We start from the raw sequence: 49540 nt of genomic DNA, 5'->3' as shown, positions 1-49540 counted from the left end.
GCCGGGGCGGGTGCGCCGGTCAGCGAGGCCCTTCAGGGGGCTTGCCGGGGGCGCCCCGGTCGGGGGCGGGCCCCCGGGTGTCACGCCTCGGTGAGAGCGCGGGGGATCCCCGCCGTCACCCGGGCACACAGCGGGGATCCCCCGCGGGTGATGATCAACAGACCAGCCGAGGGGCCACCCCCCGGGTGCAGGACGCGGGCTGGACGAAGACGGAGCCACCACCCGCCACCCACGACCCCCCGATCAACCGGGAGACGATGCGGCCGACTCGGCGGTGCGGAACACCTCGTGCGACAGGGCGGCGAAGATCCAGGAGCGGATGGACTGGCCGCTTCGTTCGGCCGCCTCGATCACCTCTCTGTGGAGAATACTGTCAAGTTCGACTGTGAGCTTCCAAGTTCGACTGTGAGCTTCTTCGACATACCGTCACCCGTACACCGTCATAATGTGTCGTCGAGCTGTGCCGTAGATGTGGTGGGGCTCGATCGAGTGGCTGATGCCGAAACGGCCGAGCAGTTGGCGGCTGCCCAGCCACCCGAGCGCTCTCTCACTCCACGTACCGGGGCGGCAAAATGGGGAGCGTGGTGGTGCGTCCCCTTTCGCCCGATCGGCTGGTTGAGGAGCTCGTCGACAGGGTGGTGGAACAGCGGCCACACGAGCGTTTGGCGGTGGCCGTCGACGGCCCCGAGGCCGCCGCACCGGACGAATGGGCCGCGTCCCTCGTGGACCCGGTCAAGGTGCGGGGCAGGCCGGTCCTGCACGTGCCGGCCCGCTGGTTCCTCCGACCGGCCTCGCTGCGCTTCGAGCACGGCAGGCAGGACCCGGACGCCTTCTACACCGACTGGCTGGACGTCGGCGGCCTCCGGCGCGAGCTGCTCGAGCCCCTGGAGCCCGATGGATCCGCTCGGGTGCTGCCCTCGCTGTGGGACCCGGAGACCGACCGGGCGACCCGCGCCGACTACCTGACCCTGGCGCCGAACACCGTGGTCCTGCTGTCCGGTTCGTTGCTCCTCGGCCGCTCCCTGCCCCTCCGTCTCACCATTCACTTCTCGCTGTCCTCGGGGGCCTTGCGTCGGCGAACCCCGCCGGAGCGGTGCTGGACGCTGCCGGCCTACGCCCGGTACGAGCGCGAGGTGGCCCCCGGCGACACCGCCGACCTCGTCGTGCGCGCCGACGACCCGGACCACCCGGCGCTCGTTCTCCCCTGAGGCCGCGAACCCGGCTCCTTTCCCGTGCGGGCGCCGTAACACGCGCGGCGTAGTCTCCGCGCCGTGGCTGGAGTACGCGTGCTCGTGCTGGAGCTGTCGGAGCTCGACCCGCTGGGGCCGCTCGGGGAGTGGCTTCTGGCGGCCGATGCGGAGCTCGCTGTGCTGCGGCCCGCCAGGGAGTCGTTCCCGGACTCCCCGGACGGCTACCACGCCCTGGTCTGTCTGGGCGGGGAGATGAGCTCCCTGGACGTCGCCACCCACCCCTGGCTGGCCGACGTCCGGGCTTTGCTGGCCCGTGCCGTCGCCGCCCGGGTGCCGGTGCTGGCGATCTGCCTGGGCGCCCAGCTGCTCGCCCAGGCCACCGGCGGCCAGGTCCGCCGGGGGGTCAACGGGCCGGAAATCGGGCCGTCCCTGGTCGCCAAGCGGGACGCCACCGCGTACGACCCGCTGTGGGCGGACGTGCCGTTCACACCCGACGTCATCCAGTTCCACGAGGACGAGATCCACCGGCTCCCGCCCGGCGCGGAACTGCTCGCCGCGTCGCCCCGCTACCAGAACCAGGCATTCCGGGTGGGCACCTGTGCCTACGGCGTGCAGTTCCACATCGAAACCACCCCGGACACCGTCCTGAACTGGATGGAAAGTGCTCCCGCCCTGGCGGCCTCGGCCCGCCCGGAATTGCTGGAGCCGCAACGGTTGGCGCAGGTGCACGCGGACCTGGCCGAGACATGGCGCCCGGTGATCGAGCGGTTTGTCCAACTCGCCAGGAGCCACGCTGGGTTTTCCCCCGATGACCCGCCGCCACCACGGCCGTTGCCATTGGCCTAGTTCACCCCGGCCCTGACGAGTCCTTGATGACGCGCAGGTAGTGTCAACCCCGTTTGGCCTGAACCGGGAGGGTAGGCGTGGAGGCCTCACTACTCGTCGTCTTAGTGGTGACGACGGCTCTCATCTTCGATTTCACCAACGGCTTCCACGACACCGCCAACGCGATGGCGTCGTCCATCGCGACCGGGGCGCTCAAGCCGCGGACCGCGGTCACGCTCTCCGCGGTGCTGAACCTCGTCGGTGCGTTCCTGTCGGTGGAGGTCGCCAAGACGATCTCCGGCGGCCTGGTGGACGACGCGAGGATCACCCCGGCGGTGGTGTTCGGGGGGCTTGTCGGGGCGATCGTGTGGAACCTGGTCACCTGGTTCGTGGGGTTGCCCTCCAGCTCCTCACACGCGCTGTTCGGTGGCCTCATCGGCGCCACCTGGGTCACCGCGGGCACCGACGCCGTCCACTTCGCCAAGGTGGTCGACAAGATCCTGGTTCCGGCGGTGGCGGCACCACTGATCGCCGGCCTCGTCGCCGCGGTCGGGAGCTTCCTCACCTACCGGCTCATCCGGCGCGCTCGGGCCGACGTGGTCGGCCGCGGTTTCCGTGCCGGGCAGGTGGTCTCGGCCTCGCTGGTGTCGCTGGCGCACGGCACCAACGACGCGCAGAAGACCATGGGCATCATCACGCTGACCCTCATCGCCGCGGGCTCGCTGCCCTCGCACGCCGCCCCGCCCACCTGGGTTGTGGTCAGCGCCGCGCTCGCCATCGCCCTGGGCACCTACGTCGGCGGCTGGCGCATCATCCGCACCCTGGGCAAGGGGCTGACGAGCATCGAGGCGCCGCAGGGCTTCGCCTCGGACGCCAGCGCGGCCACGGTCATCCTCGCCTCGTCCCACCTGGGTTTCCCGCTGTCCACCACGCACGTCTGCTCGGGCAGCATCGTGGGCGGTGGCGTCGGCCGCCGCGCCCCGGACGTCAACTGGGGTGTTGCCGGCCGGATGGTGCTCGCCTGGCTGGTCACCCTCCCGGCGGCCGCCGTGGTCGGCGCGGTCGCCGGCAGGCTCAGCGCCAGCGGTGACGTCGGCACGGCGCTGGTCGCCGCGATGGGTGTCGCGGTGGGCGCGTGGATCTACCGCGCCTCCCGGCGGGACCCGATCCGGCCGGACGACATGGCGCGCCGGGACGACGGGGCACAGCCGGCCGAGCGGGTCGAGCCGCCGGTGGAGGGGCGCGACTCCACCCCGGTGGCGGTGTGAGCGCGGGGGCAACGTCGTGACCGTGCGGTGGGCCGCGCTGGCCCAGGTCGCCCTGGTCGGTTTCGGGGTCGCCGTCAGCCTGGTCGTGTTGTTCACCCTCGGGGTGCTGGGGTTGTCGGCGCGGGCCGCCGCGCGGGAGCGCGGTGCGGGTGGTGGCCTGGGCCAGGTGGTGGCCGGGCTCTGTTTCGCCGGCTGCGCCGCGGTGGTGCTCTACGGGGTGCACCTGATCGCCTTCGGCTGACGCGACGGCCGCCGACTACCGTTGGGGTCCGTGGCGCTCAGCGGGAGGGGGCCGGTGCTGTCACCGGCGCGGTTCGGCCTGACCGAGGACCGTGCCGAGCAGCGGCTGCGGACCCTCGGATGGTGGGGCGAGACCGGTCCGGTGAGCGGCAGCGAACGGCTGTTCACCGCGTTGTCCCGCAGCCCCGACCCGGATCTGGTGCTCCGCGGCGTGGAACGGCTCGCCGAGGCCCTCGGCCCGGGCTGGTCGGAGCTGGCGGCGGCGCTGGGGGAGGACACCGGTCTGCGGGGTCGGTTGCTGGGTGTCCTCGGCGCCTCCACGGCGTTGACCGACCATCTCGTCGCCCGGCCCGAGCAGTGGCGCCGGCTGGCCGGCAGCCTGCCCGCCCAGGACGTCGACCAGTTCACCGCCGCGTTGTTCGAGGCCGTCTCGGCTGATCCCACGGCCGGACCGCCCGGCTCCCCGGATGGTGCCCGCGCGGGCGTCGTCGGTCAGGACGCGATGCGCGCCCTGAAGACCGCCTACCGCGACCTGCTGCTCGACGTGTCCGCCGCCGACCTCGCACCGGTCGTCGAGCCGACCCTGCCCGAGCCGGGCTACGAGGCGGTCACCGGCGCGCTGGCCGACCTCGCCGTCGCCGTGCTGCGTGCCGCGCTCGCGGTGTCCGTCGCCCAGCACGCCCCCGACCCGGGCTCGTCCTGCCGGCTCGCGGTGATCGCGATGGGCAAGTGCGGTGGCCGGGAGCTGAACTACGTCAGCGACGTGGACGTGGTCTTCGTGGCCGAGCCCGAGGCCGAGCTGTCCCTGGCCACCCAGCTGGCCAGCGGCATGATGCGGGTCGCGGACGCCTGTTTCCAGGTGGACGCGGCGTTGCGGCCGGAAGGCAAGGCCGGGGCGCTGGTGCGCACCCTCGATGGTCACGTCTCCTACTACCGTCGTTGGGCGAGCACCTGGGAGTTCCAGGCACTACTGAAGGCACGCCCGGTCGCGGGCGACATCGAGCTGGGCGAGCGTTACCTCGCGGCGGTGCGCCCCTTCGTCTGGAAGGCCGCGGAACACGAGGGGTTCGTCGCCGACGTCCAGGCCATGCGGCGCCGGGTCGAGAACCACGTGCCCCCGGGTCTGACCGACCGGGAGCTGAAACTGGGGCGTGGCGGGCTGCGCGACGTGGAGTTCGCCGTCCAGCTCCTCCAGCTCGTCCACGGGCGTACCGACGAGAGCCTGCGCTCACCCAGCACCGTGGAAGCGCTCGCCGCGCTGGGCCGCGGCGGCTACGTGGGCCGGATGGACGCCGCCGACCTCGGCGACTCCTACCGTTTCCTGCGGCTGCTGGAACATCGGCTGCAGCTGCGGCGGCTCCGGCGCACCCACCTGTTCCCCGAGGAGAACGACACCGCGGCGCTGCGCTGGCTGGCCCGCGCCGCCGGGATCCGCCCGGACGGCCGGCACTCGGCCGACGAGCTGCTGCTCACCGAGTACCGCCGGCACAGCAACCGGGTGCGGCGGTTGCACGAGAAACTGTTCTACCGGCCGCTGCTGGAGGCGGTGGCACGGGTGCCCACCGAGGCGCTCCGGCTCACCCCGGCCGCGGCCCGCCAACGGCTGTCCGCCCTCGGCTACACCTCACCGGACGGCGCCCTGCGACACATCCAGGCCCTCACCGCCGGGGTCTCCCGGCGCGCGGCGATCCAGGGCGCGTTGCTGCCGGTCCTGCTCGACCTGCTGGCCAACACCCCCGATCCGGACGGCGGGCTCCTGGCCTACCGCCGGGTCTCCGAGGCGCTCGCCGAGACCCCCTGGTACCTGCGCCTGCTGCGGGACGAGGGTGCGGTCGTCGAGCGGCTGGCACTGCTGCTCGGCACCGCGCGGACGGTGCCCGACCTGCTGGTGCGCGCCCCCGAAGTGCTGCGCCTGCTCAGCGACACCGACGCGCTGGCGGGCCGCGATCCCGACGAGGTGGCGGGCTCGCTGCGCAGGACGGTCGCGCGGCACGCCGATCCGGCAGAGGCGGTCATCGCCGCCCGCTCCCTGCGCCGCCACGAGCTGCTCCGGGTCGCCTGCGCCGACCTGCTCGGTGTGCTGGAGCTGCCCGGGGTGTGCCGGGCGTTGACGACGGTGTGGATCGCCGTGCTCCAGGCCGCACTGGACGCCGCGGAACGAGCGGTGGCCGCACGCAACGGGCGGGCGGCGCGGATCGCCGTGATCGGCATGGGCCGACTGGGTGGGGGAGAACTGGGCTACGGCTCCGACGCCGACGTCATGTTCGTCTGCGAGCCGGTGGCGGGCGTCGACGAGTCGACTGCCGTCCGGTACGCCACGGCAGTGGCGGAACTGGTGCGGCGGCTGCTGAACGCGCCGAGCCAGGACCCCGCCCTGCAGGTCGACATCGACCTACGGCCGGAGGGCCGGTCCGGCCCGCTGGTACGCACCCTGCCCTCCTACCGCGCCTACTACGAGCAGTGGGGCGAGGTCTGGGAGGCACAGGCCCTGCTGCGGGCCCGCCCGGTGGCCGGCGACCCGGAGCTCGGCGAACGGTTCCTCACCGCCATCGACCCCGTGCGCTACCGAGCGGGTGGCCTGGACACGGCCATGGTGCGCGAGATCCGGCGGATCAAGGCCCGGGTCGACGCGGAGCGCCTGCCCCGCGGTGCCGACCCGGCCACGCACACCAAGCTGGGGCGCGGCGGGCTCGCCGACGTGGAGTGGACGGTCCAGCTCCTGCAGCTGCGGCACGCCCACGAGCAGCCGGCCCTGCGCACCACCTCGACCCTGGACGGGTTGGCCGCGGCCACCGAGGCGGACCTCCTCGACGCGGACGACGCGGCGGCGTTGGCGGCGGGCTGGCGGATGGCGACCCGGGCCCGCAACGCCATCACCCTGGTGCGCGGTAAGCCCACAGACCAGCTCCCCCGGTCGGGCCGGGAACTCGCCGCGGTCGCCCGCGCCATGGGCTACCCGCCCGGCACCGACCCCGGCGAGCTGGTCGACGACTACCGCCGCACCACCCGGCGCACGCGGGCCGTGGTGGAGCGGGTGTTCTACGACTCGTGACCGTTCCCCGCCCCGACGGGCGGGAAAAACGGGACGAGCCCCTGGTGTCCCGGCGGCGGGGACACCAGGGGCCCGTGTGGTCCGGGCATGCTTCAGTTCAGGCGTTCGAGTGATTCAGGAGCCTTGCCCCACCGGTGCCGCCTGTGGGGCGCCGGTCCGGGAGAATGGGCTCTTCTGCGCGGGCCCGGCGGCTCGGAGCGCCCGACGGATCTTGACCTCGCCGTTCCATGCGTCGTTCTCGGAGACGACGGTCAGCCGCTTGGAGCCGTAAGCGGCGGTGCTGCGCAGATTGTCGGCGTAGACCTTCAGCGCCTTCTCGCGTTCCTCACGCGACATGCTCGGCCCGCCGACGCTGGCGCCCCACTTCTCGGTCTTCCACTGCTCGATGTCGACGGCGTCGGTGATGAAGCGTTCGTTGAACGCCTTGGCCTCCTCCTCCAGGAACGCCTTGAAGACGGTCTTCTCCAGCTTGCTCCGGATGTCCCGGAGCTTGCTGTTGACCTGCTGGTCGCCGCGGTCCTTCCAGGTCTGCTTCTCCAGGTCGATCCACTGCCGTTCGCGGTCGGTGGTCGCCTGCTGGCGCTTAGCGTCGAGTTCCTCGTGCTTCTTGGCGAGCTCCTCGGCGGCGTTGTGCAGCACGATGGCCTTCTCCGCCTCGTATGCCTGCAGCGCGGCCTTGGCCGCGGCGTCCTGCCGGGCAGCGATGCCGCCGGTCTTGGCCAGATGCTTGTCCCATGCCTGCTTGCGGGTCTCCTCGAACCTGGTCAGGGACGGGATCTGCGACTCCTTCCACTGCTGGGTGAAGAAGTCGGCCACCCCGCCGGCGACCGCGGCCGGCCACAGCGGGGTGAACAGCAGGGCGTCGCTCCCCACACACTTGCCGGTCTTCTCCGGGTCGAACTCGGTTTGCTGCACGTCGGCGGCGGTGCTCACCCCGCAGCCCACGAACGGCACGATCGAGGTGACGGCCGCGGCCTTGTCCCAGCTGGTGGCATCGTCACTGCCGAAGGTGTCGGCCACGCCCTTGGCCCACAGCCCCACGCCGGCCACGACCAGGCCACCCTTGGCCACGCTGCCGGCACGGCTGAGGTTGCCGCGCAACTTCGCCTTGGCCTCCGGGGACAGCCGGGCATAGCCCTTGATCCGCGCCGCGATGTCGCGCGGGGACAACGCGGTGCCGTCCTTGGCCGCCAGCTTGAGCCCGTACCGTGCCGCCAGGTCCTCGAAGATCGCATTGACCCGGGCCTCCCGCGCCGTCTCACCGGGGTTGACACCCTCCGGCTTGGGCGGGGTCGGCTTGCCCACCTCGGGGCCGGGCTTCTCGGTCCCCGGCCCGGGGGGTGTGGGCTTGCCCGCCTCCGGCGGCGTCGGCGCGGGTGGCTTCGGGGCGAGCTTGGCGATGTAGTCGGTGGCGGCCCTGGCCCCCGCATCCTTGGCTTCCTGGACCGTGGCGCCCTTCGCGAGCTTGTTCAACACGATGGTGCCCGCGCGGGACGCGACCCGGTGCGCTTGCTCCGCGGTGAGCTTCTTCTCCAGCGACTGACGCAACGCCGACTCGGCCACCTCCACCGCGGCCTGCCGCCACTCCGGGGAAATCCCCCTCGGCGGCACACCGGGCTTCTCGCCCTCGGGCTTGCCGGCCTCACCCGGCTGTTCTTCGCCCGGCTTCTCGCAGGGGTCGATGGAGCGTTTGGCGCGGCCGGAGGTGCTGGGTGCGCAGCCGGGTCCGCCGGGGGTGCCGGGACTGGGCTTGTCCGCACCGGGGGTGTCGGGGCGGCTGACCGCGCCCGCGTCGAACGGCTTCGGGTTGGCGTTGGGTGCGGTGGCACGGTCGAAGTCCTTGTTGATGGTGACCGTGTCCTTGAGGTGCTTGAGCTTGCCGTTGACGACGTCGATCTGGAACGCCGAGTGCACCTGCTTCGGCTTGATCCCGCCGTGTGCGTCCCACTCGTAGTGGTAGCCGACCTTCTTGAGGGCCTCGCGTGCGGATGCCTGTTCGGTGGGGGAGCCGTCCTTGAGGATCTTCTCCAGGGTGAGCCGCACGCTGTAGAAGTTCTCGTCGGGCCGGATGACGTAGATCCACGGGCGCTTGCCCGGCGCCAGTTCGAACTGTCCGGCCTGCCACTGGATGGCGACCTCGTTGAGGTCGGAGGTGGTGGAGACGAGGTTGGTGGTTCCGGCCTTCGGGCCCTTCGCGCTCTTGGTGCTTTCGCCCCAGATGTGGTCCAGGACGCTGTTGTTGGTTCCCGTGCCCGGGATCTGGAAGCCCTGGTTGAAGATCTCTTCGGGGGAGCGGGTGTCGATCCGGTAGACGATTTTGGGGATCGTCACCTCTTTCGGGATCTGGCGTTTGGTGGGGTCGAGGATCTCGTGGAAGGGCGGGAAGATGCTGTCGTAGTCCCCCGCGGTGGCCGGCGGCTTGGTGGGTGGTGCGGCAAGGGCGGACTGTGCGGTGGGGAACAGGATCGCCATGGCCGTGGTCGCGGTGACGACCCGCTGGATGTGCCGGGCGTGCGAGTTGGCCCGCGGCTTACGGTGCTTGCCGTGCCGGTGTTTTCTGGAAGGTGCTGCGGCGGCCATTAGCCTGTTGTCACTCCTCAATCACATTCGGTACTGTTGTTTGCGGACAACGTCCCGAGCACCGGTGGACGCAGGAGACGGGTGCCGGAAGACGGCGCGATGCGGCCAGGAAACGGCGTGCATCGCACCCGCGCGGCAGCCGTCTTCCTGTCGGCCTCGGTGGGGCGGCCGCCATAACAGCACATCTGTGTGATTCAGTCACGGGTCTCCAACCGATCCCGGCTGATCTTCAGCAAGACGTAAGGACCTGGCGCACGAGGGCCGGCCGGCGATAGACCAGACCTATAACGACCGTTCGCGACACCGGATTTCGGTCAACCATTCTGCCGTGTTTGGGTCATTGCGGTGTATTTGTCGCCGACCCGCGAGGCGCAACACGTGATGGACAACACGCGGCACTGATAACGGTAGAAGATTAATCGGGTCGGAACTCGCTGGCGATGGATGAATGGGGGAATCTCGCGTCAGCGGTCCTCGGCTGATGACGTCGAACGTGGCTTACGGCGGCATCCCGTCCGAATGGCGTAACCTCCGCGCCCGGGCACCGCGCGAGAGCAAGCCGGGAACGCGCGGCTCCTCGAGAAGTGCGCCCCACGGCCCACGGGACCGTAGTGGTGGGATGTGCTGCTGAGACAACCCAGTGCCGCCTCGGAACGGCCGAACTCCGGGTGCGCTGCGGTGGAGTCGCCACAGTCGGCTACTTGCCTCGTCCCAGGTCGACGGTTCCCCTCGCACGACTGCTCCGCGGCAGGGCCCCGGATGGCGGGCGGGGCAGGGCAACCGGGACTCCGGCGATCAGGGCGTGGGAGCCGTCCCTCATCCGATCGCCGATGGCAGCGGGATGACGCCATGCAGGTGAGTGAGCTGCGGCTGGTGCCGGCCCGGTAGCGATCCGGGAAGTGCTGGCCGGCCACCGGCCGGCCAGCCAACGACTGCTACCCGGCCTGGGCCTGTGCGATCTCCTCCTCGTCCAACCGCATCTCGGGCGCGGAGTCGAACAGCTCCACGACCCACTCCTCGATGTATCCCTCGCCGTCCTCGTCCGGAACGACCTGGTTGTACAGCTTGACCCCGAGGTTGAGCCGGTCGGCGGCCTCCACCGCCTCCGCGGCCTCCTCCCCGTTGGGGAAGACATGTGTGACGATCAACTTCGGGGCATCGTCCTCAGCGCTGGTCACGTGCGAAACGCTAGTCCCGCCACCCGCCCGGTGTCCCCACCCCGGCGGTGAACTTCGGCAGAACGGGTGTCAGGCGTGCCGGACGTAGTGCAGGGCCGACACGGTGTCGCCGCTGGGCGCCGTGGTCGAGCCCTGGCCGTCGGCCCGGAAACCGGCCCGCTCCAGGACCCGGCGCGAGGCCTCGTTCGCCGCGTCGGTCCGGGCGGCCAGGGCGGTGAGGCCGAGCCGGTCGAAGCACCACCGCAGCACCAGCCGCAGGGCGCGACCGGCGACGCCGCGGCCACGGGCCGCCGGCGTGAGCCAGAAGCCGACCTCACCCCGTCGGGTCGCCCAGTTCAGCTCGAACAACACGATGGAACCGAGGAAGTCGTCGGTGTCGGCGTCGGCGATGGCGAGCACGGCCAGCTGGCCGGTGCGGAGGCCCTCGGCGATCGTGGTGCGGATGTCCTGGCGGACGAGCTCGGGCGTGTAGGAGCGGCGGGGCAGGTGAGCGAAGCGCACAACCGCGGGATCCGTGCTCGCCGCGGCGTAGGCCTCGGCGTCACCCTCCACCAGGTGTCGAATGCGGATCGTGCCGTCGTTGAGTCCCTGCGCGCCAAGTCCGAATCGATCGTCGTCCATACAAGCATCCACCCTGCCATAGTGATCTTTGTCCGGTGGACCTTTTTTTGCACCTTTGCGGTCACACGCGGCGAGCGGGCTCGGTGCGCCGCCCTTCGCGCTCCGGCCGAGGTGGATCGTTACGGCGCCAAACAGGATGGAGGGGCGGGAGGACCCCGCCCCTCCATCGGGAGTGCATCCGACGTCAGTGCTCCTGCGCTTGGCCGTCCTGCTCCTGCGCCTGGGCGCCGTCCTCCTGCCCGTGGCCGTCGACAGACGACCAGGGCCGGAAGAGGGCCAACTGCACGCTTTCGCCCACCGCCTTGCTTACCGGGCTGGGAAGCACGCCCATGACACCCTGGACCAGTTGGTCGAGCGGCCCCGGCGTGGGGCCCGGCCCCTGGGCGTGGGCGGTGGGGGTGGTGAGGAGGACGAGGGACACCAGAGCGAGGACGGCGGCGGGGACCCGAGCCGTGACGCGCATGCTCACCTGCTTCCTTGATCGTTTCTGGCCGCGGTGATTCTGCTGCCCCCTACTCGTTCCTGGTAGGGGTTTGGTTGCCTGTTCACTACCCTGTGTGATCTTGCCGAGTTTCGCTCCAGCTGGTGATGCATGCCGCCCGGTGGCCGCAGGGTGCGGCGGGTGCGGCGGGAGCGGCCCCAATTTGGGCCGCTGCCAGGAATCACTCTTGCCGGCCAAGGTGGTTCGCGGTCTGATGCGTCGGAACCGACGAGAGGGGACGGCTCCCGTGCGGTCGTTGCCACAACCGGAAGGCTTCCACTCGGCCGGCTTCGAACGTGGCGGCCCGAGCTCGACGAGGCTGAGCCGAGAGGAGATCCGACGCGGCGTGCTGGCACTGCGATTAGCTGGCGAGACCGCCGCCGACGCACCGACATGCGCTGCTGCGGCAGACGACTTCGGCCACATCGTGCATCGGGTCCCCGCGTGCGTCGTCAGACCCGCCTCGAGCGCGGACGTCGCCTCGGTCGTCTCGTTCGCGGCACGCAACCGAATCCCCGTGTCGGCTCGCGGCTCCGGTCATTCCACGAACGGTCAGTCGCAGGCGGACAGCGGGATCGTGCTCGACATGACTGCGTTGCGGCAGATCCACGAGCTCAGCCGCGCTCACGTGATCGTCGACGCCGGGATCTCGTGGCGTTCGCTGCTCACCGCGACGCTTCCCTCCGGGATGGCCCCGCCGGTGCTGACCGACTATCTCGGGCTCTCCGTCGGCGGCACCCTCTCGGTGGGCGGGATCGGTGGCACCAGCCATCGCCACGGGCCCCAGACCGCCAACGTGCTGGAACTGGAGGTCGTTACCGGGGACGGCGGGACCCACACCTGCTCGGCCAGCCGGAACCCGGGGCTGTTCCACGCTGTTCTCGCCGGGCTGGGGCAGTGCGGCGTGATCACGCGCGCCACACTCCGGTTGGTGCCCGCGGCCGAGCGGGTGCGGCGCTACAAGCTCTACTACGAGGACCTGCACGCTCTCACCGCTGAGCAACGCAGTCTTCTGGATGAAGGACGTTTCGACTTCCTGCAAGGGCAGGTCCAGCCGGACGACGCGGGTGGTTGGCGCCACATGCTGGAGGTTGCGACGTTCTTCTCGCCGCCGGCTGAACCACGGGACGATGACCTGCCGCGCGATCTCGGCTACGCGCGTGGATTCGCCGAGATCGAGGACCTCACGTACTTCGAGTTCCTCGACCGGCTCACCGTCGGCGAGGAGTACCTCCGCGCGACGGGGGAGTGGATGTGGCCGCATCCCTGGTGGAACGTCCTGCTCCCGAACTCCGAAGTAGACGCGTTCGTCGAGTCGGCCATGGCGGGAACGACCCGGGACGACATCGGAGAGAACGGCGTGGTGCTGGTGTACCCGTTCCCTCGGGACCGCTTCACCACCCCACTGCTGCGCGTTCCGGCTGAGCCGTTGGTGTTCCTCTTCACGCTGCTGCGTTTCGCCTCCCCAGCGGATCCCACCGCCGTCGAACGAATGACGCGGTCGAACCGGGAACTCCATGAGCGAGCACGTTCGGTCGGCGGCTGCCGGTACCCGGTGGGCACGGTCCCGTTCGGTCCGGACGACTGGCGTGCACACTTCGGAGCCACGTGGGATGACCTGGTCCGCGCCAAGAGCGAGTACGACCCGCAGCGCATCCTCGCTCCCGGGCAGGGGATCTTCTAGGGCGGCGACTCACATACTCCGGACAGCGCCCGGGTCGCTGCCCCACCTCGGGGAGACGTCTTTGCGATGTTGTGTTCGGGTGGGTGGACCGGAACGCGGGCACGAGGCGGACTGGGGAGCCTGGAATCGCCCTACACTCGTGCCGTTCGGGGAGCGCAACCTGGGAGAACATGTGACTGACCCTGACCACGCGGAGAAGGTCGCAAAGGCCCGGCAGCTCCTCGAGGAGTGGACCGACAACCCTGACCTGGTCAAGGCCATGGCCGAGGAGTTCGGGGAGCCGGTGGTCGGGTCCGGCGAGGTCGTGGCCATGCAGGACCTCGTCAGGCGGGTCGACGCCGGACTGGCCAAGGCGGTCGCGGGCGAGCTGACCGAATCGGACGCCCTGGCGGCGGTCGAGGCCGCGGCCGAGGCCGTGGCCCTCCTGCAGGCGTGCCGGGACGCGTTGATCGACACGGCCCGACGGCTCCCGGAGCCGGTGAACTGGCAGGCGTTGGGGGAGGCCACCGACCAGCCACCCGCCTCCCTCGAGAAGCACTACGACCAGGTCACCGCCAGCCCCGAGCTCGGGGCCTTCTTCGAGGCCGCCGAGGACCCGACCGCGCGGATGGGCCTGTGGTTCGGCTACCACGCCAGCCGGTCCGGCGGGCAGGACGGCGGAGCGTGCCCCACGCCGGAGTAACGAGCCCGCCGTTCGCTCCGGACGGCTCCTGCGCCCAGGCCGCGGACCAACAGGGAGAACTGCTGGAACACCGGGCGTCTTCAACCCGTCAGCGCTCTACTCGTCGATCGCGGTTGGCTGGCCGTGTTCCCGCTCTCCGCATGACCGCCTCGCACCCCCAGGCCGGGACGCACGCCAGGACGAACCACCGGAGGGGCCGGCCCTTCGGCCGGCCCCTCCGGTACCGATCTCAGCTGGCCAGTGAGACGGGTTCGGCGAGCGCACTGCCCGTGGCGGGCAGCCACCTGGCGCGGCCCGGAGCGGTCGGCACCCAGCAGCCCTTGGGGCCGACGGAGGTGTCCTGGGGCAACGGATCGGGAAGCGCGAGCACGCTCTCGACCACCTCGGCCGCCCGCCCGCTGATGCGGTGCAGGACGGTACTCGGGAACAGGATGTCGGGTTCGTCGGCGGGGATCCGCATTGCGTCGGCGTCGTCCTCGCCGTAGAGCTGGACCAGGTCGATCACCTCGTGGTGCACGCGGATACCGACCACCGCGAGAATCTCGCCGTCCGAGTCGCGGGCGTGGGTGAACCGGAAGCCCCGGTCCATCAGGGCTTGCAAGCCTTCGGTGATGTCACTCATGACGCCGCCGTGTCTTTCGTCGAACAGTGTTGGTGGGTCGTGGGTATCTGGGCTGGTGGGTGATGCCCGCTCACCGTCGTGTGGGTCAGGCGAGCATGTCGTCGAACTCGCCGTCCTTGACACCGGAGAGGAAGGCCGCTACCTCGTCGCGGGTGTAGAGGACCGCCGGTCCGTCCGGATGGCGGGAGTTGCGCAGCGCGATCTGCCCGCCGGGGAGCGTGGCCAGCTCCACACAGTTGCCGAGCGCACCGCTGTACCTGCTCTTCCGCCATGCCGCGCCCGCGAGCAGCTCGGCCGACTGGCTGTTGTGGGTCACACTTGCCATCAGACTCCCCTTTCCGGCCCGCTTGGTGCATCTGCACGTGCATGTGACTGTGCGAGATCAAGCTAGCACCCTCTGTTGCCCGTGTGAATGCACGTGCAAGCGAACGTGCTGACTCAAGTGCGTGTTGAGGTTGGGGAAACGTTGGTGTGCCCGCGCGCCACCGGTGTGGTCTACGGTCCACAGCGGATGATCGCGAAAGAGTCTCGGTTCAGGCGTGGGGCGGGTGGAACCGGGGGAGCGCGCCGCGACAGGGAACGTGGTCAGAGCTCCGCACGCAGCTTGGCCAGCAGCTGCCGGGAGTTGTTGGGCGTCTCCGCAGTCACCGCGACGCGGTCCATGGCGCGGCCGTACGCCTCGACCTCCTCGAGCTTCTCCAGATACAACGCCCCGGTCAGGTGCTCGACGTAGATGATCGTCGGCAGCTCCGGCTCGGCGAAGCGGAGCATGGTGAACGAGCCCTCCGCGGCGTAGCCGCTGTGCTGGTAAGGGATGATCTGCAGCCGGATGTGCGGCAGCGCGGTCATTTCCAGGAGCACCTCGAGCTGTGCCCGTAGTACCTCTCGGCCGCCGATGGGCCGGTGCAGCACCGACTCGTCGACTACCGCCCACAGCCGCGGCGCGTCCGGACGGGCCAGGACCTTCTGTCGCCGCATGCGCAGGCCGACCCGGCGCTCGACCTCGTCGTCGACCGCTTCCGGTCGACCGTGGCTGGCGACGGCCCGCGCGTATGCCTCGGTCTGCAGCAGGCCGGGCACGAACAGCAGCTCGTAGGTCTGGATCCGGCTGGCCGCCTCCTCGAGCCCGACGTAGTCGTCGAACCACTTCGGCAGCAGGTCGTTGTAGCGGTGCCACCAGCCGGGTTTGTTGGCCTGCCGGGCCAACTGCAGCAGCGGCTCGCGCTCCTCCGGGTCAATGACACCGTAGAGCGTGAGCAGGTCCGTGACGTCACGTTCCTTGAAGCTGACCCGGCCGAGCTCGATGCGGCTGATCTTCGACTCCGAGCCGCGAATGGCATAGCCGGCCTCGGATCGACTGAGCTCGGCGCGCTCGCGCAGCCGGCGGAGCTGGGTGCCCAGGATCATGCGTCGCGCGGTGGGGCCACTACCCGGAGCGACGCCTGGAACGCCCATCGTGGCCACGGCGAACCTTCCTCTGCACCACCGACCACCTGGTGTCGGATGGTAGTCGACGACCTACAGCCTGATCACGAAGTCTAGAGACCATTGCGGCGACCGGGGGAAGATCACTTACTGCACACGGACTGCTACACTCCGCTGTGATCCACTACACACCCGCGACGACACTCAGGGAGATCATGATGGCGGGTGCAACCGTCGACCATTCCGACCGCAAGGTGCCAGTGGGGGTCGATCCGACCAGGGCGAGTATCGCCCGCGTCTACGACGCCTTCCTCGGGGGGAAGGACAACTACGAGATCGACCGGCAGGTCTTCCAGAGCGTGCAGAAGGTGGCGCCGGAGGCGCAGGAGCTGGCGCTGGAGAACCGCGGGTTCCTGATCCGGGCCTGCCGGTTCCTGGCTGGCCAGGCGGGGATCAGCCAGTTTCTGGACTGCGGATCGGGGTTGCCGACCGCGGAGAACATCCATCAGGTCGTGCAACGGATCAACCCGGACGCCCGCGTGGTGTACATCGACAACGACCCGGTGGTGCTCGCGCACGGGCGGGCGTTGCTGGAGGAGAACGACCGGACGCACTTCGTCTCGGCAGACATCTTCCACCCTGAGGAGATCCTGGAGAACCAGGAGATCCGCCAGTACCTCGACTTCTCCGAGCCGCTGGCCTTCCTCCAGCTCGGCACGCTGCACCACTACGACGGCCCGCGGGAGCGGCCGGCGCGGATCATGCGCGAGTACGTCGACGCGTTGCCCTCGGGGTCCTACATCGCGATCAGCCACTTCCTCGACCCGGAGAACGAGCACAGCGAGCTGGCGCGCCGGATGGAGCACGTGTTCCTGCACAGCCCGATGGGTTCGGGGACGTTCCGCACCCGCGCCGAGCTGCTGGAACTGTTCTGCGGCCTGGAGTTGGTGGATCCCGGGCTCACGTTCTGCGCGGAGTGGTGGCCGGACGGGCCGCGGACCCGCCCGTTGAGCCCGGTCCAGCAGAGCATCGCCGGCGGGGTCGCCCGCAAGCCCTGAGCGGCGCAGCCTGGATTCGCACCTGCGTTCTGGCGCAGTGCGCGCGGATGGCCACCCGCGTCCTGCAGGATCGGGCCCTGGGCCCTGGTATGTCTGCGGGAGAGGGTGGCGGGCCGTGGAGTGGAAGCTCGAGCTGGTTCCGATTCCCGTCACGGACGTGGACCGGGCGAAGTACTTCTATGCCGAGCAGCTGGGTTTTGCCGTCGACCACGACACTGGGATGCCCCGCCGGTTGTGTCTTGACGATCGTGTCCTGACGGCGCGGAGGTGGAACGCCCCACGCCAGGCCGGCGAAAAGCCGAGGGCCGAGTGGTCGTGACCACTCGGCCCTCGGCAGCCGCCTGACCTGATCCTGCCGGATCAGACGTCGTAGTAGAGCGCGAACTCGGTGGGCGTCGTGCGGAGCTGGATCGGGGCGATCTCCTGCTCGCGCTTGAGCGCGATCCAGGTCTCGATCACGTCCGGGGTGAACACGCCACCCTCGAGCAGGTAGTCGTGGTCCCGCTCCAGGTTGTCGAGGACCTCGTTGAGCGTGCCGGGCACCTGCTTGACGCCCTTGGCCTCCTCCGGTGGCAGCTCGTAGAGGTCCTTGTCGATCGGGTCCGCCGGCTCGATCTTGTTCTTGATGCCGTCCAGGCCGGCCATGAGCATGGCGGAGAAGGCCAGGTACGGGTTGCCGGAGGAGTCCGGGCACCGGAACTCGATGCGCTTGGCCTTGGGGTTGTTCCCGGTGATTGGGATGCGCACGCAGGCCGACCGGTTGCGCTGCGAGTACACCAGGCTCACCGGCGCCTCGAAGCCCGGCACGAGCCGGCGGTAGGAGTTCACCGTCGGGTTGGTGAAGGCCAGCAGGCTCTGCGCGTGGTGCAGGATGCCGCCGATGTAGTGCCGCGCGGTGTCCGACAACCCGGCGTAGCCGGTCTCGTCGTGGAACAGCGGCGCGCCGTCCTTCCACAGCGACTGGTGGCAGTGCATACCGGAGCCGTTGTCACCGAACAGCGGCTTGGGCATGAACGTCGCGGTCTTGCCGGCCTGCCACGCGGTGTTCTTGACGATGTACTTGAACAGCTGCAGGTCGTCGGCCGCGTGCAGCAGCGTGTTGAACTTGTAGTTGATCTCGGCCTGCCCGGCGGTGCCCACCTCGTGGTGCGCGCGCTCCACCTCGAAGCCGGTGTTGATCAGGTTCAGCACGATCTTGTCGCGCAGGTCGGCGAAGTGGTCGGTCGGGGTGACCGGGAAGTAGCCGCCCTTGTACTTGACCTTGTAGCCCTTGTTGCCGCCCTCCTCGTCGGCGCCGGTGTTCCACCAGCCCGCGACCGAGTCGATCTCGTGGAAGGAGGCGTTCTCGGTAGCGTCGAACCGCACCGAGTCGAACATGTAGAACTCCGCCTCGGGCGCGAAGAACGCGACGTCGGCGATGCCGGACTCGTTGATGTACTGCTCCGCCTTGCGCGCGATGTTGCGCGGGTCGCGGCTGTACGGCTCCAGCGTCAGCGGGTCGTGCACGAAGAAGTTGACGATGAGCGTCTTCTCGGCCCGGAACGGGTCGAGCCGCGCGGTCGCCAGGTCGGGCAGCAGCAACATGTCCGACTCATGGATCGACTGGAACCCGCGGACCGACGAGCCGTCGAAGGCTAGCCCCTGCTGGATCGTCTCCTCGGTGAACGACTGTGCCGGCACCGTGAAGTGCTGCATGATGCCCGGCAGGTCGCTGAACCGGACGTCGACGAACTTCACGTCCTCATCGGTGATGAAGCGCTGGACCTCGTCGGGATTCTTGAACACCCTCGTTGGCTCCTTCACGCACTCGGTCCCCTGGGCCGGCGCTGGTCGCGAACCGGCTCGGCGTGCGACGGTAGGAAGCCGGTGTTGCCCGACCATCACCCGGATGTTTCACACGTGTTAACGGTCGTTCGGCCGGGGGTACTGAATCACCTGGTCGGGGAGTTCTTTTCGGGGGCGTTTACGCTGGTGCGGTGAGTGAGAGGTGGACCGGCACCTGGCTGTCCGGGCCACGGGCGGCCCTGGAGCCCGGTGCCGAGAACGACCAGCGCTGGCGGGGCGAGCGACTCGGGTACCCGGAGCAGGGCCCGGGCGCCGTGGCCGGCTTCGGCCGGCGCATCCTCGCCCTGGTCGTCGACTGGGCGCCGTGCGCGTTGCTCGCGGAGCTGCTCACCCGGAACCCGGCCACGTCGGCGCTCGCGTTGTTCGCGGCCTACGTCGCGGTCTCGGTCGCGCTGTTCGGCCGTACCGGCGGCCACGCCGCGCTCGGGGTGCGGGTGGCGCGGCTCGAGGGCGGCGGGCGTCCCGGCTTCGGCGCCGCGGTGCTGCGGGCGTTGCTGATCTGCCTGGTCGTCCCGCCGGTGGTCTATGACCGCGACGGCCGTGGCCTGCACGACAAGGCGGTCGGCACGATCGTCCTGCGTACCCGCTAGCCGCCGACCCGGCGCAACGCCGGGGCACGGGTAAGCCGACCGTGCAGCCGGCACAACCCTCGTTGGAACGCCTCGCGTGAATCGGGAAAGACGTTCGGCAGTGCGGGTGGCCAACTAGCACCGGTGTACCCGAAAGGCTCCGGTGCCGGCAAAGCCCTGGGCCCTGGTGGCTCGAGCCCCGACGACGGGACGGTAGCCGAGCCCGAGCCGACGCCAACCCGCCCCGACGCCGTGTGGCGGCTCAGCGCCGCTTGATCGTCCGCTGGATGTTGCGCATCTTGGCACCCTGAGGCATCGGGCCCTTCGGCATGCCCACGCCCTTGCTCCGTAGCGCCGCCAGCCGGTTCTCCAGGCTGTCGATCTGTGCGGTGGTGATGTTGCGTGGGAGCCGCGTCAGGTGCGACTGCAGCTTGCGCAGCGGCACCTGGCCCTCCTCGGTACCCACGATCACGTCGTAGATCGGGGTCTCGCCGACCAGCCGGGCCACCCGCTTCTTCTCCTGGGTGAGCAGCGACCTGACCCGGTGCGGGGTGCCCTCGCCCACCAGCACGATGCCCGGCTTGCCGATCACCCGGTGCACGGTGTCCAGCTGCCCGGTCGCGGCGACCGCCGTGGTCACCCGCCAGCGGCCCTTCATGTTCTCCAGCGTCCAGGCCGCCGCACCCGGCTGGCCCTCGGCCTTGCCGTAGACGTTGCGCTGCACCCGGCGGCCGAACAGGATCACCGCGCCCAGCGCGCCGAAGGCGATGCCCACGGGCAGGAACATCCAGTGCAGGCCCCAGATGAAGCCCAGTCCGAACAGGACGGCGGTGACGCCGAGGAACACCGCGAGCATCAGCGGCACGAGCGCCTTGTCCTCGCGGCGCTGCATCTTGAACGCCTCGAAGATCTGCCGGCGACGCTCGCGGGACGCCTGCTTGCGGGCGCGGGCTGCTTCCTTCTTCGCAGCCTTGTCCTTGGGGGGCATCAGAACCTCTCGGCGACAGGTACAGGTCCGGCGTGCCTCGATCCGCAAGGGGCGGGGTCCGTCAGGGCTTGGCGGTGGTATCGGCCCTCCGGGGCGATCCAGAAGCCCCACGGTTCCCGCCGTGGGGAGGAGTCACGGCTGCCAGGATACGGCGCTGGTTGCCGGCCCTCGTGCCGAGTCGGGCATCTGTTCGGACGGCCCGCTGGCGGTCGTGTCAGGGAACCGACAGCATGCGGCCCCGCCCGGAGCTGGGCTCGACCAGGACGGAGATCAGCGCGCGACAAGCGCGCTGATCTCCTGGGCCGAGGGACCGGTCTCGGCGAGGTGGCGCAGGTTCTCCGGCAGTTCCTCACCGCGGGCCCGCACCGTCTGCGCGAACAGCCGGCCGGCCCGGTAGGAGGAGCGCACCAGCGGCCCGGCCATCACGCCCGGGAAGCCGATCCGCTCGGCGGTGGCCTTGTGCTCCAGGAACTCCTCCGGCTTCACCCACCGGTCCACCGGGTGGTGCCGCACGCTCGGCCGCAGGTACTGGGTGATGGTGATGATCTCGCAGCCCGCGTCGTGGAGGTCCTGCAGCGCGGCGGTGACCTCCTCCGGGGTCTCGCCCATGCCCAGGATCAGGTTGGACTTGGTGACCAGGCCGGCCGCGCGCGCCTTGGTGATGACCTCCAGTGACCGCTCGTACCGGAAGGCCGGGCGGATCCGCTTGAAGATGCGCGGCACCGTCTCCAGGTTGTGCGCCAGCACCTCGGGGCGGGCGCCGAAGACCTCGGCGAGCTGGTCCGGCTGGGCGTTGAAGTCCGGGATCAGGAGCTCGACCCCGGTGCCTGGGTTGAGCGCGTGGATCTGCCGCACCGTCTCGGCGTAGAGCCAGGCGCCGCCGTCGGGCAGGTCGTCCCGGGCGACGCCGGTGACCGTGGAGTAGCGCAGCCCCATGGTCTGCACCGACTCGGCGACCCGCCGCGGCTCGTCGCGGTCGAACTCGGCCGGCTTGCCGGTGTCGATCTGGCAGAAGTCGCAACGCCGGGTGCACTGCTCGCCACCGATGAGGAAGGTGGCCTCGCGGTCCTCCCAGCATTCGTAGATGTTGGGGCAGCCGGCCTCCTCGCAGACCGTGTGCAGCCCCTCCCGGCGCACCAACCCCTTGAGCTCGCGGTACTCCGGGCCCATCTTGGCCCGGGTCTTGATCCACGAAGGCTTCTTCTCGATCGGCGTCTGGCTGTTGCGGACCTCCAGCCGCAGCAGCTTGCGCCCCTCGGGTGCGACCGTCACGCGCCCCACCCTACGCCTGGCCGTCGGCCAGTCTCGACCGGTGCCGATCCCGCTTTACCACGCGAGGTGACGGGCGAAGCGAGCACCGCAACGCGGTGACAAGGCGCGCAGCGAAGCCCGGAGCCGGGCAGATCGAACACGAGATTCAGGTCACTGCGGGAAAGGCTGCACGCCGGTCAGCTCCGCGGTGCGCCGCCACAGTGCGGCGGCGAGCCCGGGGTTGTACGCGGCCCGGCGGGCCTTGACCCGCCGCGGCCCGCCGCGGACCTCGCCCAGGCCGTCCGGGCCGAAGTACTCGCCGCCCCGCACATCGGGTGCCGTGGCCGCATACAACTGGGGCAGCACACCCTGCTCGGCGCTCTGCGCGAACAGCGCGCCGAACACCCGCGAGCCCTGTTTCATCAGCGAGCTGCCGCGGGAGCGCGCCATGTTGCCGGCCAACTCGGTGTTGCTGAAGCCCGGGTGCGCCGCGACGCTGACCAGGTCCAGGCCGGCCTGGCGGGCGCGTCGGTCCAGTTCGAAGGCGAACAGCAGGTTGGCCAGCTTCGCCTGGCCGTAGGCGGGCCAGGACCCGTAACGCCGGCGGGCGAAGTTGAGGTCGTCCAGGGCGATCCGGCCGATCCGGTGCGCCAGGCTGGACACGGTCACCACGCGGGGGTTCGGCGCGTTGCCCAGGGCCGGGCCCAGCAGCCAGGTGAGGGCGGCGTGGCCCAGGTGGTTGGTGCCGAACTGCAGCTCGAACCCGTCCTTCGTGCGACGCGACGGGGTGGCCATCACGCCGGCGTTGTTGACCAGCAGGTCCAGCGAGTCACCGGTGCGCTCGCGAACCTCGGCGGCGGCGTGCCGGACGGAGTCGAGGTCGGCGAGGTCCAGGCCGACCAGGTCGGCGGCGCCCCGGCGGCGCACCTGCTCCAGCGCGGCCTGGCCACGTTCGGGCGACCGGCAGGCCAGCAGCACTCGGGCGCCGTGCCGGGCGAGCTGGAGCGCGGTGTGCAGCCCCAGGCCGGAGTTGGCCCCGGTGACGAGCACGGTGCGGCCCGTCTGGTCGGGGATCTGGTCGGCGGTCCAGTTCGACATAGCCCATACCTACTCTCGAGTAGACATGAACGCCAGTGTGTCCTCGCTCCGCTGCGGGAGCGCAACCGCGGCCAGCCGGGTCAGGCGGTCATCAGCCGCCGCAGCAGGGCGGTGACGGGCCGGCGCCGCCACAGCGACGCGCACGGCTGCATCTCCACCCTCTCCGGCTGCTGCTCACGCACCATGGCCAGGAACCCCGCGCCGATCCGCACGATGTCCTCGGCCGGCTCGTCGGGCTCGACCAGGCCCGCGGCCAGGGCGAGCAGGCGTTGCTCGGCGGCGGCGGGGCGGCGCAGGCCCTCTTCCTCGACCTCGGCGTACTGGTCCAGGACGCGACGCAACGTCGGCTCGGCGTCGGCCAGCTCGTGCCAGGCGCCGCTGACGGCGCCCACGCGGTCGAGGTCGGGGCGGCGGGCGGCCTGGTCCAGAGCCAGCTCGATCCGCGGGGCGAGCAGCAGTAGCCAGCGGTACTGCATGGCGCGCAGCAGGTCGGCACGGTCGATGAACGCCTCGTCGATGCCGGTCAGGTCGAAGAACGGGATCGCCTCGCCAGGGTTGCGCTCGCACCAGTCCAGGGTCGCGAGCAAGGCGTTCCGCCGCCGGTAGAAGTCGTTCCAGCTCATTGGGCTTCCTCCTCGGGGGTTGGCCCTCCATACCCTCGGTCGAATGCATACCGGCGGTATGTACCCGACGGAGGTAACATACCATCAGTACGTACCGCTGGTATGTCGCAATCTTGGTCGGAACGGTGTGAGTGTGATGACAGTGCGGTCCCGGTCCCGGCGCCGGTCACGGCGGATGGAGTACTCGGAGTCCACCAGGCAGGCCCTGGTGGACAGTGCCATCGCGCTGTTCACCGAGCGCGGCTACGGCGGTACCTCGCTGGACGAGATCGCCCATCGGGCCCGGGTCACCAAGGGCGCGCTGTACCACCACTTCGCCAACAAGCAGGCCCTGTTCGAGGCCGCCTACCAGGCCGTCGAGGCCGACGTGGTGGACCGCCTGGCCGAGGTCATGCGGGTCCCCACGGACCTGTGGGACGCCATGAAGGCCGGCATCGCGGCCTTCTTCGAGGTGTGCCTGGAGCCGAACTACCAGCGCATCGCGCTGCAGGAGGCCCCCAGCGTCCTCGGCTACGACAGGTGGCGCCTGGCCGAGGAGCACTCCTGCTTCAGCGTGGTCCGCACCGGTCTGGAGGCGTTGATCGACGCCGGGGAGATCGAGGATCTGCCGCTCGAGGCGGCCTCCCGCATCGTCTTCGGTGCGCTGGCCTTCGGCGCGATCATGATCGCCGGGGCGGACGACCCCGTGCGTACCCGTGAAGACGTGGTGTACAGCGTCGACTACTTGGTCGACGGCCTGCGGCACGGTGCGGCGTACCCGCGCGACACCGAGCAGATGGCTCCGGACCCGCAGGATTAGCCTCCGGGGACGTGACGAACCAGCTCACGTTCCGGATCTTCACCGAGCCCCAGCAGGGGGCCACCTACGACGACCTGCTCCGGGTCGCGCGTTGTGCCGAGAACGCCGGCTACGACGCGTTCTTCCGCTCCGACCACTACCTGAAGATGGGGTCGGTGACCGGCGAGCCCGGCCCCACCGACGCCTGGACCACGCTGGCCGGCCTGGCGCGGGAGACCAGCCGGGTCCGGCTGGGCACCCTGATGACCGCGGCGACCTTCCGCCAGCCGGGACCGCTGGCGATCACCGTCGCCCAGGTTGACCAGATGTCCGGCGGTCGGGTCGAGTTCGGCCTCGGCTCCGGCTGGTACGCCGAGGAGCACGCCGCCTACGGCATCCCGTTCCCGTCGCTGCGCGAGCGCTTCGACCGCTACGCCGAGCAGTTGGAGATCATCACCGGCCTGTGGGCGACCCCACAGCGCCAGACCTACAGCTTCCGCGGCCGGTACTACGAGGTCGTGGACTCCCCGGCGCTGCCCAAGCCGGCGCAGCAGCCCAGGCCGCCGGTGCTCGTCGGTGGCCTCGGCGCCAAGCGCACGCCCGCGCTCGCGGCCCGGTTCGCCGACGAGTTCAACCTGCCGTTCGTGGACGTCGACACCGCCTGCGCCCAGTTCGAGCGGGTGGACGCCGCGTGCCGGGAGATCGGCCGCGACCCGGGCGAGATCATCCGCTCGGTCGCGCTCGTCGTCTGCGTGGGCAGGGACGAGGCCGAGGTGGCGCGCCGCGCCGACGCCATCGGGCGGGAGGTCGAAGAGCTGCGGCGCAACGGCCTGGCCGGCACCCCGGACGAGGTTGGGGACAAGCTCGCGGTGTGGCGGGAGCGGACCGGGATCCGCCGGGTCTACCTCCAGGTCCTCGACCTGTCCGACCTCGACCACATCGAGCTTTTCGCCGGCGAGGTCGCCCCGCGCTTCCGCTGAGCGCGCCCAGCCGCGCGAGGGCCAACACGAAGGCGGTGCTCGACCCGGTCGAGCACCGCCTTCACGCTGTCTCGTGGCTGGCCGACAGCGACCTGCCGCGACCTGGCCGCGCCGGCTTGCCGCCGTCCTCAGTTGGCGAGGGCGAAGGTGACCCCGGCCGCGGCCGGCTCCGCACGCCGCACCTCGCGCTCGGTCACCGGAATCTCGCCCTCCAGTGCCGCGACGATGGTGCGCTCGGCGATCGGCAGCACCTCGGCCACCGTCACCTCCCGGCCCAGTTCCGCCGACAGCGAGCTGACGCCGGCGTCGGTGATACCGCACGGCACGATCCGGCCCCACGCGGTCATGTCCGGGTTGCAGTTGATGGCGAAGCCGTGCATGGTCACGCCGCGCTGCACCCGCACGCCGATCGCGGCGACCTTGCGCTCCGGCCGCCGGTCGTCGGCGGGCAGCCACACGCCGCTGCGGCCCTGCACCCGCCCGACCTCCGGCACGCCCAGCTCGTCGCACAGCGCGATCAGGCCCTGCTCCACCCGGCGCACGTAGGCGACCACGTCCACCGGCTCGGCCAGCCCGATGATGGGGTAGCCCACCAGCTGGCCGGGCCCGTGCCAGGTGATCTTGCCGCCGCGGTCGACGTCCACCACCGGCGTGCCGTCGTCGGGACGGTCCTCCGGCCGGGTGCGCTTGCCGGCGGTGTAGACCGAGGGGTGCTCCAGCAACAGCAGCGTGTCGCGCCCGCTGCCCTCCGCGCGCGCCTGGTTCAGCTCGCGCTGCAGGTCCCAGGCGGCGACGTAGTCGATCGTGCCCAGGCGCCGCACCTCGACCGGGTCGGTCGCCAGGCGGCAGGAGATGTCAGGACGGCTCACGGCAGCCGACCCTACGCCGCCCTACCGGCGCGTCGCCAAACCGGAAGCCGCCGGTAGACAGCCCGGCCGACCGTGGGCGAGGCCTGGACGCGACGTCCGGGGACCCAACCCGGTCCAACATTGCCCATATCGCGGCTACCCGGGCAAAGACGGTCGGGCCGACGGGGCTCGCGGTGTTCAGTCCCGGGTCAGGCAGGCCCGCAGCGCCGCGCCGACCGACGGGTGCAGGAAGGAGAAGCCGTGCCGCTCCAGCACGGCGGGGACCGCCCGCTGACCGGCCAGGATCTCGTCGGCGGCCTCGCCCAGCAGGGCGCGCAGCGCGAACGCCGGTGCCACCCACGGGGCCGGCCGCCCCATGGCATCGGCCAGCGCGTGGGTGAACTCCTGGTTGGTGACCGGTGCCGGGGCGGCGAGGTTGACCGGCCCGGACACCGCGTCGTGTTCCAGGATGAACCGGATCGCCGAGACCTCGTCGTCCAGCGAGATCCACGACATGTACTGCCGGCCGTTGCCCAGCCGCCCGCCGAGCAACACCGCGAACAGCGGGCGGAGCCGGCCCATGATGCCGCCGGCGGGGGAGAGCACGATCCCGGTGCGGATGCGCGCCACCCGCACCCCGGCCTCGGCGGCCGGTGCCGTCGCCTCCTCCCAGCGCTGGCACAACTCGGCCAGGAACCCGCTGCCGGGCGGGGCCTCCTCGGTCACCACGTCGTCGCCGCTGTCGCCGTAGTAGCCGACCGCCGAGGCGTTCACCAGCACCGGCACGCCCTGCTCCGCCACGGCCCCGGCCAGCACCTCGGTGGGCACCACCCGGCTGTCCAACAGCAGCTGCTTGCGGGCGGCCGACCATCTGCGGTCCGCGATCCCGGCACCGGCCAGGTTCACCACCGCGTCCGCCCCGTCCAGGGCACCCGGCTGCAGCTCACCGGCCGGCGGGTCCCAGCCACGCTCGTCCGGGGCGGCGGGCCGTCGGCGCACCAGGCGCACCACCTCGTGCCCCGCCGCCCGCAGCGCGGGGACGAGGGCGGTACCGATCAGGCCGGAGGAGCCGGCGATCACCACGCGCATGGGCCTGATCGTGGCGGAGGAAGGGGACGAACGCGACCCCGGCAGGCTGTGACCGGCGCCCCTTGGACTCGCCTGGGTGATGCCCGCAGGGCGCCGGGAGGCAGCGAGGAACCCCGATACCACCTGGGGAGAACACCGATGGCCGGAACCGGCACGTGACGCGCGCCGGCGGGAGAGCCCGAGAAAGTGGAAGGCCCCCGCGCGGCGGGGGCCTTCCACTGCTCTTTCAGCTGCTCTTCGGTGGGTGGTCTACAGGCCGAGGTCGGCCTCGAACGCACCCTCCTCCAGGCGCTTCTTGATGGCTGTCAGGAACCGGCCAGCGTCCGCACCGTCCACCAGACGGTGGTCGTAGGTCAGCGCCAGGTACGCCATCGAGCGGATCGCGATGGTGTCGCCACCGGCCTCGTCGGTCACCACGACCGGCCGCTTGGTCACCACGCCGACGCCCAGGATGCCGACCTGCGGCTGCACGATGATCGGGGTGTCGAACAACGCCCCGTTGCTGCCCAGGTTGGTCAGCGAGAACGTGCCGCCGGCCAGCTCGTCCGGGGTGACCTTGTTGGCCCGGGTCCGCTCGGCCAGGTCGGAGATCTTGTGCGCCAGGCCGACCAGGTTCAGGTCACCGGCGTTGTGGATCACCGCGTTGAGCAGCCCGCGCTCGGTGTCGATCGCGATGCCCAGGTGCTCGGCACCGTGGTAGACGACCTCGTTGGTCTCCTCGTTGATCGAGGCGTTCAGCTTCGGGTGCTGCTTGAGCGCCTCGACCGCGGCCTTGGCGAAGAACGGCAGGAAGGTGAGCTTGACGCCCTCCCGCTCCAGGAACGCCTTCTTGGCCCGGTCCCGCAGCCGCGCGATCTTGGTGACGTCCACCTCGAAGACCTGCGTGAGCTGCGCCGACACCTGTAGTGACTCGCGGGTGCGCTGCGCGACGATCTGCCGCAGCCGGGACAGCCGCTCGGTCTTGCCGCGCAGTGCCTTGGCCTCCGCGGTCGGCTCGGCCGCCGCGGCGCGCGCCGCGGGCGCGGTCGGGGCGGCGGCCGGCGGCTGCGGCGCCGCGGCCTGCTTGGCGGCCTCGACCGCCGCCAGCACGTCCTGCTTGCGGATCCGGCCACCAACCCCGGTGCCCTTGATCGTCGCCAGGTCCACGCCGTGCTCCGCGGCGAGCTTGCGCACCAGCGGCGTCACGTACGGGGCGCCCGCCTCGCCGTTGCCCTGCGGAGCCGGGGCCTCGGCCGGCGGCTGGGCCGGTGCTGCCGGCTGCGCGGGCGCCGGCGGAGCGGCCGGCGGCTGCCATGCCTGCTGCGGCTGGGCCGCCGGCGGCTGCTCGGCGGGCGGTGCCGGCGGTGCGGGCGGTGCGGGCGCCTCCGCCTGCGGCGGGGCCGCAGGCTCGGCCGGTGCGGGCGCCGGCGCGGCGCCCGGCGCACCCACCACGGCGAGCTCGGCGCCGACCTCGACGGTCTGGTCCTCGCCGGCCCTGATCTCCAGCAGCGTGCCGGCGACCGGGGAGGGGATCTCGGTGTCGACCTTGTCGGTGGAGACCTCGAGCAGGGGCTCGTCGACCTCGACGGTGTCGCCGACCTGCTTCAACCACCGGGTGACCGTGCCCTCCGTGACGCTCTCGCCGAGCGCCGGCATGGTCACCGGGGTGCCCTGGGCGGCGCCACCGGTGGGCTGCTGCGGCGCTGCCGGCGCTGCCGGCTGTTCGGCGGGTGCGGCCGGGGCCGCCGGGGCGGGCTGCTCCGCGGCCGGCGCGGGGGCCGGGGCGGCCGGCTGCTCGGCCGGGGCCTCACCCTCCTCACCGATCACCGCGAGCTCGGCGCCGACCTCGACGGTCTCGTCCTCACCCACCACGATCTTCTGCAGGACACCGGCGGCCGGGGAGGGGATCTCGGTGTCGACCTTGTCGGTGGAGACCTCGAGCAGGGGCTCGTCGACCTCGACGGTGTCGCCGACCTGCTTCAACCACCGGGTGACCGTGCCCTCCGTGACGCTCTCGCCGAGCGCCGGCATCTGGACGGAGAAGGCCATCGTTCGCTGACTCCTCAGTGCTCGTGCTGGCTTGGCTGTTGCCTCGACCCGCCCGTCAGCCGTGCGCGTGCAGCGGCTTGCCGGCCAGGGCCAGGTGGGCCTCGCCGAGGGCTTCGTTCTGGGTGGGGTGCGCGTGCACCAGCGGTGCGACGTCGTCGGCGTGGGCCTCCCAGTTGTAGATGAGCTGGGCCTCGCCGATGAGTTCGCCGACCCGCGAGCCGACCATGTGCACCCCGACCACCGGGCCGTCGGCGGCCTTCACCAGCTTGATCGCGCCTGCCGTCTTCAGGATCTGGCTCTTGCCGTTGCCGGCCAGGTCGTAGGTGACGGTCTCCACGGCGCCGTACCGTTCCTTGGCCTGCGCCTCGGTCAGGCCCACCGAGGCGACCTCGGGCTCGCAGTAGGTGACTCGCGGGATGCCGGTCTCCTCGATCGGCCGCGGGTTCGCCCCGGCGACCTCCTCGGCGATGAAGATGCCCTGCTGGAAGCCGCGGTGCGCCAGCTGCAGGCCCGGCACCAGGTCACCGACCGCGTACACGTTCGGCAGGTTGGTGCGCAGCCGCTCGTCGGCGAGGACGAAGCCGCGGTCCATGGCGATGCCGGCCTCCTCGTAGCCGTGGCCGGCGCTGTTCGGCCCGCGGCCCACCGCGACCAGCAGCACGTCGGCCTCCAGCTGCTCGCCGGACTCCAGGCTGACCGACACGCCGGTGCCGGTCTGGGTGGCGCCGGTGAACTTCACGCCGGTCCTGAACGTGATTCCGCGCCGGCGGAAGGCCCGCTCCAGCTGCTTGGAACAGAACTCGTCCTCGGCCGGGACCAGGCGGGGGAGGGCCTCGACGATGGTGACGTCGGCGCCGAAGGACCGCCACACGCTGGCGAACTCCACGCCGATGACACCGCCGCCGAGGACGACCACCCGCTCCGGCACCGAGTCCAGGGCCAGTGCCTGGTCGCTGGTGATGACCCGGCCGCCGATCTCCAGCCCGGGCAGGCTGCGCGCGTACGAGCCGGTGGCGAGCACGACGTTGCGGCCGGTGTAGCGCTGGCCGTTGACCTCGACCGCGTTCGGGGCGACGAAGCGGCCGGTGCCCTCGACGTAGGTGATGCCGCGCGACTTCACCAGCCCCTGCAGGCCCTTGTACAGCCGGCCGACCACACCGTCCTTGTAGGAGTTGACACCGGCGATGTCGATGCCCTCCAGCGAGGTCTTGATGCCCAACTGGTCGCCCTCGCGAGCCAGGTCGGCGACCTCCGCCGCGTGCAGCAGCGCCTTGGTCGGGATGCACCCGCGGTGCAGGCAGGTGCCGCCGAGCTTGTCCTTCTCCACCAGGACGACGGACAGGCCGAGCTGTGCCGCGCGGAGGGCGCAGGCGTAGCCGCCCGATCCGCCGCCGAGGATCACGAGGTCGGCGGAGGTGTCGGTCACGGGATCTCCTCGACAGGCAACGTTGACTTCTGAAGGTCAGGCATGCCACGCGCGCCTGTAGGCGCGCGGCCATCCGCCATCTTGTCACCTGTTCGGCAGTGTCTGCGACGCGGGTTGCCGCATGTCGTGCTGATCTCCGCCCTCCTTTCCGGGCGCCTGCCGCACCCGGCGCCTGCTTACCGGAACCGACCGGTGGACCGCAGGAGGGACGGCACCGATGTCGCCTGACGGAAGCCCGTGCTCACTAAACTGGGTGAACCGGCATGATCGGGAACGAAACGGCAGGTGGGAGGTGGCTCGGTGGGTCTGTTCGACCGGTTCCGCCGGCGTGGAAAGCAGGGGGTGCTGCGCACCGCGACCGACGCCGACACCACATATCTGGAGGGTTGGGCCAGCAGCCGGCGCGGCGTCGAGGCGTACCTGGAACCCCGTACCACGGTGACCGAGACCACGGTGGTGTTGATCGCACACGACGGCGAGTGGACCCGGCGGCGGGTCGCGGGCCCGGATGCGGCGCACCGGTGGGCGCGGAAGATGGGCATCCCGCTCTACGACGTACAGAAAACCGGCTACCCCCAGCGGATGCGCGACTACACGGCGCGACAGCGGGCACTTCGGAAAAAGGACGCCAGCTCGTAGTGGTCAGCAGGTTCGGGGCCCTTCGGGTCGACGGGGAAAGAACAGGCGGGGCGCTGCTGATCTCGCGGCCGCGACGCGGCGGACCCGGAAATCGACGGAGCGGGCCCCGCCATTGGCGAAGCCCGCTCACCAGAACGGCCGAATGCGTTGTCCCACTGACAGATTCGGGTCAGCGCTGGAAGCCGTAGGCGCGTTCCACCTTGGCGACCCGCACCTCGTACGCCTCGTACCAGTCGGCCCGGCCCCGCTCCTGGGCCGCGATGTGCTCGACGTTGCGCCGCCAGTTCCGGATGGACTCCTCGTCCCGCCAGTACGAGACCGTGATGCCCAGGTTGACGTCCCGGGCGCTCTCCACCCCCAGGAAACCCGGCTGCCGGGCGGCCAGCTCGACCATCTGCGTGGCGGTCACGCCGTAGCCGTCCCCGACCTCGGTCCGGCGGGAGCTGAAGATCACCGCGTAGTAGGGCGGGTTCGGCAGCCCCGCGAGTCCCGACATCACCACGTTCCACCCCCGCCTCGACTACCCCGGCCTGTTGACCGCAAAGACGATAAGGACGTGCCCATGATCGGGGCACACCCTGTATCTCCCTCGTCTCCCCGTCTGTCGCACGCGTCCGTGCCGTGTGTGGTCGCCGGTTCCGGCGGCGGGACATGGACCGATCGCTGCGTTGCCGACGGCGGGACTGACTGTCCCCGGTCTGAGGCCGGGGACAGCCGGTCGACAAAGGTCTTGGGTCAGCCGTTGGCCGCGATGTCCGCCAGGACCGCGGCGATCGTGCGCACCGGCACACCCGTGCCGCCCTTGGCCGTGTAGCCGTGCGGGCCACCGGAGTTGTAGGCGGGACCGGCGATGTCGATGTGCGCCCAGGACACGCCCTCGGCCACGAACTCGCGCAGGAACAGGCCGGCGGCGAGCATGCCGCCCCAACGGTGACCGGTGATATTGGCCAGGTCCGCCAGCCGCGAGTCGAGGTCGGCACGCAGCTCCTCGGGCAGCGGCATCGGCCACGCCGACTCGCCGTTGGCCCGCGCGAGCTCGGCAACGCGGTCCCGGAACTCCGCCGAGCCCATCACACCGGCCGTGCGCGTGCCCAGCGCCACGACCGCGGCGCCGGTCAGCGTCGAGGTCTCGATCAGGTAGTCGGGCTCCTCCGCACAGGCGCGGCTGATCGCGTCGCACAGGATCAGCCGGCCCTCGGCGTCGGTGTTGAGCACCTCGACGGTCTTGCCGCTGTAGGTGGTGAGCACGTCGCCGGGCCGGTATGCGGTGCCGGAGGGCATGTTCTCCGCCATCGGGGCCCAGGCCACGACCTCCAGCGGGTACTTGAGCTTGGCGGCCAGCAACACGCCGGCGATGACCCCGGCGGCCCCGGCCATGTCGGAGGTCATCTCCTCCATCTTGGCCGCGGGCTTGATGGAGATGCCGCCGGTGTCGAAGGTGATGCCCTTGCCCACCAGCGCGACCTTCTTCTTGGCGCGCGGGCCCTTGTACCGCAACCGCACCAGCCGTGGCGGGCGGGCGGATCCGCCGCCGACACCGAGGATGCCGCCGTAGCCGCCCTTGCGCAGTGCCTTCTCGTCCAGCACCTCGACCTCCAGGCCGGCCTCGCGGCCCAGCTCGGCGGCGCGCTCGGCAAAGGCGGCCGGGTGCAGCTCGTTCGGCGGGGTGTTGACGAAGTCGCGGGCCGTGCACACCGCCTCGGCGATCGCGGTCGCCGCCTTCACCGTGGCCTTGTGCTCCCGCGCGGTGCCGTCGGTGGGCGCCACCAGCTCGACGCGGCCGACCGGGTTGTCGCCCTTGTCGGACTTGTAGGTGGTGAACACATAGGCGCCGAGCAGTGTGCCCTGGGCGGTTGCGGCGAGGTCGACGGCGGACAGCGTGCTGACGGCCTTGGCGGTGCCGCGCAACGCGCGGGCGGCGGCCCCGGCGGCCCGCCGCACCTGCTCGGCGGTCACCTCCTCGTCCACCGGGCGGCCCAGGCCCGTCGCGATCAGCACGTCTGCGGTGACCGCGCCCCGGGTGGGCACCTTGACGACCTCGTCGGCCTTGCCGGTGGCGCCGAGCAGCTTCAACAGCTCCAGCAGCCCACCGCCGAACGCGGCGTCGACCGGCTCCGCACCCGGCGCGAGCTCCAACCCGTCGGGACCCTGCACCGTGCCGACGACGACCGCGTCGACGGGCAGTCCGGCGGGATCACTGTCGGTGAGCGCGAGCTTCGGCAAGGTCACGGGTGGCTCCTTTGTGGACTCCGGGACGCACGGGCCGGGATGTGCTACGGACCGTGAGGAACTCGGCTGATGCTAATCCGGGTCGTGGCAGGATCAGCCGTCAGGTGGTTTCCGAAGTCCACTCGGATCTGGCACGGTGGGGCGCGTGACGCAAGAGCTGCAGCAGCAGCCGAGCGCGTCCAGCACCGGCCCCCTGACCCGGTCCATTCCCACGACCGTCCTGCTCGGACTCGGTGGGATGGTGGGTGCGGGGGTCTTCCTCGGACCGGCGCCCGCCGCAGCGCTCGCGGGTCGGTGGTTCCTCCTCGCCCTGGTGCTCACCGCGCTCGCCACCACCTGCTTCGTCCTGGCCAGCGCGGGCGCCTCCGCCGCACACGGCGAGCCTGGCGGCAGCTACACCTACATCCGCGACCAGCTCGGTCCGGTGCCCGCGCGCATCGCCGGGGCACTGGCCCTGGCCGGGCGGTCCGCGGCGGCCGCCGCGATCGCCGGCACGCTGGGCGCCTACACGGCGCCGAACCGGCCCGAGGTGGTCGCCGTGGCGGCGATCGTTCTCGGCGTCGCGTTCAACGTCGCGAAGCTGCGGCTGCGGGCCTGGGGGTGGCGGCTGGTCCCCGTCGTCCTCGCGGTGCTGGCGGTTGTGGTGGTCGCGGCCTTCGCCCTGCCCCCGGAAGGTCCGCCGCCGGTGGCGCAGCCGGGCATGCCGGGTGCGGACAACCCGCGGGGCCTGTTGGCCGCCGCCGCGGTCTCGTTCTTCCACTTCGCCGGTTTCGAGCGGCTGACCTCGCCGCCCTCGCCGGCCGAGCGTTACCCGCAACGCACGCTTAGGATCGCGTTGCCCATCGTCATGGTGGCCGCCGTGGTGACACAGCTCATCGTCGGTGCCGCCCTGCTGTACCAGCTGGGGGCTGCCCGGCTGGCACTGTCCCGGGCACCGTTGGGCGACCTGCTGGTGGCTGCCGATGCCGCGACGTTGCGACCGCTGGTGGCGGTCGGGGCGGCGGCCGCGATGCTGCCGCTGCTGATCGTCGCACTGGCCGCGATCCGCAACACCGCGGTGGCGGCGATTCGCGGCCGGGACGTGCCGGTGCGGGCCACGGTCGCGGTCGGCCGGCGTGGCCCGTGGCGGCTGGACGTGGTCAGCGGCGGGCTCGCGGCCGCGTTGACCGTGACGCTCGGGCCCGTGCTCGCCCTGCAGCTGGCCGCGAGCTGCCTGCTCTTCTACTACGCCTTCGCCAGCGCCGCGGCGCGTCTGATCCTGCAGGACGGGCCGGTCTGGCCGATGCGGGCCGCCTGCGTGGGGATGGTTGTCTCGGTGATCCTCGGGATGTGCGCACCGGTGCCCCTGCTGATCGCCACCTTGGGGATCGCCGCGATCGGCGCCGGCGCCGGTGCGGTGATCGCGCGGCGTTGGTAGCGGGCGAAGTCCCGGCTTCTGGTTCGCGGCCTTGGTGATCTGGTCGTGTCTCCGTCCTGACACGATGCGTTCTCGCGTAGGCAGCCGGATTTCGCGGCGCCGCGAGACGTGCCGCCGCAGTCGCGACAGGCTCACGCCCGGCGAGAATGTCGGGCCGTTTGCGGAATGGAGATCGGGTGATGGGTGTGTTGGCTGACGGCGGCCGGGTGTGGCAGCCGGGTGAGACCGCCGTGCTGCGGTTCGTGCGACGTGACGGCAGCCTGGGCCAACACCATCCGATGCGCACACTTCGCGATGACGGGTCGGTCCTGCTCGCCTGGTTGCCCGTCGACACCGAGATCGTGGGGACGAGACTCGTCGATGGCCGCGACCAGCGGGATGCCTCGCTGACCGAGCGTTTCACGTTGCCGCGCGAGCGTTTCCGCAGCCGGTGGCACCGCACCTCGAACGTGCGACTGATCGACGAGGACTCGTGGTCGAGCGTGTGGTGGTTCTTCGAGCCGGACGGCACCTTCCACCACTGGTACGTGAACCTCGAGGTGCCGGTGGGACGCACGGCGCATACCGTCGACCGCCGGGACGGCGTGCTCGACCTCCGGGTCTCACCGGACCGTGGCTGGGAGTGGAAGGACGAGGACGAGGCCGGGGCGGCGGTCGACGCCGGGCTGTTCACCGCGGCGGAGATGGCCCAGCTGCGGGCGGAGGGGGAGCGGATGATCGCGTTGGCCGAGGCGGGGCGGTTCCCGTTCGACGGCACGTGGTGCGACTTCCGGCCCGAGCCGGGGTGGGACCGACCCCGGCTGCCGGACGCGGTCGGGGCGGCGGGATGAGGGCCGCGGACCTGCGGTGGCACGCGTTGTCGTTGCCGGCGGTGGAGGAGGTCGAGACCTGGGGCCTGTCGACGTTCCGGGTGCGCCGCAAGATCTTCGCGATGCTGTCGGCGGACGGCCTCGCCGCGAGCATCAAGGCGACCCCCGACGTGCAGGCGGCCTTGACCAGCGCCCGCCCAGACATCTACTCGGTTGCCGCCTACGTGGGCCGCTACGGCTGGGTGTCCGTCGTGGTACGGACCGCGGACCACGGTGAGGTGTGCGACCTGCTGACCGAGGCGTGGCGACGCACCGCACCGAAACGCGTCGTCACCGAGTTCGACGCCGGCACGTGACCGCATTCTGGAGCGTGGGGCGCGATCTACCCGCCCCGGAGCGGTGATCCGGGTCGGGGCCAGCGGAGTCGCACGGCGGTGGACCGCCGTGCGACTCAGAACAGGATGGCGTCACAGGATGGCGTCGAGCGGGGCGAGGAGGGCCACGAGCACGGCCAGCCCCCGGCCCAGCGGCAGGAGCCCGGCCAGGCCCGCCGTCCGTAGTTCGTCGGGGACACTGGTGGGGCGGGGCGCCTCGTCCGGCTCCCGGTGGGCGGCCACGGTGTGATCGTGAGCCCGTGGACCCCTCGCGTGGAGGTGATCGCAGAATGGTTGGAAGCCCGACAAGTGGGAACAAGACTTTCGGGGTCAAGACCGTGGGTTACGGTGCTCGCATGACGTCAGCGTTGCCGTTCTCCCGGACCCCGCACCCGAACCCGGTCCCGCCGCGGCGGCGGGCCGAGGTCCTGGCCAACCCGGGTTTCGGGCAGCACTTCACCGACCACATGGTGGCGATCGACCACAACCCGGACCAGGGCTGGCACGACGCCCGGGTCGAGCCGTACCGGCCGTTCGAGCTGGACCCGGCGGCCATGGTGCTGCACTACGGGCAGGCCATCTTCGAGGGCCTCAAGGCGTACCGCCAGCCCGACGGCTCGATCGCCTCGTTCCGTCCCGAGGCCAACGCGGCCCGGCTCCGCTCCTCGGCGCGCCGGCTGGCCATGCCCGAGCTGCCCGACGGGGTGTTCCTCGACTCGCTGCGCGAGCTGGTGGCGGTGGACCGCGAGTGGGTCCCCAGCGAGGAGGAGGAGTCGCTGTACCTGCGGCCGTTCATGATCGCCACCGAGCGGGGCCTGGGGGTGCGGCCGGCCAAGGAGTACCGCTACCTGCTGATCGCCTCGCCGGCGGGTTCCTACTTCCCGGGCGGCGTCAAGCCGGTGAGCGTGTGGCTGTCCACCGAGTACGTGCGGGCGTGCCCCGGCGGCACCGGCGCCGCCAAGTTCGCCGGGAACTACGCCGCTTCCCTGCGGGCGCAGGCCGAGGCCGCCGAGCAGGGCTGCGACCAGGTGGTGTGGCTGGACGCCTGCGAGCGGCAGTGGGTCGAGGAGATGGGCGGGATGAACCTGTTCTTCGTCTTCGGCTCGGGCGCCCAGGCGCGGCTGGTCACCCCGGAGCTGACCGGCAGCCTGCTGCCGGGCGTCATCCGCAGCTCGTTGCTCCAGCTGGGGCGGGACCTGGGCCTGGGGGTGGAGGAGCGGCGGATCTCCACCGACGAGTGGGAGAAGGGTGTGGCCTCCGGTGATATCACTGAGGTCTTCGCCTGCGGCACGGCGGCCGTGATCACCCCGGTGGGCCGGGTCAAGCACGCGCATGGCGAGTTCCTGATCAACAACGGTGCGGCCGGTGAGGTCTCGATGCGGCTGCGTCGCCATCTCACCGACATCCAGCGGGGCTTGGTGGCCGACCCGCACGGCTGGATGACCCGCCTCGCCTGAGCGGGCACCCGCGACGTCTCGCGCCGGCACCGGTTCGGGCCACGCCCCGCAAGGGTGCCGGCGCGACGTGTGTCCGCCGGGTCCGCCAGCGCCACCCACCGTGCCCGGACCCTCGCGTCGACGTTTCCACATTTGTTCCGCGCAGCAATTTCTGGCCTGCTCCTCCCGGGTGGAATGAGCGGGCTTTGGTTGACCGATTTTCGGGTGCGGTGGCGGTGTCAATACCGTTGGGTCGACCCAGGTGCACTCGGCGCATCCGGTAGACCTTGGTTACGGCACGTGCGGGAAAACGTTGCCGGAGCGTGCTTTCGGGTGTGACGAAGAATTTCTTCTGGTCTGACGGGGTGGGTTCCTCCGGCGGAGAGGTGAATATTTTTGTTGGGCGTTGTTTGTTGTTCTCCCGCTGGTTTGGATGATGGCAGCGGTACCGCCTCGCCCGGGAAATTTGCCCCAGGAGGAATGTGTTCATGAAGGCTCGGAGTCTCGTCGTCGCCGCGCTCGCCGGCCTGGCAATGCTGGCCGCACCGCAGGCGATGGCCCAGGAACAGCCGCACGCCGACCAGCCGGCCGCCACTGCGGCCGGGCAGTGTTACCAGAATTTCACGGTGAACAACAAGGGCGCCTACGTCATGTGGTTCCAGATGCAGACGAAGGGTGGTGTCGAGACGTCCTGGACCGGGAGCTTCCCGGTCGCGCAGTCCCGCACCATCGACATGGGGCGCGCGGAGATCGCCGAGGGGACCCAGGTTCGGGTGCACGCGAAGGCTGCCGCTGGCATGGACTTCTACAGCGGGTACGTGACCTTCTGCAAGAACGGTTACACGAAGACCTGGGACGCCTACGGAACGACCTTCAACGCCTGGCTCGAGGACGCCTGACAGGTGTGACCGTGCGGGCGGGTGGGCGACACCCGCCCGCACCCTTTTCTTCCGGATTGAGTGAAATCGTTGTTCAGTGTTCCGTTCGATTGTTGGTTCGGTGTGTGTCGACCAGGTCAGCCCAGGGTGCAGATTGGTGAGCGGTCGTGGTTGTGCACCGGCATCGGTTCGACGCCGAGAACCCGGTGGGCGCCCGGCGTGTTTCCGGCGCAACAAGGTTGACGTGTAAACAGGGCGCCGACCGGAACGAGCAGGCACGTCGCGGCACTCTCGGCCGCATCGCGGTGCCGGGCGTGGCGACGGGATGGACGATGGGGACGGACCCACCGCCAATGGCTGGGCCTGCAGCCGCGTGCCCAGTACCGTTGTACCGCCTATGACCGCGTTGCCGGCAGGCCGAGCTTCGCGCGCAGGAACGCCACCTCGTCCGCGACGATCCGGTCGAAGCCTTCCCCGCGGTAGACGTCAAAGTGGCCGCCGGGGTACTCGTGCAGCTCCGCACCCATCCGCTTGGCCAGCTTCCGGGCCGGCTTGGCGGGGGTGACCCGGTCATCCACGGCGACGCCGATGAACGTCGGCACCGTGCTCCGCGCGGCATGCAGGTTCGGGCTGAAGAACGGCAACTTCAACGCGATGCGCGCCGTCATCTGGTTGCGCCATCCGCTGTCCGGCTCGATCAGCGCCGTGTAGCCCTCGTAGGAGCCCGGCTGGTTCATGCCCGCGGTCTCCCCGGGGCGGCCGATGGACTTCGTGTAGACGGGCTCGCGACCCAGCGCACCCCCGAGACAGTCCACGACACCGAGCACAGTCAGCTTCGCGGCCGTGACCACCGGAATCGCCAACACCGTCGCCCGGCCACTGACATGCGGCACCTGGGATACCACGGCGGCCAGGTTCGGGTCCTCCGAGCCCAGCTCCAGGACGTGCCCGCCGGAGAAGGACGTCCCCCACAACACGACCTTGGCCGGATCCACGCCGGGCACGGCGCGGGCGAACCGGATCGCCGCGCGCCAGTCGTCGAGCTGCCGCCAGGGGTCGACGTCCTGGCGCAGCTCGCCGCCGCTGGGCCCGAAGCCGCGGTAGTCGAACGTCAACACCGCCAGGCCCAGCTCGGCGAACCGCTGCGCGAACGGCTCCAGTCCGTTGGCGGCGAGCAGGGCGAACCCGTGCGCCATCACCACGATCGGGACCGGACCGTCGGTACCCGGATGGCGCAGGGTGCCCACCACGGTCGCGCCATCCACCTCGAACCTGACCTTCTGCACGGTGACCTCCGGTTGGGCGGCGGTGGCCGCGGCTGGTGCCCGTCGTAACGCTCGGCAACATCATGATGACGGTTGGGCTCGGAACGAGTGGGAACCGACCCGCCCGGACCGCGTCCGCGGCCTCCGCCGTCCCACCCTCGACGCCATGGGTTACCGGAGAGTAGATATGCCGATGTGGGACGTGAAGAGATCAACGGCGGCGAGTTTCCGCACCTCGGGAGCGGCGAGGTCAGGGCGCGTTGCCGCCCGGTGAACTGGGACGAATGCGACCGGTGGCCTGGTCAGGTACCCAGGGCGGCGATGACGAGCGCGGCGGCAGTCGCCCCTTCGCAGCAGGCGCCCAGGACGTCGCCGGTGATGCCGCCGAAGCGGCGTACCGCGTGGCGGGTGAGCAGCACGACCACGAGGGCCGCCACGACCAGGCCCACCGGGCCCTGCCACGGCCGGTCCGGCACCGCGAGCGCGCTGAGCCCGGTGAGCGCGAGCCACCACAGCACGGGCACCGCCCACGGCTGCGAGCCCGCGACCAGGGCACCCATTCCCTCCTGCCGGGCTGCCGGCACGCCGCGCCGGCAGCACCAGGAGAAGGCCACCCGGCCGGCCGCCACGGCCAACACGACCGCCATCCAGCGGCCAGCATCGGCGATCGCGCCGAGCGCGGCCGCTTCCGCGCCCAGCACCAGCACCAGCGCAACCACGGCGAACGGGCCTGCGCCACCGTCCTTCATGACGGCCAAGGCCCGCTCCGGCGGCCCGTAGCAGCCCAGCCCGTCGGCCATGTCGGCCAGACCGTCGACGTGCATGCCGCGGGTGAGCACGATCATGAGCCCGACCACGACGAAGCCCGCCACCAGGGAAGGCGTGCCGAGCGCGGACAAGCCCGCCAGGGCCGCCGCCCCGGCGCCGCCCAGCAACGCGCCGACGAGCGGTGCCAGGGCGATGGCCTGTCGACAGCTCCGCGCGTCCACCCGGCCCGCCGGGACCGGAAGCACGGACAGCCAGGTCAGCGCGAGCCGCAGCCCGTGCACCTCAGCCCTCGGCGGAGGTCAGCTCGCCGGCGCCTTCGGTGCGGCCGGTGCTGGTCGCACCTGGCTGCTCGCCGGTCCGCCCGGACACCCCGGCGTCGTCGAAGGTGGCCATCTCGTTCATCACGCGCGCGGCCATGGTCAGCAATGGCAGTGCGCTCACCGCGCCCGAGCCCTCGCCGAGCCGCATGTCCATCTCCAGCAGCGGCCTGAGGTCAAGGTGCTCCAGCACGAGCGTGTGCGCGGGCTCGGCGGAACGGTGGCCGGCCACCCACCAGTCGCGGGCGCCCGGCGCCATCTCCTCGGCGACCACCGCCGCCGCGCCGACAACGAGGCCATCGAGCACGACCGGGGTGCGGCGCACCGCGGCCTGCGCCAAGAAGCCGGCCATGGCGGCGATGTCGGCGCCGGCAGCCGTCCGCAGCAGGACCACCGGGTCGTCGACGACCTGCCGCGCCCGGCGCAACGCGTCGCGCACGGCGACGCACTTGCGCATCCACGCCTCGTCGTCGATGCCGGTGCCGCGGCCGATCACGGCGACCGGTTCGGCACCGGTGAGCGCGGCGACCAGGACGGCCGAGGGGGTCGTGTTGCCGATGCCCATGTCACCGGCGATCAGCAGGTCGGCGCCGCCGTCGACCTCCTCGTCCGCCAGCGCGCGGCCGGCCGTGACCGCGGCGCGCACCTCGGCGTCGGTGAGCGCGTTCTCGGTGTCGATGCAGCCGGAGCCGCGCCGTACCTTGTGTGCGCGAACAAACTCGGGGGTGTCGGCATCGACCGCCATGTCGACGACCCGGACGGTGGCGCCGGCGGCCTGGGCGAGCACGTTCACCGCGGCGCCGCCGGCCAGGAAGTTGGCCACCATCTGGCCGGTGACCTCGCTGGGATAGGCGGAAACGCCCTTGCGCGCGATGCCGTGATCGCCGGCGAACACCACGACGCGGGGGCGGGAGGGCGGTCGTGGCGGGCACGTGGCCTGGCAGCCGGCCAGCCACACGCCCAGTTCCTCCAGGCGGCCCAGCGAGCCGGCCGGCTTGGTCAGTCGCTCGTGCCGCGCCAGCGCGTCGCGGCGGGCCTGGTCGTCGGGCGGCGTGACCGGCGGCAGCTCCACCGGCGCGGGGACGTCCGCGACCAGGTCGTCCAGGTGCTCCTGCGTGGGCCAGGCCGGGGTGTCGGGCGCAGCGTCCGAAGTGGACACCTCGTACCTCCGTGTCTGCGTGCTGGTGTCACCGCTGGCGCCGTCCCGGGCGCTGCTGGTCTCACGGTTGGTCCCGCCGCCGGCGTCACCGCCGCGCAGCCGCAGCGGGATCCCGGCGACGAGGAGGATGACCTCGTCGCATGCTTCGGCGAGGGCGGCGTTCAACGCCCCCAGCTCGTCGCGGAAGAGCCTGCCGGAGCGGGTGGCGGGGATCACGCCCAGGCCGACCTCGGCCGAAACCAGGACGACCCGTGCCGGGCAGGCATGGAGGGCGGAGACCAGCTCCGCGGCCCGCTTGCGTACCGCCGCGACCGTCTCGGAGCCGCCTTCCCAGGCGGCGGCCTCGTCCAGCTCGCCGGTCAGCCAGGTGGCGATGTCGTCGACGAGGTAGGGGCCGTCGGACGGGCTGGCGGCACGCAGCAGCTCGGCGAGGTCGGGATGCTCGAGGGTGCGCCAGGCCGGCGGGCGGCGGCGCGCGTGCTCGGCGATCCGGGCGCGCCACTCCTCGTCGGCGGGGTCGACCCGGGCGGTGGCGACGTAGGTGACGGGCGCATCGCCCGGCACCAGGCCCTCGGCGTGGGCCGACTTCCCCGAGCGCGCACCACCGAGAACCAGAGTGCGGTGCGCCACTGTGGAACCTCCTGTGCGTCTTGCGGACACCAGCACCCGGCCGGCTCGTGCGCCGGGAGAGCCGGTGACTCATCCTGGCTTCCGGCGTCCCCCGGTGGCGCAAGCTGCTGGCGCGCTAACGCTACCGTCTGGCCATCCGGCAGAAGGGAGCCCGACGTGGGGTACCGGTGGCGCTACCACGACTCCACCGGCAGCGAGGTGATCGGACCGGCCGAGACGTTCGACGAGCAGTCCGAGGCCGAGTTCTGGCTGGAGGAGAACTGGCCGGACCTGCTCGACGGCGGTATCGAGCAGGTCACCCTGCTGCACGACGACAGTGACGTCTACGGCCCGATGTCCCTGCGCCCACCCGGCGACGAGGAGGAGTAGGCCGAGTTCCTCGGCCCAGCGGCGGCCCCGACCGGGTGCGGGGCGTGTCCGGCACACGTTCGTCCATCTGACGACGAAAGGTGACCCGAACGCCGGCCAATGCTGGCCGAGGAAGCGTCCGCTCCGGCGGAGGATGTCGCGTGCGCGCGACACCCAGTATCTGGCATTCAATGTCGAGTTGTGGAGACGAACGAGCGGGCGTAGAAACTGAGTGTCACCGTCCCGTCCGGCGTGCTGACACGAGACGGAATTCACGTATGGCTCGATCGATTCTTGCCCGTTCATTGGTGGTTGTCTTCGTCCTGGGTCTGGGTGTGGACTTTTCCTCGTTGCCGGTCCGGTCCGCGGAGGCGAATTCCCGACCACAGTTCCAGTTGCCGTTCCAGTGTGGACAGAAGTGGCGAGCCGTCACCCGCGACAACCACAGCCCCAACCCCCACAGCCTGGATCTCTTCCGGGTCGGCGGTGAGACGAGCGGTCAGCCCGTTCTGGCGTCCGCCGCGGGCCAGGTCAGGCTCTCCGGGTGGGACAGTGGGGGCGGCTGGATGGTGGAGATCGATCACGGCAGCGACTGGGGTACCTCATACCTGCACCTGATCGAGAAGTCGACGGCCGAGGAGGGTCAGCGGGTCGAACGAGGGCAGCAGATCGGAATCGTCGGTAGCTCTGGTGCCAGTAGTGCCCCGCACCTGCACTACCAACAGTGGATCGGACACCAGAACAACACCGTCCGTGCGGTGTTCAACGGTGTGGAGGTGACCGTTGCGCCCGGAAAGGACGAAATCCTGACCAGCCACAACTGCTTTTGGGACTTCTCGGACGGGACGGGGCCGTGGCACTGACCGCTCCACAAAAGCCCCAGCCCCGCCCTCCTTCCGGCTCGATCGTTCACGCGCGGGTGCCCGTGCGCTGGAGCGCGTTGACCACGTCCCGCCAGCGTTCGCGCTGCTCCCGGGACATCCAGACGAACGAGTACAGCGCGACCCGGTCGGCAAGACCGTCGTAGCGGGCCGTCAGTGCGTCCGCCAACCCGTCCCACCTGGCGGTCACGCAGTAGGTGTCGAGGATGTCCGGGGTGATGAGCCCGATCGCATCCTCCAACCGGCCGGCGACGATCAGGGCGTGCAGTTCGTCGGTCAGCGCGCCCCACCCGTGTGCCTCGAACACGACGCGGTAGGCACGCGTCGAGCCGTAGTAGGCGATCTTCTCCGCGGCCCGGGCACGCAGTGCCTCGATCTCCTCCTCGGCCCCCGCCCGCCCTTGGGGGCTGGCGCCCCGCGCTTAGCCTACTGAGCTGGGGAAACGCGGAGCAATCGGAAGATCGCCGGCTGTGGATGACTGCCCGGCCTGTGGACAACATGGTGTATGCGCAGGTCAGCCAGCTTTTCTCTGGCGCCTGCCCATCGGGGCTCGCTAGCTGCCGCCGAGAGCAGGTGGGACATCGGGGCCACCGGGGACATCTGCACAATCTGCACCATTTGCTACATCTGCATCATTCGACCAATTCGGGACATCGGGGCCAGGCACGTCGTTTTTGCCCTTTTGTTGGTGCATCCTCGACCTCGTGCCCAAGTTGCTCCTTCCGACTGGCGTCGTGGCCAAGAAACTGGGTGTCTCGCGTCGAACCGTGGTTCGTTGGTGGAAGGACGGCTTGGTGACACCCGAGTTGGTGACGGCCGGCGGCCAGGCCCGCTGGCTGATTGATGACCTTCTCGAACAGCTCCGGGCACACACGACTACTCACAGCCGCTGAGGGGCGCGCCAAATGGCATTGCGTGAGCTACCAACTGTCGGCACGCCGGTCATGACGCCGCTGGGGCCTGGCCGGGTGTTCCGTTACCAGCGGGAGTACGGGGGTTACCTCGTCCCGGTGCGGCTGGACCGGTTTCCCTGTCCGGTGCGCATCTACTGCCTGGTCGAGCTGGATCTCATCATCGACAGCGCCGCGGAGCCGGCCAGCCCGTGCCCGCACAGCGCCGACGAGGATCCGGCGAGGGTGGCCGGCGGTCACGATGTCGTCCGGGCCGCGCCGTTTCGCCCCCGTGCTCGGACGATCGCCTCGATCAGTTCGGCGACACCGTCGTCCTCGTTGCTCGACACCACGAGATGAGCGCGGCGTCGCACCGTCGGCGCGGCGTTGGCCACCGCCACCGCGAGCCCGGCGACGTCGAACATCCCCAGGTCGTTCGGCATGTCGCCGACGCACGCCGCCGCGGACAACGGCACCCCTGCGGCACGCGCGATGACCTCGAGGGCCGCCCCCTTCGTCGCCGACGACAACGAGATCTCCAGGAACCGCTCGGTGGAGAACGTGACACAGAACCGATCGCCCACCAGCGCGCTCACCATCTCGGCGAACGCGCCAACCGGCCACCCGGGGCAGGCCGCCAGCAGCTTGAGTACCCGGCCGCCGGCCAACAGCCCCTCAACCGTTCGCTCACCCAGCTGGGCGCGCCACGTCTCCGCAAGATCGGCAGGAAATCCGTGGTCCAGGGCCAATTCGCCCTCGGTGACCGCCCCAAGATGGGTGCCGTCCAACGCGAGTCGCAGCGCCGCGCTGATCTCCGCGCCCAACTCGGCATCCATCGTCCACCGGCCGAGCACGAGGCCCTGCCGGTCCCGGACCACCGCGCCGTTGCTGGCCGCCAGGTAACCGCCCAGACCCGCCTCGCCGAGCACGGACGCCGCGTCGTGCAACGGTCTCCCGGTCAGATACACGGTCTCGACCCCGTTCTGTCGAGCCAACTCGACGGACGCGCGCACGCGCTCGCCGACCCGACCGGACCTGTTCAACAAGGTGCCGTCGAGATCGGTCGCGACCAGGCGGATGCCGTCCAGGGGAGTGCCGGTCACGACGCCCCCGGCACCGGTTCCTCGTCGAGTTGCAGGCGAATCGACACCAGACGCGCACCATCAAGAGTGAACTCGACCTCCGCCAACCCTGTGCGACGCGTGGTCAGCCCTCCTTTCCGCAGCTCCATCCAGAGCCAGCCCGAGTCGCAGGCAATCCGTGGCGTCCCAGCGCCCCGAGCCGCCACCAGGTCACCGAGCAGATCCGGGATGTCGAGCAGGTCAACGGACAACAACTCGTCCTCGGCGAAATCGAGCCAGACCGGGCTGGTGAAGGCCACGTCCGTCCGGTGCACGCATGGCACCTCCGTGAAGCACAGTTCGAGCCGACCCCGCAACGGATCCCACCGCACCACCGGCTCCTCGCCGGAAAGCTGCTCCCGAGCTCGTGACATCTGCCCAGCTCCCTTCACGCGACGAGGAAAACCACGGCTCAGACGGCCTGCAGCCGGTCCAGTCCGGTCACCACAGGTGGCGGCAACACGGCCGGACGCATCTCGATCTCGCCCACCGCCACGTCCGCCGGCGCCGATGCCAGCCACGCCAGGAATTCGGCAACCGAAGCCGGGGCCATCTTGAACTTCGAGGTGTCACCGTCGAGGTTCGCGATCGCCCCCGGACTGACCAGGCAGGTACGCACGCCGTGCGGCCGTTCTTCGAGTAGGAGCACCTCGCACACCGCCTTCATCGCGGCCTTGGCGGCGCAGTAGGACACCCCCTCCTCGAAGAAGCGGGTTCCGGCGTGACTGCCCATCAACACAACGGTTCCGTGCGCAGCGCGCAGCGCTGGCAAGGCAGCGCGAACCGCCACCAGTATCGAGCTGAGGTTGACTGTCAATGCCTGCGACCAGCGGTGAGCATCCAGGTCGGACACCCGGGCGAAATATCGGTCGGCAGCGTTGGCCACCAACAGATCCAGCCGGCCACCGCTGGCGTCGACCACCCGCCGCACCAAACGATCCACAGCGTCCACATCGGACAGATCGCAGATCAGCTCGCGCTCACCCGCGCCGCAAGGGGTGCGGTTGAGCTGCCAAACCTGTGTTCCAGCAACCTCGAGCCGCTCGACGATGGCGCGTCCGGTTCCCCGGTTTCCCCCGGTCACCAGCGCAGTCCGGGGCGTCGTCCCGCTGTTCTCACCCGCGGACACGGTCGATCAGCTCCCGCCACTGCGCAACGATCGTGTCGTGGTCGGCCCCGGCCCGGAACAGGTCCTTGTCCAGAGCCCTACCGTCCTCGGAACGCAGCCGCATACAGTCCGGGGAAACCTCGGAGATGATGATCGGCTCCCCATCGGTGTCCACCGCGACCACCAGGCAGAAGTCCCACAGGTCCAACGGCGACAGCCACTCTGTCAGCACCCGGTTACAGCGCAACGCCACCTCGTGGAACGCGGCCACCGGCACACCCGCGGCGCGCAGGTAGTCCTCGCCGATCGGCTGGTCCTCGGGATCCACGCGGTAGTCGAACTTCACCACCGGTGGGGAGAACCGGTAGCCCTCCTCGAACAACCCCGGGTACTTGCGGATCGTCGACCCGGTGGCCACGTTCTTGACGATGACCTCGAACGGCGGAGCGGGGCGATAGTCTGCCAGGTACCGGATATCGCCAACCCTTGCCCGGAACGCGGTTCGCACTCCCGAGTCGGCGAGCCTGGCCGCTGCCAGCTCGTAGAAATCCAGGCGCAGCTTTCCGGTCGCCGCAACCAACTCGTCCCGCCGGTAGGTGAAGCTGCGCAGGCTCGGCACGAGTTCGACCAGGCACGTGCCGCCCTCGCGCAACCACAGGCGTTTACTCCGGCCCACGATGTCGGGCTCGCCGGTACGAATGCCACTGCCTCGTGGCTCGACGTCTGATCGCATGATGTCCCCCAACGACAATCGCTTTCCCACCAGCGCTAGTGCTGCACCCAGCAGCCCTCCAGTGCGTTGCGACACCGGCACTTCGGGTCGTCCTTCAGGGCTTCGACCACGGCGCGGACCATGGGCTCGACGCGGTGCAGGTTGCGCTGGAACTGCGCCACCACGTCCCGGTGCACCACCGGCGGGTCCTGGCTCTCCGGGGCGATGTCCTCGGAGATGACGCCGTAGTCGGTGCAGTAGGACAGGTTCACGTAGCAGAGCTCGAGCTCACGGGCCACGGACGCCTCCGTGGACTGCGTCATGTTGATGACGTCCGCGCCCCACGAGTGATACAGCTTGCTCTCCGCCTTGGTTTGGAAGCGGGGACCGTTGATGACCACGGCGGTCGCGCGCGGGTGCACCACCTCGCTGCTGCCCGCGAGAGAGTCGATGGCCTGCCGGCGCAGCCGGCGGCAGTAGGGCTCGGCGGCGTCGGCATGTGCCCCGCCCGGCCGGTCGAACACCGACCAGTCGCGCCCCCAGGTGAGGTCGATGAACTGGTCGATCAGCACGAAGTGGCCCTTACCCACCTCGGGTGAGAGACTGCCGACCACGTTGAAGCCGAGAATCTGCTCGGCACCCAGGTCGCGCAGGGCCGCGACGTTGGCGGTGTAGGGAACGCGGTGCGGCAGGTACTGGTGATTGCGGCCGTGCCGGGGAAGGAAGCCGATGGTCTTCCCACCCCACTCGGCGATGGTGACCGGCGAGCTCGGGTCGCCGTACTCGGTGGAGACTGACAGCTCCTGGGCACGGTCGAAGAACTTGTAGAAGCCCGTTCCGCCGATGATTCCCAGATCGATCACAGGTCCTCCAGTCCGTTGTGGTGCGGGCGGGGCAACCCACGGCGGGCCGCCCAGAAGCGCTCCGCGCCGCGTTCGCCCGCGGTGAACTCGATACCCATCGCCGTGGCCAGGGCCGTCGCCACGTTCTCGTCGATCGCGGGCGGCAGCGGGTGTATCCCGGGCGACAGCGTCGCGGCCTCCGGCAGCACCAGCCGGAGCGCGAGCACCTGGCTGGCCAGGGTGACGTCGGCAACCTCGGCGGCGGTGCCCGCTCCCGCGACGAGGTGAGCGGGATGCCCACCCGCGATCAGGTGTAGTTCCGTACCGTCGCTGAGCCGCAGGATCTCCACGCCGCACGGGGAGCGCGGCCAGCGGACGGTCATGTCGTAGAGCGCATCCAGGTCGATCTCCCACGGGAGGTGGCCACCGTTGACCAGGACGGCGCCCGAGTGCATCGCGAGGAGATGGCTGCGCCGGATCACCTTGGGGACGCCGGTGACCGTGCAGAAGACGTCGCCGATCGACGCGGCCGAGGCCATCGGCAGCACATCGAAGCCGTCGAGCGCGGCAAGCAGCGCCCTGGTCGCGCTCACCTCGGTGACCACCACCCGGGCCCCGAGACCGCGTGCCCTCGCCGCAACCCCGGACCCGACCCTGCCGTACCCGGCGACGACGAACACCTTGCCGGCAACCATCCGGCCACTGACCGCCGCGATCGTCCCCACCAGTGACTGGGCCGTGCCGTGCGGCCCATCAACCAGGTCGCGGCCGAACCACTCACCACCGTGGATCACGGGCAGGCGCAGCGGTCCCAACCGGACCAGTGCCTCGACACCGCCCCGCATCGTCTCGAGCGCGAGGAGCGGCACCGGGAGGTCGGCGCACTCCTGGTGCAGTGCGGTCAACAGCACGGCGTCCTCGTCGAGGACCAACGTCGGTCCTCGCGGCCAGGAACGGAGCACATCCCGGGCCGCGCGACGTCGATCCCGCACTGACCCGGCGCGCCAACCGTGTACCGGAACGCCGGCTCGCCTCGCCAGCTCGGCCACGTCCTCGGCGGTTTCGGCGCCGGACGCACACCACGCCGCATCGGCACCCAGGTCGACCAGCGTCGTGGCCTGCAGCGCCCGTTCCACGGTGAGTGGCCCGCACAGCGCGAGGCGATGCCCACGCAACGGGCGATCCGCTCCTGCGGCACGCCGGATCCCGGCCAGTACCGGCATGTGCCGGACGGCCCGCTCCAGCCTGTCCACCGCGTCGAGCTGACCTCCCCACCCGGTGCCCGCGT

49 protein-coding genes and 2 pseudogenes (1 of these 51 only partly in view) are annotated in these 49540 nt (G+C 70.8%); 21 read left to right on the top strand and 30 right to left on the bottom strand.

Translation table 11 applies throughout. The features are described from left to right. Window positions 1-581: 581 nt before the first annotated feature. The 5 genes from IEY55_RS13170 to IEY55_RS13150 all read left to right on the top strand — a co-directional run bounded on the left by IEY55_RS13170 (window position 582) and on the right by IEY55_RS13150 (window position 6575). Window positions 582-1208 carry a nucleoside/nucleotide kinase family protein gene (locus IEY55_RS13170; RefSeq protein WP_189057492.1) on the top strand — a complete coding sequence of 209 codons (627 nt, stop codon included), beginning with the start codon at window positions 582-584 and terminating at the stop codon, window positions 1206-1208. A gap of 63 nt (window positions 1209-1271) precedes the next feature. Continuing rightward, window positions 1272-2036 (top strand): type 1 glutamine amidotransferase, encoded by a 765-nt coding sequence (locus IEY55_RS13165; protein ID WP_189057490.1) that lies wholly within the window; start codon window positions 1272-1274, stop codon window positions 2034-2036. Between the two features lie 77 nt (window positions 2037-2113). After that, the gene (locus IEY55_RS13160; RefSeq protein ID WP_189057488.1) at window positions 2114-3283 is read left to right on the top strand and encodes an inorganic phosphate transporter; all 1170 of its coding nucleotides are present in this window, start codon (window positions 2114-2116) and stop codon (window positions 3281-3283) included. A gap of 16 nt (window positions 3284-3299) precedes the next feature. Continuing rightward, window positions 3300-3524, top strand: coding sequence for a hypothetical protein (locus tag IEY55_RS13155; RefSeq protein ID WP_189057486.1), 225 nt, complete (start codon window positions 3300-3302; stop codon window positions 3522-3524). 30 nt (window positions 3525-3554) lie between these two features. After that, the gene (locus tag IEY55_RS13150; protein WP_229686317.1) at window positions 3555-6575 is read left to right on the top strand and encodes a bifunctional [glutamine synthetase] adenylyltransferase/[glutamine synthetase]-adenylyl-L-tyrosine phosphorylase; all 3021 of its coding nucleotides are present in this window, start codon (window positions 3555-3557) and stop codon (window positions 6573-6575) included. Window positions 6576-6689: 114 nt separating this feature from the next. Here IEY55_RS13150 and IEY55_RS13145 read toward each other — a convergent pair whose 3' ends face one another. The 4 genes from IEY55_RS13145 to IEY55_RS13130 form a co-directional block, all read right to left on the bottom strand. Next, on the bottom strand, window positions 6690-9155 hold the full coding sequence (locus tag IEY55_RS13145; protein ID WP_189057484.1) for a hypothetical protein: 2466 nt from the start codon (window positions 9153-9155) through the stop codon (window positions 6690-6692). A 935-nt stretch (window positions 9156-10090) separates the two neighbouring features. Then, window positions 10091-10333 carry a hypothetical protein gene (locus IEY55_RS13140; protein ID WP_189057482.1) on the bottom strand — a complete coding sequence of 81 codons (243 nt, stop codon included), beginning with the start codon at window positions 10331-10333 and terminating at the stop codon, window positions 10091-10093. Between the two features lie 69 nt (window positions 10334-10402). Continuing rightward, entirely contained in the window at window positions 10403-10954 is a 552-nt protein-coding gene (locus tag IEY55_RS13135; RefSeq protein WP_189057480.1) for a GNAT family N-acetyltransferase, read from the bottom strand. 184 nt (window positions 10955-11138) lie between these two features. Then, complete coding sequence (locus IEY55_RS13130; protein WP_189057478.1) at window positions 11139-11417, bottom strand: hypothetical protein; 279 nt, start codon at window positions 11415-11417, stop codon at window positions 11139-11141. Window positions 11418-11781: 364 nt separating this feature from the next. On the opposite strand from IEY55_RS13130, the gene IEY55_RS13125 reads away from it, so the two are divergent. Both IEY55_RS13125 and IEY55_RS13120 read left to right on the top strand, forming a co-directional pair. After that, window positions 11782-13119 (top strand): FAD-binding protein, encoded by a 1338-nt coding sequence (locus tag IEY55_RS13125; protein WP_229686316.1) that lies wholly within the window; start codon window positions 11782-11784, stop codon window positions 13117-13119. Between the two features lie 172 nt (window positions 13120-13291). Continuing rightward, window positions 13292-13801 (top strand): hypothetical protein, encoded by a 510-nt coding sequence (locus IEY55_RS13120; protein WP_189057474.1) that lies wholly within the window; start codon window positions 13292-13294, stop codon window positions 13799-13801. A gap of 229 nt (window positions 13802-14030) precedes the next feature. On the opposite strand, the gene IEY55_RS13115 is transcribed toward IEY55_RS13120, so the two are convergent. From IEY55_RS13115 to IEY55_RS13105, 3 genes are all read right to left on the bottom strand, one after another. After that, window positions 14031-14423 (bottom strand): hypothetical protein, encoded by a 393-nt coding sequence (locus tag IEY55_RS13115; RefSeq protein ID WP_189057472.1) that lies wholly within the window; start codon window positions 14421-14423, stop codon window positions 14031-14033. 85 nt (window positions 14424-14508) lie between these two features. After that, a complete protein-coding gene (locus IEY55_RS13110) occupies window positions 14509-14748 on the bottom strand; it encodes a DUF397 domain-containing protein (RefSeq protein WP_189057470.1) in 240 nt (79 codons plus the stop codon). Window positions 14749-15008: 260 nt separating this feature from the next. Further along, window positions 15009-15878 (bottom strand): Sco1979 family transcriptional regulator, encoded by an 870-nt coding sequence (locus IEY55_RS13105; protein WP_189057533.1) that lies wholly within the window; start codon window positions 15876-15878, stop codon window positions 15009-15011. A gap of 230 nt (window positions 15879-16108) precedes the next feature. Here IEY55_RS13105 and IEY55_RS13100 point away from each other — a divergent pair, with 230 nt between their 5' ends. Further along, on the top strand, window positions 16109-16906 hold the full coding sequence (locus IEY55_RS13100; RefSeq protein ID WP_189057531.1) for an SAM-dependent methyltransferase: 798 nt from the start codon (window positions 16109-16111) through the stop codon (window positions 16904-16906). Between the two features lie 115 nt (window positions 16907-17021). Further along, window positions 17022-17225, top strand: coding sequence for a VOC family protein (locus IEY55_RS32795; RefSeq protein ID WP_308424756.1), 204 nt, complete (start codon window positions 17022-17024; stop codon window positions 17223-17225). Window positions 17226-17266: 41 nt separating this feature from the next. Here the strand turns inward: IEY55_RS32795 and glnA are convergent, their stop codons facing one another. Continuing rightward, window positions 17267-18691 (bottom strand): type I glutamate--ammonia ligase, encoded by a 1425-nt coding sequence (gene glnA, locus IEY55_RS13090; protein ID WP_189057468.1) that lies wholly within the window; start codon window positions 18689-18691, stop codon window positions 17267-17269. 191 nt (window positions 18692-18882) lie between these two features. On the opposite strand from glnA, the gene IEY55_RS13085 reads away from it, so the two are divergent. Further along, window positions 18883-19341 (top strand): RDD family protein, encoded by a 459-nt coding sequence (locus IEY55_RS13085; protein ID WP_189057466.1) that lies wholly within the window; start codon window positions 18883-18885, stop codon window positions 19339-19341. Window positions 19342-19582: 241 nt separating this feature from the next. Here the strand turns inward: IEY55_RS13085 and IEY55_RS13080 are convergent, their stop codons facing one another. From IEY55_RS13080 to IEY55_RS13065, 4 genes are all read right to left on the bottom strand, one after another. After that, window positions 19583-20308, bottom strand: a complete 726-nt coding sequence (locus tag IEY55_RS13080) for a DUF4191 domain-containing protein (RefSeq protein ID WP_373290004.1) — start codon at window positions 20306-20308, stop codon at window positions 19583-19585. Between the two features lie 270 nt (window positions 20309-20578). After that, window positions 20579-21580, bottom strand: a complete 1002-nt coding sequence (gene lipA / locus IEY55_RS13075) for a lipoyl synthase (RefSeq protein WP_189057464.1) — start codon at window positions 21578-21580, stop codon at window positions 20579-20581. Window positions 21581-21730: 150 nt separating this feature from the next. Then, window positions 21731-22657 carry an oxidoreductase gene (locus IEY55_RS13070; protein ID WP_189057462.1) on the bottom strand — a complete coding sequence of 309 codons (927 nt, stop codon included), beginning with the start codon at window positions 22655-22657 and terminating at the stop codon, window positions 21731-21733. Between the two features lie 80 nt (window positions 22658-22737). Next, window positions 22738-23280 carry a hypothetical protein gene (locus IEY55_RS13065; RefSeq protein WP_189057460.1) on the bottom strand — a complete coding sequence of 181 codons (543 nt, stop codon included), beginning with the start codon at window positions 23278-23280 and terminating at the stop codon, window positions 22738-22740. A 136-nt stretch (window positions 23281-23416) separates the two neighbouring features. Here IEY55_RS13065 and IEY55_RS13060 point away from each other — a divergent pair, with 136 nt between their 5' ends. Further along, window positions 23417-24079 (top strand): TetR/AcrR family transcriptional regulator, encoded by a 663-nt coding sequence (locus IEY55_RS13060; RefSeq protein WP_189057458.1) that lies wholly within the window; start codon window positions 23417-23419, stop codon window positions 24077-24079. Between the two features lie 11 nt (window positions 24080-24090). After that, on the top strand, window positions 24091-25038 hold the full coding sequence (locus tag IEY55_RS13055; protein WP_189057456.1) for an LLM class F420-dependent oxidoreductase: 948 nt from the start codon (window positions 24091-24093) through the stop codon (window positions 25036-25038). Window positions 25039-25166: 128 nt separating this feature from the next. Here IEY55_RS13055 and lipB read toward each other — a convergent pair whose 3' ends face one another. The 4 genes from lipB to lpdA all read right to left on the bottom strand — a co-directional run bounded on the left by lipB (window position 25167) and on the right by lpdA (window position 30429). Continuing rightward, window positions 25167-25907 carry a lipoyl(octanoyl) transferase LipB gene (lipB, locus tag IEY55_RS13050; RefSeq protein WP_189057454.1) on the bottom strand — a complete coding sequence of 247 codons (741 nt, stop codon included), beginning with the start codon at window positions 25905-25907 and terminating at the stop codon, window positions 25167-25169. Window positions 25908-26084: 177 nt separating this feature from the next. Further along, complete coding sequence (locus tag IEY55_RS13045; protein ID WP_189057452.1) at window positions 26085-26975, bottom strand: TIGR01777 family oxidoreductase; 891 nt, start codon at window positions 26973-26975, stop codon at window positions 26085-26087. Between the two features lie 249 nt (window positions 26976-27224). Beyond that, complete coding sequence (sucB, locus tag IEY55_RS13040; protein WP_189057450.1) at window positions 27225-29003, bottom strand: 2-oxoglutarate dehydrogenase, E2 component, dihydrolipoamide succinyltransferase; 1779 nt, start codon at window positions 29001-29003, stop codon at window positions 27225-27227. Window positions 29004-29058: 55 nt separating this feature from the next. Continuing rightward, window positions 29059-30429 carry a dihydrolipoyl dehydrogenase gene (gene lpdA, locus IEY55_RS13035; protein WP_189057449.1) on the bottom strand — a complete coding sequence of 457 codons (1371 nt, stop codon included), beginning with the start codon at window positions 30427-30429 and terminating at the stop codon, window positions 29059-29061. Window positions 30430-30729: 300 nt separating this feature from the next. On the opposite strand from lpdA, the gene IEY55_RS13030 reads away from it, so the two are divergent. Continuing rightward, on the top strand, window positions 30730-31068 hold the full coding sequence (locus IEY55_RS13030) for an oxidoreductase (RefSeq protein ID WP_189057447.1): 339 nt from the start codon (window positions 30730-30732) through the stop codon (window positions 31066-31068). Between the two features lie 169 nt (window positions 31069-31237). Here IEY55_RS13030 and IEY55_RS13025 read toward each other — a convergent pair whose 3' ends face one another. Together IEY55_RS13025 and IEY55_RS13020 are read right to left on the bottom strand one after the other, a co-directional pair. Next, window positions 31238-31564, bottom strand: a complete 327-nt coding sequence (locus IEY55_RS13025) for an antibiotic biosynthesis monooxygenase family protein (protein ID WP_189057445.1) — start codon at window positions 31562-31564, stop codon at window positions 31238-31240. A 239-nt stretch (window positions 31565-31803) separates the two neighbouring features. Further along, window positions 31804-33297 (bottom strand): leucyl aminopeptidase, encoded by a 1494-nt coding sequence (locus IEY55_RS13020; RefSeq protein ID WP_189057443.1) that lies wholly within the window; start codon window positions 33295-33297, stop codon window positions 31804-31806. Window positions 33298-33442: 145 nt separating this feature from the next. On the opposite strand from IEY55_RS13020, the gene IEY55_RS13015 reads away from it, so the two are divergent. From IEY55_RS13015 to IEY55_RS13005, 3 genes are all read left to right on the top strand, one after another. After that, window positions 33443-34714 (top strand): APC family permease, encoded by a 1272-nt coding sequence (locus tag IEY55_RS13015; protein ID WP_189057441.1) that lies wholly within the window; start codon window positions 33443-33445, stop codon window positions 34712-34714. Window positions 34715-34893: 179 nt separating this feature from the next. Continuing rightward, window positions 34894-35544: a ribonuclease FAU-1 family protein gene (locus IEY55_RS13010; RefSeq protein ID WP_189057439.1), complete on the top strand. Its 651-nt coding sequence runs from the start codon at window positions 34894-34896 to the stop codon at window positions 35542-35544. Continuing rightward, the gene (locus IEY55_RS13005; RefSeq protein ID WP_189057438.1) at window positions 35541-35879 is read left to right on the top strand and encodes an MmcQ/YjbR family DNA-binding protein; all 339 of its coding nucleotides are present in this window, start codon (window positions 35541-35543) and stop codon (window positions 35877-35879) included. Before IEY55_RS13010 ends, IEY55_RS13005 begins: the two co-directional genes overlap by 4 nt. A 111-nt stretch (window positions 35880-35990) precedes the next feature. Here IEY55_RS13005 and IEY55_RS13000 read toward each other — a convergent pair whose 3' ends face one another. Further along, window positions 35991-36140 carry a hypothetical protein gene (locus IEY55_RS13000; protein WP_189057436.1) on the bottom strand — a complete coding sequence of 50 codons (150 nt, stop codon included), beginning with the start codon at window positions 36138-36140 and terminating at the stop codon, window positions 35991-35993. A gap of 113 nt (window positions 36141-36253) precedes the next feature. On the opposite strand from IEY55_RS13000, the gene IEY55_RS12995 reads away from it, so the two are divergent. Both IEY55_RS12995 and IEY55_RS12990 read left to right on the top strand, forming a co-directional pair. After that, entirely contained in the window at window positions 36254-37354 is a 1101-nt protein-coding gene (locus IEY55_RS12995) for a branched-chain amino acid aminotransferase (protein WP_189057434.1), read from the top strand. 467 nt (window positions 37355-37821) lie between these two features. Then, window positions 37822-38232 (top strand): hypothetical protein, encoded by a 411-nt coding sequence (locus IEY55_RS12990; RefSeq protein WP_189057432.1) that lies wholly within the window; start codon window positions 37822-37824, stop codon window positions 38230-38232. 374 nt (window positions 38233-38606) lie between these two features. Here the strand turns inward: IEY55_RS12990 and IEY55_RS12985 are convergent. The 4 genes and pseudogenes from IEY55_RS12985 to IEY55_RS32025 all read right to left on the bottom strand — a co-directional run. Then, a pseudogene (locus IEY55_RS12985) lies at window positions 38607-39506 on the bottom strand (alpha/beta hydrolase); the annotation flags it as partial. 272 nt (window positions 39507-39778) lie between these two features. After that, window positions 39779-40525 carry an adenosylcobinamide-GDP ribazoletransferase gene (gene cobS / locus IEY55_RS12980; RefSeq protein WP_189057428.1) on the bottom strand — a complete coding sequence of 249 codons (747 nt, stop codon included), beginning with the start codon at window positions 40523-40525 and terminating at the stop codon, window positions 39779-39781. A 1-nt stretch (window position 40526) separates the two neighbouring features. Beyond that, window positions 40527-41657, bottom strand: coding sequence for a nicotinate-nucleotide--dimethylbenzimidazole phosphoribosyltransferase (gene cobT, locus IEY55_RS32030; RefSeq protein WP_373290007.1), 1131 nt, complete (start codon window positions 41655-41657; stop codon window positions 40527-40529). A gap of 216 nt (window positions 41658-41873) precedes the next feature. Further along, window positions 41874-42284: pseudogene (locus IEY55_RS32025) on the bottom strand (bifunctional adenosylcobinamide kinase/adenosylcobinamide-phosphate guanylyltransferase); the annotation flags it as partial. A 222-nt stretch (window positions 42285-42506) separates the two neighbouring features. Here IEY55_RS32025 and IEY55_RS12970 point away from each other — a divergent pair. Further along, a complete protein-coding gene (locus IEY55_RS12970) occupies window positions 42507-42719 on the top strand; it encodes a hypothetical protein (protein ID WP_189057425.1) in 213 nt (70 codons plus the stop codon). Window positions 42720-43006: 287 nt separating this feature from the next. Beyond that, complete coding sequence (locus IEY55_RS12965; protein WP_229686314.1) at window positions 43007-43561, top strand: M23 family metallopeptidase; 555 nt, start codon at window positions 43007-43009, stop codon at window positions 43559-43561. 46 nt (window positions 43562-43607) lie between these two features. Here IEY55_RS12965 and IEY55_RS12960 read toward each other — a convergent pair whose 3' ends face one another. Further along, window positions 43608-43886, bottom strand: a complete 279-nt coding sequence (locus IEY55_RS12960) for a hypothetical protein (RefSeq protein ID WP_189057420.1) — start codon at window positions 43884-43886, stop codon at window positions 43608-43610. A 397-nt stretch (window positions 43887-44283) separates the two neighbouring features. Here IEY55_RS12960 and IEY55_RS12955 point away from each other — a divergent pair, with 397 nt between their 5' ends. Beyond that, window positions 44284-44472, top strand: a complete 189-nt coding sequence (locus IEY55_RS12955; protein ID WP_189057418.1) for a MerR family transcriptional regulator — start codon at window positions 44284-44286, stop codon at window positions 44470-44472. 254 nt (window positions 44473-44726) lie between these two features. On the opposite strand, the gene IEY55_RS12950 is transcribed toward IEY55_RS12955, so the two are convergent. The 6 genes in view from IEY55_RS12950 to IEY55_RS12925 are tightly spaced (at most 38 nt apart) and all read right to left on the bottom strand, a layout consistent with a single transcriptional unit that may run on beyond the window. Beyond that, window positions 44727-45572, bottom strand: coding sequence for an HAD family hydrolase (locus tag IEY55_RS12950; protein ID WP_189057416.1), 846 nt, complete (start codon window positions 45570-45572; stop codon window positions 44727-44729). Continuing rightward, the gene (locus IEY55_RS12945) at window positions 45569-45964 is read right to left on the bottom strand and encodes a hypothetical protein (protein WP_189057414.1); all 396 of its coding nucleotides are present in this window, start codon (window positions 45962-45964) and stop codon (window positions 45569-45571) included. Before IEY55_RS12945 ends, IEY55_RS12950 begins: the two co-directional genes overlap by 4 nt. 38 nt (window positions 45965-46002) lie before the next feature. Beyond that, window positions 46003-46719, bottom strand: a complete 717-nt coding sequence (locus IEY55_RS12940) for an SDR family oxidoreductase (RefSeq protein ID WP_189057412.1) — start codon at window positions 46717-46719, stop codon at window positions 46003-46005. Next, on the bottom strand, window positions 46706-47431 hold the full coding sequence (locus tag IEY55_RS12935) for a phosphoribosylaminoimidazolesuccinocarboxamide synthase (RefSeq protein ID WP_189057409.1): 726 nt from the start codon (window positions 47429-47431) through the stop codon (window positions 46706-46708). Before IEY55_RS12935 ends, IEY55_RS12940 begins: the two co-directional genes overlap by 14 nt. 35 nt (window positions 47432-47466) lie before the next feature. Next, window positions 47467-48273, bottom strand: a complete 807-nt coding sequence (locus IEY55_RS12930) for an MTAP family purine nucleoside phosphorylase (protein ID WP_189057407.1) — start codon at window positions 48271-48273, stop codon at window positions 47467-47469. Beyond that, a protein-coding gene (locus IEY55_RS12925; RefSeq protein ID WP_189057405.1) for an adenosylhomocysteinase crosses the window boundary here: on the bottom strand, window positions 48270-49540 show its 3' portion. 61 nt of this gene lie beyond the right edge of the window; only the last 1271 of its 1332 coding nucleotides appear in the window; the start codon falls outside the window, past its right edge — the gene reads right to left on this strand; it ends in the stop codon at window positions 48270-48272. Before IEY55_RS12925 ends, IEY55_RS12930 begins: the two co-directional genes overlap by 4 nt.

Origin of the sequence: Longimycelium tulufanense, from assembly GCF_014645795.1 — a bacterium.
GTDB lineage: Bacteria > Actinomycetota > Actinomycetes > Mycobacteriales > Pseudonocardiaceae > Longimycelium > Longimycelium tulufanense.
Note: the sequence above shows the minus strand (reverse complement) of the source record. Positions and strands in the feature narration are given on the sequence as shown.

Excerpts from the sequence above, each read along its gene's own strand:
- IEY55_RS13070 (WP_189057462.1), bottom strand. The coding sequence starts at position 22,657 with ATGTCGAACTGGACCGCCGACCAGATCCCCGACCAGACGGGCCGCACC.
- IEY55_RS13025 (WP_189057445.1), bottom strand. The coding sequence starts at position 31,564 with ATGTCGGGACTCGCGGGGCTGCCGAACCCGCCCTACTACGCGGTGATC.
- IEY55_RS13145 (WP_189057484.1), bottom strand. The coding sequence starts at position 9,155 with ATGGCCGCCGCAGCACCTTCCAGAAAACACCGGCACGGCAAGCACCGT.
- IEY55_RS13115 (WP_189057472.1), bottom strand. The coding sequence starts at position 14,423 with ATGAGTGACATCACCGAAGGCTTGCAAGCCCTGATGGACCGGGGCTTC.
- IEY55_RS13080 (WP_373290004.1), bottom strand. The coding sequence starts at position 20,308 with ATGCCCCCCAAGGACAAGGCTGCGAAGAAGGAAGCAGCCCGCGCCCGC.
- IEY55_RS12990 (WP_189057432.1), top strand. The coding sequence starts at position 37,822 with ATGAAGGCTCGGAGTCTCGTCGTCGCCGCGCTCGCCGGCCTGGCAATG.
- IEY55_RS13105 (WP_189057533.1), bottom strand. The coding sequence starts at position 15,878 with ATGGGCGTTCCAGGCGTCGCTCCGGGTAGTGGCCCCACCGCGCGACGC.
- IEY55_RS12935 (WP_189057409.1), bottom strand. The coding sequence starts at position 47,431 with ATGCGATCAGACGTCGAGCCACGAGGCAGTGGCATTCGTACCGGCGAG.
- sucB (WP_189057450.1), bottom strand. The coding sequence starts at position 29,003 with ATGGCCTTCTCCGTCCAGATGCCGGCGCTCGGCGAGAGCGTCACGGAG.
- IEY55_RS13010 (WP_189057439.1), top strand. The coding sequence starts at position 34,894 with ATGGGTGTGTTGGCTGACGGCGGCCGGGTGTGGCAGCCGGGTGAGACC.
- IEY55_RS13130 (WP_189057478.1), bottom strand. The coding sequence starts at position 11,417 with ATGCGCGTCACGGCTCGGGTCCCCGCCGCCGTCCTCGCTCTGGTGTCC.
- IEY55_RS13110 (WP_189057470.1), bottom strand. The coding sequence starts at position 14,748 with ATGGCAAGTGTGACCCACAACAGCCAGTCGGCCGAGCTGCTCGCGGGC.
- IEY55_RS13045 (WP_189057452.1), bottom strand. The coding sequence starts at position 26,975 with ATGCGCGTGGTGATCGCCGGCTCCTCCGGCCTGATCGGTACCGCCCTC.
- IEY55_RS13005 (WP_189057438.1), top strand. The coding sequence starts at position 35,541 with ATGAGGGCCGCGGACCTGCGGTGGCACGCGTTGTCGTTGCCGGCGGTG.
- IEY55_RS13135 (WP_189057480.1), bottom strand. The coding sequence starts at position 10,954 with ATGGACGACGATCGATTCGGACTTGGCGCGCAGGGACTCAACGACGGC.
- IEY55_RS13065 (WP_189057460.1), bottom strand. The coding sequence starts at position 23,280 with ATGAGCTGGAACGACTTCTACCGGCGGCGGAACGCCTTGCTCGCGACC.
- IEY55_RS12945 (WP_189057414.1), bottom strand. The coding sequence starts at position 45,964 with ATGTCACGAGCTCGGGAGCAGCTTTCCGGCGAGGAGCCGGTGGTGCGG.
- IEY55_RS13060 (WP_189057458.1), top strand. The coding sequence starts at position 23,417 with ATGACAGTGCGGTCCCGGTCCCGGCGCCGGTCACGGCGGATGGAGTAC.
- IEY55_RS12995 (WP_189057434.1), top strand. The coding sequence starts at position 36,254 with ATGACGTCAGCGTTGCCGTTCTCCCGGACCCCGCACCCGAACCCGGTC.